Below are 52544 nucleotides of genomic sequence, written 5' to 3'. Positions count from 1 at the left end.
CTCCGGTTTGGGTGGTCGGATCATGAGTTTGCCGATAGGCCGAGAGTGTCTTCGCCGCCGCGCGCGAGGCCGGCATGTAGATCAACCCGGCGACCAGCAAGCATTCCCGCGATCTGCGCATTCAGGTCGATATCAACATCACGCGTTTTCCGGGCTTTGCCCACGCCTTTGTTTGCGAGGTACTCGGTGATCAGCGCCTTGTCTTGCGCTTCAACCGCGATGATGTCGCGTCCGTCACTTGCTGGCGGGGTATCGTCTTCGCCTTTCGGGACAAGTGCGCTCAGCTTCCCGTAAACCTCGCCGACCCACGCCAGGGCGAAGTGGTCGCCTGCTGTTTCGGCTGAGTACGAGCTGCGGTGCACACCAGTACGTACTGCTGCGACATATTTCTTGCGGGCAAATTTCAGCTTTGTCAGTAGCGCCTCGAACGCATACAGCGCGATGTGCTGGGCAGGTGTCACCCCCACGAATGACACGCGGGCGATGATTCGATCCTTTTCCTTGCAGTAATTCCGACCGTACAGCGAGATGCACCCGAACACATGAGCCACAGCCGCGCTTAGGCTCCGCTCCCACGCGGGGAGGCGTTCGACTCGGGTGAACTGCGACTCGACTTCACCGACGTCGCTTAACTTCACATCCATTTCGGTCAAACGGTACTCGCGCATCAGCGCCTGTGCCTGCCGAAGTGCAGTCGCGGCCTCGTACTCGTTTTCGCTCTGGGCCAGTGCCAGGCAGTGCTTGATTTTGCGGATCGCGCGCTCGAGTTTCTTTTCGTCGATCTGTTGTGCGGACATAGGGGATCCTCGCCGGCTGGCGTGATTCGTAGAAGTGGGGTATTTGTGTTCGGCCCGGCATGGAGCCGGATAACTCTTGGGGGGGGCGCTGTGAAAAAATATCTGTATGGGAAAAAGCTGCACCTTCAAGGCTGGATTGATGGAAAGCAGGGTTTGCGGCTGAGCGATATCGCTCATTACTCAAACATGGAAAATCTTGAAATGCGAGATAATGAGCTCGCCAAAGAATTTTTCTATGATAAAGAGCAAGTAACATTCACGGTCAATGGTAGGAAATTAAATCCTCAAGATATGACCGCAAATCCAGTTATGACTGTGTACCCAAATCGTTGCTTTTGCGTATGCCTAAGTGGCAAGGGAAATGACGCAGATCTGTTTAATCGTTTCAAGGCCGACACCTGCATTGAGGTCGATGTTTTGAGGCTTGTTGAACTATTAAAGGCTTTTACTTCACATCTCGAGGGGGTCACCATTCTTCATCAAGGGGTGAATTATTATCCTCCGTTGATCGTTGGTGCAGCCCCTGATTTTCTGGAAGCGATTTTTTTTAAAAGAGATATCTATTCAGTCGAGAACGAATACCGGATAGCACTCACAATTCCAGCGCATCGAAAATTTTTTAAGGATGAAAATGGGAAAGCACTCCCGATATTTTGCGATGATCCGAACGACCTTCACCATATGTTCATGAACTCGCGAGATCCTATGATCAACAAGAGTTATATAGTTTCTGTGGTTTATAAGTAAGCGCGATATTTCGAAGAAATTCAGGCGCGCCGGACTTTGAAGTGAAGCATTGCTTTAATGCTGTGGCAGTAATCCTGAAGCCGCTCGTAGGCTTTGTATTTGGCCTGACTTCGAGTGGCTGCCCACTCCCTGACCAGATCTTCGCGGGCCTCGCGGTTCCAGTCGAGATCTTCCCAGTCATGCTTGAACGGAAGCACCAACCATTCTTTGAGCGGAAGCGTCTCGACCATCTCGCCGTACTGCATTTCGTGGGTGGGGTGGTAATTGGTGATGCGCTTCTTCGGGTCTTCGTCCAACACCACGCCAATGTAGTGGCCACGATCGGCCAGGATTACGCCTGGCTTCCCGTAGGCGATGACGCGGCGGCCGATTTCGGCGGGCACCTAATAGTGCTGCCGGACGTATGCGCAGTTGTGGCTCATGGATTTCTCCAGTCAGGCGCCGCCCTCCGTGACCGGTGGTGGCAATTTGCATGTAGATAAGGTTTGATAGCGCCTCGAATTTAGCAATGGAGGCTTTATGTCTTTTTTTAGAGCGGCTCAATGTTTTTCAACGGCAATTGACATCTTGCAGCTTCCTCACCCCAATGGGGAGGTGTATGACATCTATCGGGCATTGGTTGAGTGCAATGAAGCGTTGGGTAGCATTGACGTCACTCAGCTTGACGCCGAAGCGGCAGGCTGGATCGACCAGTTAAAGCGTCTGATGGACTATAGCCACTTGTCAGTTCCGACCGAAAAAGGGGGGCTAGAGGTCAAGGCAGAGCAGTTCGGTATAACTGACAAAATCGAATTATCTCAACTGGTCAAGGATCTTTACGATTGGTGCCGCGAGGAAAATCGGAAGGGCTTATAACTTAATCGCCAGCGTCGCGCGCCCGTTCGGCCATGCTCTTCTCGTAAAATGCTCGCAACACCTTTTCTGGAATCTCATAAGGTGTCGTGACACAGCGAAGCATCTTGGCTTGGGTATCGAAGTTGGCGGCGATCAGGTTCATCAGCAGCAACTGGTGAACCTCCTGCTGGCTATTGATGCCGTGGGCGGCCATGACCTTCTTTACGTCAGACTTGAACACCCCGGCGCACTCAACCGTAAACTTCTCGATGCCCAATGCAGCGTCCTTTGCTGCTGCTTTCTCGCGCTTCCTGCGCTGCTTCTTGGCTTCCTCCGTCAGTTCCTGTACTTCGGCCATGGCCTACCTCTTCAATTCCGCTGGCCGGCAAGTCCAGCCAGGTCTGTCGTTTGCGTTGTTGGGGTCTGGAACGTCTCACGCAGCTACCTTCACCTGATGCCAGGCGCCGGCGGCGTAGAACAGCTTCGCGGCTTCGGCTTCGTCCATCGAAATTTCGTCGGGGATGGCGATCCAGCCTGATGCGACCAGTTGCGTCGGGTTCGCGCTGTTGCGAAGCTCTAGGTAGTAATGCTCGATCGCGTCAGTGAGGCGCTCGACCTTGTAAACGCCCTCGGGCGAGATCTCCACCGACTTGATGTATTCGGCGCCGCGCTCGTCGCGACACATGGCGCCGATGTAGATCGTCCAGCGGTAGGAGAAATCGAATATCGCGTTGGCGATCGCCAGACTGCGGATCTGCTTGCAGCTCTTCCAGTTCGCCATGATCTGGCTGCCGCTGGGGTCGATGTTCACCACCGCGACGTGATTGGTGCGCAGCAGCGCCCGGCAACTGCGTTCAGCCCGGGCGAAACCGTTGTTGGGTTTGCGTTTCGATTTCATATCGAGTCCGCCATTTTGCGCAGAGCCTTGCGGTCGACGGCCGATATCGGCTTCGGCCGACGCTTGAGTACCGTTTCAGGGTCTATTTTGTTCGAGCGGGGCGGTGGTAACGGATTGCGTGGCGGGCTTTTCAGTTGGTCGATCCGTCCGCCGGCAGCCAGGTACTGCGCGATTCGTTCAGAGATCGACTCGGCGTCAGGTCGGTGCTGCTCGACGAGGTTGAGGTGGTTGCTGATCATGCTGCCACCCTTACCAGCCTCACGCCGGCCATGCTGAATTTGTTGCCTTGATCGGCGACCAGCGCGTCGAGGTGTTCCCAGCTCACGGTCAGCACAGTGATAGGTGCTTGTCCGTAGGCAACTGCTTTGATCAGCTCTTCCAGATCAAATACTTCGGCCTGCAGGTTCACCGGTGCCGAGATTGTGGTTGCTGGCTTCGAGGCAGACTGAGCAGGCGCAGCGGCTTTTACCGCTACCGAGGACGTGACTGGTGCAGGCTCAACAGGGGTCTTGGCTTTCGCCTCGGCTTCGATCCGTTGCAGCTCCTGTTGTCGGATCTGCTCGCGCTGCGCTTCGGCTTTCTGCTCCTCCGCCTTCTGGTGTTCCGAGATCCGCACCTTGATCAGCGCGACCAGGTCGTCATTCGCCTTCATCACCAACTGCTGAACGTCGTTGAAAAGGAACATGTAGTCGGCGGCGAGCTCGTCCAGGCTGGCCAAGTTGCTCCGGATGTTGTCGCCGATCTGGCTGGCGGCAATCTTTGCCCGGGCCAGCTCGGACTCGGCAGAGTCGCGCAGGCTGCTGATCGTCTTCTTGCCTTTGATGGCTCCGGCGAAATCCGCAGGCACTGGCGGCATGCGCGCTTTGCCGCCCAGCGAAGCGTTAATCTGGTCGATGTGCGTCTGAATCGCCTTGGCTGCTGTCATGACAATGTCTTCGCGGATGCTCACCTTACGAGCCTTCACCAGCTTGTCGAGCATCAGGCGCTTGGCACGCGCCTCGGCGCTGATCTCGTCGATGGTGCGGAACAGCGCGTCGATGCTTTCGGTTTGGCTCAGCGCATGCTGCTTTGCGGCTTCCAGACGCTCCTCGACATCGCCGCACCATTTCACCGCTTTCTCTGCGTCGGCGAAGTGCTGGTCGGTTTCCAGCTCAGTGTTGATCGCGGCGAAGACTGCCAGCGAATGAGATTTGAACTGTTCCAGGTTGCTGGCGGTGACCATGCCGGTCACTTCGATGCGTAGCGCTGGTAAGGATTCCGGTGTTTTGCCGACGGCCTCCGGCACCACCTCGGCGGGAGCGAAGTCCTGTAGGTCGGCTTGGAACTGTTTCCAGCCTGCGACGAGTGTGGCGGCGCGGCCCGGTACCGGCGTGTACTCCATCGAAACGAAGTTTTCTTCAGTGCCATCGGAGCAGACGAAGATCACCTTCTCGGCGCTGCTCACCAGCAGTTGCTGCTCGAGCTGCCAGTAATAGTGCGGATCCAGTGTGCCGGCGCGAACGTCGGCGGCGAGCTGCTCGTTCCACATTTTGTGTTCGAACAGCACGTCGCCGAGGATTGTGCAGCCGTCGAGGGATGCGAGCAGATCACCCTCGGTGCCGACGACGGGAAACAGGTCCTCGCCAATTCGTCCTTCGAGAATCGGTCGAGCAAGCGCCTCGGTTTCATGCCCTTTGTCGAAGAGGTTTTTCTGCACCCACCACGACACGTCGCGATCGAGACCAGTCTTTTTCGCATGCAGCAGTTCGGTCCGCTTCATCTGTTTCGATGCGCCCATCATTGCTGGCGCTTCTGACGCAGTGAAGTAGTTGGCGCGGAGCGCATGCCAGGCTTCGGAACCCTGAGCGACATTATGGATTTTCATTCTTGGTCTCCTTCAATTGGCGCGAGCGCTTTGATTTTGGCGATCTGCTCTTCGCTCAGGGTGAATTTGCTACTGACGGTGGCGATCAGGTGATCAGGGGCGGAGCGTCCGGCGTCGACTGCGATTTGCCATTTGGGCAGGTTCTCCGCGAGCTTCTCGTCGGGATAGGGAGGAAGTTCAGCTGGTGCCGCGCCACGTGCCGGTGACACGTCACGAATGGTTGGCGCGGATTCTTCGAGTTCATCTGGGCTGTACACGCCGAGGATCACGTCCGGGCAATAGAGGCGCGACCAGCGCTTGGTGGCGAGGTACGCCAGTTGCTGGCGAGGGTCGTCAGCCCAGAGCGTACTGTTTCGAGTGCGAGCCTGGGCAAGCAGCAACTCAAGGACTCGCGGCTCGTCTTCGCCCCGAAAGGTTGCCCAGACCTTCACGCCCAGCCCTTGCTCGTCTTCAAGCTTCCAGCCCGGGACGCGGTACTCGCCTTTGTCACCGTTCTTGATGGTGAACTTGCCGATCACCTTTTCCCAAGCGCCGTACCATTCGTAATGCAGGCGATCCAGCACCGGCGCGCAGGTAGTGATCACCGCGTTCACCAGCTGCGCTTCGTAGCCCAGCACGCCATTCACCAAATGCGTTTTCTGCGCCACGGCGAACGGGTTCATTTTCCACTGCATTGCCTGCATGACGACCGCCAGACAATCCGCTGCGTTGCCGTTGAAGTGCTTCGGCAAAGTGGCACGGCCGGTCGCCATGACCTCGGCCAAGCGCATCATCTTGTCCAGGCTGTCGCCGTCCAACACCAAAGCGCTGGTACTGGTTGCGGCGTGCGGAAGAACGTGAAGGTTTCGGTCGTGCGCCACCGGCGCCACGCTTTGAGCGGACATGACTGTTCCTTGCCGCGCGGTGCGCAGCGATTGAATTCTTTGTTTATTGAGTGATGCGATCCGCGAGGGCGCTGAGAAGCATCAGGAAGGTGAAAACGCCGATGGCGGAGAAAGAGCCACGTCGGATCAGAATGCGGCGGGCAAGCTGCCGGGAAGTCATGGCCATGGCCTCAGCTGCTGCAGTACTAGTTCATGCAGCGCTTTGCCGTCACGGCTAATGCGCTGCCCTCGGAGCTGCCACTTTTTCGTGCTGGGCCAGCAATCGATCATGCGACCGTCCGGAAGCGTCAACTTAACGTGGTAGCCGTTGTTGTGCTTCTTGTGGGCGAGGCCAGTACGAGACAGCCAGACGTCAAAGCGCTGCATGGCCTTAGCCTTCATTCGCTTTTTATGTCCGTCGGGGTTTGGCTCGCCGCCTTCGCCGCCGCAATTCAGGCAAGCCCGTGGATATCCGACCTCCTCGCCAATGAGCTGGCAGCAGCTCATGCAGTGACTTCCATCGGCCACGCTGTCTTCGTAAAAGCTCACGACCGAACCCTTGCCGCGATACGACCACCTTTCATGGTCACCGACAGGCGCTGCGGCAGATTGGCGACCAGATCCTCGCGCTTGCGGCCGATCACCTCGTTGAAGGGAAGGCCGAAGCCGAGCAGGGCGATCTTGTGTTCGATGTCATCGAGCTGCTCGTCGATGAGCGATTTAACCGGTGCCGTACTCATGCGTCCTCCTTGCGCCGCTGACAGGTGTCACGCAGGCGTTTGCAGTAGTGGTTGAATTCGTCGGTGGTGATGACGCCGTCGGTGAAGAGGCGGGTGATCAGTCCCTGAACCAGCAGGCTGATGTCCTCTTCGCCGGCGGGCGCCGACACACTTTCTAGGGCTTGGTCGATCAGGATGTGAGGGCTCAAAACCCGCACTCACTCTCGACGCGATCACTTTCGCGCTTGGCATCGCGGTACTCGTTGGCATGTTCCGCGATCAGGTCAATGGCCAGCGAACGGATGATCTGCGGATCGCCGCCGACGGCTTCGATGGCCCAGGTGTGCAAAATCCCGCCGTCTTTCCGCCTGATCAGTTCGATCAGGATCTTCTCGATGTATCGATCGGGATCTGGGTTAGCGGCCATGTGATCCGCCAGCGCCTCCGGCAGGTGGTCTGCGTTGACCAGTACCTTGCTTCGTCCAACTGGGTTTGGCGCTTCGACGTCGTGCCGAGAAAGCAGATCGTCGACCGACTCGGACAACCATTCCTGACCTGCCTCCGTGTCCAGAAAGTCGTCTTCCGGGATGAGCTTGCGTAGAGCTGACATGGTCGTCTCCAGAGTTTCGGAATTAGCTAAACAGCGTGGGTAGTAATGAGGGCTTTGGCGGCGACTTCCTCGTCGAATGAGCAAAGGTGCGGAGCTTTCTGGTAAAGGCGAATCAGCAGCTCATCACTGTCTGTCGACCACGTTTCACTTGCGATAAAACGTTCGTCTCCTGATGCATATGCCTCAAGCGCGGCTTCAAAAATGGCAGTCAGAGAACGTCTCTGACCGCGGCTCATGATGTCCACGAGGTGCTTCAGTTTTGGCTCCATTCGAAGGCCTACGGAAACAGTGGTGGTCTTTGGTTGGGCGTATCGCCTTGTACCCATATATGAGGATCCTTGTGATGACCAACAAAAATTGGAGTGCACTTAACCGCACCGCTGGTTCTCGCTAGGCAGGGAGAGATAGGAAATTGTGGCTAAAATCTTTAACGATGGGCTTTCAAGGCAATATAGATATGCGTTCGAAAATTCTATTCTGAGTCAACAAATACGCGCGTAAAGTTTGTTTGTTGGCTTGAGTAGGTGTCTTCTTGCAAGTTTTTTTAAGCGGTCTAGACTGCAACTCTGACTGTTCAATACCTCTAAACATCGACGTGGTAAATTTGATAAGCGGGAGTGAAATGGAATGCCTTCCTATCGGGTTTTCGACAGCATATTTGAAGCAGGCGATGAGTGGGATCAAATTTCATCAAAACCGAAAACATGCGCGTCAATGCTGTTTTTTAAATATCAGAATGGGTCTATCGGGGGCGGCCCTTTTTTTGTCTGGTCCAGCGAAGAGGGAGAGGGCATTCATATCGCGAGAACTATAAAAATAGGTGCTAATATTTCACCTGCCCTTAAAGGGAGAGCTGTACAGTTTCGTAATGCGCTGGCGAATTCACGCGCGTTTGCCCTAAGGGGAGAGCCCGGATTCAGACGTCGAGGGCATTCTGAAGAGTTCATGCTAGAGGACTTTCCGGTTTGCCTAGGTATTGTTGGCGGTCATCAAAATGTGCAGCAGGCTTATATGTCAATCACATGGAGCCCTTGTATTGATCAACTAGACGCTAGCGCGAGTAATAATATAGGCCCAGTAAGAGGTTGTTTTAATAAGTTAAACATTCTGGCGCAATCCCATCCAGATATCTCTTTTGAGATAAGTTTTAAACAAGGCTTTGGAGTTTATACGGGGAGGGGAGAGGCTGCAGAACAATACCTGAATGGCGCGTCAGCAGGTAATCTCTCTTTTTACTATTCACCTGAAACCGGTTGAGATTTATAAGTCTGCGTTCCGCTTTGATCTTGATAAGGATGATTTCCAATGCCGCCTCATCGAAGCGGCATCAGTAAATCTGTGGCGCCGTGACCCGCTACTGGCGTCGGTCACTGGCTCAATCAAATTGTTCCTCCAGCCGCGGGCCTTTCGGCTTGTTCTCCCGCTGGATAACTGTTCTTGGCGTTTTACGCTGCACGCCCGGGTCAGTTGCCAACCCTCTGAACCGTTGAGGCCGGTTCATCGCTGCCTTTGAATCTGGGCCGGTGGTGATCCGGCAAGGTGATGCGGTATCGCTAAAGAGCGGCGCGGCTTCGCTGCTGGGCCGGTGTTGTCTGGCTTGCGAATAAAAGTAGCAGTGCTGCTATTTAAAGTAAATAGCGCTGCTAATAATATTTTCTGCGGGCGTAAAAAAACCCGCTCTCGGCGGGCTTCTGAAATTCGGACGGTTAGGGTGTGTGGCCGAACTGGCTCCTGAAATCATTCTCGAGCTTGCGGCACGCGCCACTTATTATGCTTTTCGCTCCCGCAGTGCCGGTGTAGCTACTTTCTTCTCGATGGCACAAGTCAATGGCATCGCGCGCGCTTGCTTTTGCTTTTCCTTCCGGAGTGTTACCGACGACAGCGCCATAGACGAGAAACAAAACGACTGCTGCTATCAGTCCAATTAGCACTTTTTTGATCATTGGATCCCTCCTGTAGTTGATCCGGAATTTTACCATTCGTGGCTCGGCGCCACCATTGGCCGGCTCGACAGGTAAAGATTGCTGGTCATCTGCTATAGCTTTACTCGAGATGCGCATCGGAGGGATCGGCCCGTGAATACGAGTGAGTTTGGAATGAAGGCTTGGGGAGTCGCGACTGTTGTGCTGGCAATAGCAGCACTCGGAATCGTTCTTCTGGGAAGTACCTATCTAGGTTTGAATGGGAAATTTGTGGAGGGGACGCCGCGCTGGATTGCTGGGCTGTACTTAGCGATCAAGCAGAACGGTAACGTCGTGGCGGGAATATTGGGTTTTAGCGGTCTCGCTTGGTCAAATTTTTACAGAGCTTCGGCGAGGCTAGGTGATGAGTGATGCAGAAACACAAAGCCCGGCACTAGGCCGGGCATTTCGAAGGACGCGCGCGTGTAAGTGCGTCAAGGCGAGCCGCGCAGGTTACGAGTTCTTCTCGAGCATCAAATCATGTTGCCTGAGATGATCAGGAATCGGCAAATCGCAAATTTTCGCGCATGAGATCCCAGAACGCTGAGCTTCCGCGAGCATGTCAACGTCGTTTGTGATTAGCAGTCTAGCGCCATTGGCTTTAGCTATTGCAATGATCTGCCAATCGACCTTAACGGACTGTCTGGGGCGCTTCTCTCCCTTGCTAGCTTTCCTGGCAGAGCGACCGGCTCTCACCACCTCAACCGTCTCCATAACAGCCTTCAGGTCATAGGGGAGGAGTCTGAAGGCTGCTGTTTTGAAAATGCTCTGTGTCGCACTCAACTCGCGCTCGCCGGCTTGATCGAGAAACTCAGCCCAGACCTGCGCAGGGATACCTACGCTCTCTCTCTTCGCACGAAGCGCGTGAAAGAGACCCTGCATGCGCAGGCTGTCATCCGAATTGAGTCGCTTCCCAAAAAACAGGACCAACGCATTGGTGTCCAGAATTACCAATTAATGACCTTTCCTTAGTCCCGACAGGTAGTCTTCCACGTCAGGAACATCAGCCCAACCAAGGCCTATGGCTTCCATGGATGCGTAAGCCTCATCCCAATCGCCAGATAGCGGCGACCATGACTTAACGTTCAGCTGAAGAAGTTCCCAGCGACCACTAGATGTCCTTTTCCACTTGCCTTTGCCGGTTAGCTCAATCGGATCGCCGAGGTAGTGGGATGAAATCTCTTTGGCTAGCTGCGCCCCCATGATGGTGCAATTGTATTCTCGCCCATCGCTGTCTTTTACCAAGACAGGGATCGTGTCGTCTCGCCCGCCAATTTTTATAACCTGGCCTGTAATTGTGCTTTCTTGCTCTAGGGTGATCTCTTTCGCCGGGGCTATTTTTTTGCCTCCGGGGAATGGATAGATTACCGCTCCGGACGGATCCTTTAGCTCACCCCTTGTTCCATCTTGAATCAGGAGTTCGTTAATTCGTACAAGGGCGGTCAAAGCATCCTTCGGAGCCTGATTACTCTGCGATGTCGCGAGAGAGAGACGTTTTGAAACGCGTGGAGCTGCCTCGTCTTCCGTCCAAGCTTTGAGAGCAGCACTGCCCGTCGAAAGTTTGTCGAAATGAACCTGGTCTTTCTCACCCATCAACTTTGCCAGCTCGGCCAAATAGACAGCCATCCGCTCAAGCGTGAGCTTGTTCGGGTGTGAACCGACTATTCGAAGAGTGTAAACGTTGGGCTTTTTCATAGGCTGATTATAGGCATGCGTCCCTGCCAATTTCGATGTCTTTCCTTGTTCGGGGGCATTCTGCTCGCGTTACGCCAGAACTCACCCTCACAACCCTGGAGCCTTCACGCAGGCCGGATTAGCCCCTATTCCAACTAACTCAGGCCCAAAGCGTCTGCTTCTGCGCGTTCATCCTCAGCACGAATGGAAACTACGTCCATGCCAATTTCCTCCGCCAGCCTCAGCTGGTACTCCCAAGGAGTAATGCCGAGCGACTTGGCCTTGCTCGTAAGTATGTTGGTGATTCGAAGGTTTTTGTAATCCTCGTGGCTCAAGCCACATAGCTCCGCTTCTGAGGCGTTCTCCGCCTCTCGCACCACCGCTGGATTCGCTTTTGCGATCAAGCCGACCGCGTTTTGATGAATCTTATTTCGAAGCTCCATTTCACCAAGCCCTGTGCACATTTAAGAGTTTTCATCGCGAATACATGGCCCACCAAAACACGTGCCCCAAGATCGAGATATGTTGCTCCTGGATCTGTTGGAACGTGTAGTCCTCGTCGGGATGCTCGTCACGGTTGAAGCTGCGAAGGCGGATCCCAGTCGGGATGCGATAGACCTGCTTCACCCGGAGCTGGCCATTGTGGTTGATGGCGTACATCTCGCCGTCAACGAGATCGCTTAGTGAATTTTTCCCCACGTTCACGCCAACCGTCGCGCCATCGCGCAGCACGGGCACCATGCTGTTGCCGCCAACCTTCACGCACCGCGCGTTGCTGAACTGGACACCGTTGTGGCGCAGATCCTTCTTATTGAAGCGCAAGCGAGAGTTGGCGCTTTCCTCAATCGCGAATCTGCCCGAGCCGGCTGCCAGCTCAACCTCATGAAGGAAGGGAACGTATACCTCGTCGTCATCGAGCGGGGTGTCGTCGTCCCACGTTTCGATATTGCCCAGCTGAACGCTCGGCTGGATGCGCTCTGGAGGCTGAACGCTTGCAACAGTAGACATCAGGCGGGAACTGACCTCGCTTGCATCAAAATTGAGCGCCTTCGCGAGCTTTAACAGGGCCTCTACGTTAATCGGCACTTTGCCGGTTGCGTACTGGCTGAATGCGCTCTGCCCAGACCATCCGCATGCTTCGGCCACATCGGCCTGCGTAAGGCTGCGCCCAGCCGCTTTTGCAGCTGCTTTCCGCTGCTCGTAGATAGCCTTAAGCCTAACGCTTTCGGCGACTTCTTCTGGAGTGAGGGGGCGACGTATTTTCATGCGGACAAGAGTATTAGCAGAACTGATATTCCGGCAAATAGCACTGCTAGTATTTTGTTGCTGATAAAAAGCAGCGCTGCTACTATTCATGGCAGATAACGAGCCGTGGAAATTCCATGAAAAAGATTCCTTTGAGCAAATACCTAGAAGAGCACGGCACTCAAGCCGCGCTTGCAGCTGCTCTCGGCGTGAACCAAAGCGCGATTTCGCAAATGGTTCGAGCCGGCAGAAGCATCGAAATCACCCTTCACAACGATGGGCGTATTGAGGCGAACGAGATTCGTCCGATACCAGCGCGCCCGAAGCGAGCCGCGGCCTGAAGCAAGCGCCGCCAACTCACTGATCAAATTCTCGCCCACGCACTGGCAGGGCACCACGGAAACAAATTTGAGGTTTTACGAATGGAAGATTTTCTCCGGGCCTGCCAGAGCGCTGTGCTGGACAACGAAGCAAAAACTCTGGCGGGGAAGATGGGCGTTCCACACGTCAGCCTGCTTCAGCGCGCCAATCCTGACAACGACGCTCACCACCTGACCGTGGAGCATCTGTTCGGGATATTGCTGCATACCGGTGACATGCGCCCGCTGCAGGCCTTGGCGAATGAGTTCGGCTTCGACCTGATATCCAAGGCGCCGCCAGAGCCACAGGCGCTGACCAAGTCGCTGATCAACGTCGGCAAGGAAGTCGCCGATCTCACCATCGCGGTTCACCAAGCACTGGACGACAACCACGTCAGTGCTTTCGAAAAATCCCTCATTCGCCAAGAGATCAACCACGTTCGGCAGAGCCTCGACGTGATGGATGCCTCGGTTAAAGCCGCCTGAATCCAAGGCACAAAAAAGCCGACGGAGAAGGTCGGCTGATTCGCAAAACTAGAGAGGGCCGATTATGCAGAGCCAAACCAATTCCAGCAACATCCCCGACAACGTCGCGACACGTTTTTCGAGTTCTGAAAACGTGTCGCGTACCACCATGTCGTCCCGCGAGATTGCCGAGCTGGTCGATAAGCGACATGACAATGTGATGCGAACCATTGAAACGCTGCACGATCGGGGTGCTATCGGACTTCCTCATTTTGAGGAAGTACCAAACACCGGCCCCGGACCGCTTCTACTCAAGCAATACAGCATCGGCAAGCGCGACAGCTTCGTCGTGGTCGCCCAGCTAAGTCCTGAATTCACTGCGGCGCTCGTTGACCGCTGGCAGGTGCTGGAAGGGCAGATCGCCCAGCCCCGCGAACTCTCCCGCATGGATCTCATCCAGATTGCCTTCGAGGCGGAACAGCAGCGTCTGCAGTTGACCATCCAGGTCGAAGCCCAGGCATCGAAAATCCACTCCATGGAGAACTTGTTCAAGGAGGGAATGACGCATACCCAATTCTGCAAAGGCCTCAATGGGATCAACGTCATGCAGGTGGGTAAGTACCTGCAAGGCCGCAACTGGCTCTACAACGAAAGCCAATCCGGTCTGCGCTTCCGTGTGGCGTCCTACGCCCGCGACAAGTACATGACCGAGCATCAGAACGAAGTCACTCCCCATGGCAAAGAACCGTTCATTGCCTTCACGCCGATCTTGCTCAAGAAGGGCGCGGTGCGTCTGTACGACCTGTACCTGGCCGGCGCACTGCCTATGAAGAAAAACTGGGACGGCTTGTTCACTCACGACAAAGCACTGCGTGGTGCAGCATGAGCATGGGCCTGATGGTTGCCGCAATGAAACTTCGCGTCGGCAATCCCCTGCGCAAGCTGGTACTCATCAAACTCGCAGACAATGCCAGCGATATCGGTGAGTGCTGGCCGTCCTACCAGCACATCGCCGATCAGTGCGAAATCAGCAAGCGGTCTGTCATGAACCATATCACCGCGCTGTGTGAGTCGGGACTGCTGCGCAAGGAAATCAGGAAGGGTGGACCGAAGGGCAATTCGTCGAATGTTTACTTCCTGACCCTTGATGGTGGTGCACCTCCTGCACCAGGGGTAGTGCAGCAGATTCACCAGGGTGGTGTAGCAGGTTCACCCCCTAGTGAATCTCCTGCACTAGGGGGTAGTGCAGGAGCTGCACCCAGAACCAGTCACTCTTCTGAATCAGTCAATGAACCGGTCATTGAACCTGTTGCAACCCCGGCTCCCGCCGAGGTCGTGCCGTCTCGGCCCTGCGGTTTGGTGCTGGTGGTTGATCGCACCGATGCGCCACGGGTCGAGATTCCCGCCGACATGCCTGGCCCCAAAGACCAATCCTGCAAAACCTTCAAGGTCTGGGCGAACTACGCCATGGCCTACCGCAAGCGCTACCACGGTGCTTGGCCGGTGTGGAACGCTAAGGTCGGTGGCCAGCTTGGCCAACTGGTCGACCGCCTTGGCGCCGATGTCGCTCATCACGTCGCCGCGCACTACCTGAAAATCAGCGATGCCGCTGTCCTGCGCAAGTGCCACAGCCTCAACGAACTGCTGGCCAACGCCGAGAGCTACCACACCCAGTGGGTGACCGGTCAGCGCATCAACGGCACGACAGCACGCCAGATGGAACGGACCGATGCTAACGTCTCCGCCGCCGAGCAGGCCGCGCAAATGGTCTTGGCCAAGCGCCAAGCAGGGGAGCGCAATGAATACCTTTGAAATGAATGACCAACAGGTTGCCGGGCTAGCTGCAGCGATCTGCGCCACCGCCGAGGCCATGGGTCAGGAAATGAACCCAGGCACCGCGGCGATGATGGCGGAAGACCTCTGCGCTTATTCAGTGCCCACCGTGAAAGCCGCGCTGAAGGCCTGCCGTTTCGAGGTGAAGGGCAAGCTGGCCATGGCTGACATTCTCCAGCGCGTGCAGGCCGCTGACGGTCGTCCGGGCAAAGACGAAGCATGGGCGATCGCCATGACCACAAACGACGAGTTCGAAACGGTGGTGCTGACCGACGAGATCCAGCTCGCGCTGGCTGCCGCAAAACCGATTCTCGAGGCCGGCGACAAGGTCGGTGCGCGCATGGCGTTCAACAGCGCCTACGAGCGCTTGGTGGGGCAGGCTCGGGAGGACAACAAAAACGTCAATTGGCACGTGTCGGTCGGCTTCGACGCCAACCGCCGCACCCAGGCGATCACCAAGGCCGTGCAGATGCAGCGAATCCCTCAGGAGCGCGCTCAGCAGTACTTGGCCGACTTGAGTGTCGTGCCGGTTACAGAAGACGGCCGGGCGGTCGTTGCGCTGCTGACCGGTGAGTCTGCACGGCCTTCGCCAAAACTGCGCGAGAAGCTCGCCGCGGTAAAGGATTCGATGCTCGCCATGCGCCAAGCATCGGACGAAGAAAAAACAGAACTGCGAATTCTGGCAGCCAATGAGCTGGCGGATCGCCGGGCGCTGCTCATTCAGCAGGCCGAACAATTGGAAGCAAGGAGAGCGGCTCAATGACCATCGACAAACAAAAACTCCAGAAGCTGCTGTGGGCTGAAGTTGGTGCATACCGGACTGGTAGCCCAGAGTGGACACAAAACCTCGAGGCGTTACATGAGTTTCTCGGTGAAAGGACGGTAGAGGAGGTTGCACTGGAGCTGCTGGCTGAAAACGAACGGCTGACACAGCAACTCGGCGAGCAGATCAACGGATTGCCGAACAAGGTGGCCACCCATGGCTGACAAAATCTCCGTGAACTGTCAGGCCAAGCTCTCCGAAGCCATCACCAAGCTAAGCACTATGTACCGCGAAAAGAAGTTCGTCGTCGTATCGCTGCGCCCGGGAAAGGACCGCACGCTCGACCAGAACCGGCTGTGGTTCGCGATGTACAAGCGGATTGCCGAGATGACTCAGATCGGCGATGAGGCCGACGCCCGCCGGTACTGCAAGTTGCACGTCGGAGTGCAGATCCTGCTGAACGAGGACGCCGGGTTTCAGGCTGAGTGGTACCGCGTCATGCGCCACCTTGCGTACGAGACGAAGCTGGCCATGATGGGCGGCTGCAAACTCTTCGGCCCGGACGGCTTCCCAGTGACCAGCCTCTTCAGCCGCGCCCAGGGCATCGCCTACACCGATCGCATTGTGGCGCGCTTCGCTCCAGAGGGCGTGTACTTCGATGATCTGCTGAGCCAGGAGGCTGCATGACGATTGAACGGAAGCAGCCAAAACCGAAGAAATGCCGCGTTTCTACTTGTAGGGCCTCATTCGTCCCATCGCGTATGGGGCAGGCGGTTTGCAGCCCGGCATGCGCCTTGATCGATGCGCCGAAGAATCATGACAAAGCCCGCAAGGCCATCGCCCAGAGTGACCGCCGAGATATTCAGGTCCGCAAGGAAAAGCTGAAGAGCAGGGCGGAGCACCTGCGGGAAGCTCAGGCCGCCGTGAACGAGTACGTCCGCCTGCGTGACGCGCACTTGCCATGCATCAGCTGCGACTCGATGCCGAACGATAACGACCTGATAACAGGCAGCCGTTGGGACGCTGGCCATTACCGATCCGTCGGTGCCTGTCCAGAGCTGCGCTTCGAGCCGCTGAACATTCACCGCCAGTGCGTGAAGTGCAACCGCAACCTGTCCGGCAACGCGGTCGAGTACCGCATCCGGTTGGTGCAGCGCATCGGAGCCGAAACAGTTATTTGGCTGGAAGGGCCTCATGAGCCCCGCAAGTACACCGTCGAAGAAATCAAAAATATCAAGGCCGAATACAGGGCGAAAACAAGGGAACTGAAGAGGACGGCAGCATGAAAATCCATTCCGCGCGCCAAGCTTGGCACGACTGCAACTACAACCCGGCCCCGGGCCAGACTTCTGATGCTGCCGAATTGGGTGTAGTGGTACAGAGCACTGAGCGAGGCCCGACGGCGAACCCTGCGATGCACGCGGTGCTGGCCGGTCACATTCAGTCGGCTATCGCACGGCTTCACTTTCAATTGCGGGCTTTCGGCAATGCAATGTATGCGGCTGAGCCGACGGATGACGATAGGGAGGAGGCCGAAGGCGCGGTATTTAACTTGGCATGTTCCCGAGTAGCGCGCATGACCGCTAGCAAGCGGGAGCGGGCCGAGTATGTCGCCAAGGGTGTTTTTCGCCGCTATCGCTACATGCATCAGGGTGGGCAATCGGCCAATGCTGATCCGCTGATCAAGCCTGAGCAGTTCCGAGCCTGGATGAAAGGGGAGTACGGCGTCGAGCTTACATCTGCAGCCTGGGGACGTGATTGGGAGCCATTCGTGCAGCTTTGTTTCGAAGCCTGCTCCGACATCGACGCCCGAGCATTGAGTCCAATCGGCGGAGTGATTTACAAGATGAAAGAGGCCGCTTGACTTCCCGCACGGCTGAGGGCATCATTTCCCCATAGTTAGTATTTTGCCTTCGGCAAGTTACTTTAAAACCGGCCAGCAAGCCGGTTTTTTTATGTCCGCCAGAAAGCAAAAAGCCCCGATATCTTCGGGGCTTTTTTATGCGCGCGGAAAAAGAGAGGGCGACTCCAGAGGGTGCGCTAACACCCAAAAGAGACGCCGGATCGCAGATAGAGCCTGCAAGCCAGCCAAGGCCCTCACTGCTCGCGCGAGCGGGACGGAGCCTAGCAGAAAATCAAACGGACTTGCAGATGTTGAAAGAATGCAGATGTGGAAAATGCAACAGACTTCTCGCCCGCGTGGGTGAGTTTACCGAGCTCCAGATCAAATGTTCCCGATGCGGGACGTTGAATCATGAGAAGGCCATGAGCCTCGAGCGATCGCCTTTGAGCGACATGAAAGCGGAGCACTCCGCGACAAATCATTCGACTCTATAGGTACAAAAATGAAAGCAATCAAAAACGGTTTTGCTCCGGTCGCATTGGCTGCTGCTTTGCTCGCATCGGGTAGCGCCGCCTTCGGCGCAGAGCTGGTAGTAAACGGCAGCTTTGAATCCCCTGGCTGCAGCAACGACTGCATCCTCAATACTCCTGCCCAGGCCGACTTCGTCACTGGCTGGACGACCTTTCTGTCTGGCGTTGAATACATTAACGTCAATGCTGCGATCGGCAACTCCGCGGCCGCAGATGGTTCGATGAGCGTTGACCTCGCCAACTACACCTATCTGAATGGCGGCGGCATTCAACAGAACATCAACACTGTTGTTGGCGCCCGTTACCGTTTGACCTTCAGCGCCGGTAACTCCACGTATGTGAATCGCAGTGGCAACGGCATCATCAACGTCAAGGTTGCCGGACAAACGACCAGCTTCGACACCCCTGTCGCGACCAGTAATGCAACTGTCTGGGAAACCAAGACCTACGACTTCACTGCAACCACGCCTCAAACCACTCTGAGCTTCTGGAACGATCAAAATCCAAATGCTCACTTTGCCTTTATCGACAAGGTCAGTGTCGCTCCGCTCTAAGGGCTAGGCGACTCAATGCGAATTTTGGTTTAACTGATTTGACTGAGCGAAGGTCCTAATCTGCCTTTTTTCAGGAAGAAAGCCTCGAGCTTCAAAACTATCGCCTTTGAGCGACATGAAAGCGGAATCCTCCGCGACAATTCATTCGACTCAATAGGTGAACAACATGGCTGGACGTACACGTACTCCGTTTCAACGCAGCGGTACTTCGATTCTCCCTGCTTATCAAACAATGTCTGCAGGGCAGTTCCTTCTTTCGCCAAACGGCCGTTTCAAGCTGTTGCTTCAAGCCGACGGCAACCTGGCGTTGCAGGACAATGGTGTAGTGGTTTGGGTCGCCAACGAAGCTACGCCTTACTCCTCCACCGTACCGTTGCGCTACAAGGTGCCGGTGCAACTCTACGTTCAATATGGCGCGTTTCTCGATGATCCGACTCGGGGCCGTACCTGGCTGACAAACAACTCGACGTTCACCAGCGAGGATCAGTGGAACCGAACTCATATGTCGTTGCAGGACGACGGTAACATCGTGCTGATTGATTCTCAGGCGATTTGGAATGGCACTCCGTCCATTCCGCTTGATCCGACTTCCGGTGCAGTTCTGATCGGAGGCCCGGCCGAGCTACAGATGGGAATGCCTTACTTCTGTGGCGATGGTGCACTGATCTTTCAAGGTGACGGCAACGTTGTGAACTACGGGCCGAACTGGAGTGTTCGCTGGGCTAGCTACACCCAGAATAAGGGTGCAGTTAAGGCCGTTTTTCAGGCGGATGGTAATTTCGTGGTGTACGCGGCGAATGACGTACCGCTCTGGCAGGCAGGTACCGGCGGCCATCCTGGCGCTACTCTGCGTCTACAGCCAAATGGCAATTTGTCGATTATTCAGGAAAGCCCGGTTTGGGCTCGTTTTGGCTACACGCCGACTGTGCGTCGACGCAAGGTTTACTACCCCGATACCACCAGTCCTGAACATAACGGTACCGCGCCATACCCAACCTACGGCCATATCGGCTGGGAGTTCTGATCGCTCCCACACGAGCTGACGGCTTATTGCCAAGGCTCGCCCTGCGCAGATAAGGCAGGAGTAACAAAAGGGTCGTGCCTGTCTGGGCGACCCTCTTATATGCGAGGAGTCTCGCACTCATTTCAAGGCCTCGATATTGATCGGGGCTTTTTCGTTTCAAGATTCTGAAGGTCGAGAACCTCTTTTATCGCCTTTGAGCGAAACGGAACCAGCAATTACTGCTCGGTTTCACCCATTCGCTTAGGGGAAATAACGTATGAAACTAATTACCAAGCCGATCAAAAGTACAGATGAAAATATCTGTGGAGCTAGCTTTTCCTATAGCGGTACGCCGAATGGTGTAGAGGTCGCAATCGGGAGTCAGCCTCTTACTTTCAGTGCATTCCAGGATAGGGATTACGCCAGCGCCGTAAGCGGCGTGTTTGCCTTGGGTACCAAGGTGGGCAACACCACCATGCAGCTTGATGCGCGTACGGCTATCAACTTCTCGGTTTCTGAGATTTCAGGCTCTAAAGGGCCGGAGAGTGATAACACAACTGTCGCAGTTGTTTTGCTGCAGGATGCCGTACCGCTCTTCACGAAGTCTTACAGCTTGAGAGTGCAGGACGAATCCGGCGCCTACGTCGATACCAAAGAAAGCGGTGTTTACTCTGGTGCTGGTTTTTCCATCACTATGCCTACGCGGCGCCAAGGGTCTTACGTAGCCGTTCTCAAAAGTACGGTAAATCGTAATCTCGAGTGCCGAATCGAAATTGCGGTGCCGGTTTCGGGAGCAGGTAGGATCGAGGCGATGCTCAAAGTGGATTTCCCGCTGGAAGACAAGTCAGTGGCATTCACTACCGCCGAGCTTGAGAGCATGCTTCCTGCGCTGAAAAATCATGAAGGCGAAAAAGACTTCATGTATGTGGACTCAGAGGGAAACGTAACGACGGGGGTAGGCTTTTTACTTCGTAACGAAGACGCCGCGGCCGGATACCCGTTCGTGGACTTGGACGATAATCCTGCGACCGAGGAGCAGAAGCGTGCTGAATGGCGACTTATCTCCTCGAAGTACGATAAGGACATCAAACACACAGCTGACTGGTACGAAGATTTCACAGAACTCTATCTTCAGGGCGATTTCATCGACTCGAAACTCCAGTCGCTCGTAGTCAGTGATTTCTCCGGACTTAGTCGAGTATTTCCCGGCTTTGGGGAATTTCCGTCGGCTGCACGAATTGCAATCCACGATATGTATTACAACTTGGGCGCTAGCAAGCTTCAGCAGAAGTTTCCTTCACTGATGGCGGCGATCGCTCGGCGTGATTGGTCTACTGCCGCCGTAGAGTCTCATCGAACCAAGATCGGCGAAGACCGCAACGACTATGTTCGCGACCTGTTTTTGGTCGCCGCAACTAATCAGTAATCTCTTCGTTTTCTGATTAATTATCCACGAGGTCCCGCAATGATGCGGGACCTTCTCTTTTTTGGAGTACCCCATGGCCGAACCGAGTACCGGTGCCCTGGCAGTAGCCGGCGTACTTGGCAGCGTGAGTCTGGGTGCTGCCTTTCCTACAATTGACCTAGCCGCATTGGTTGGGGCTTTTGGTGGGGCTTTTTTCTATGTCGTGTTCGCGAAGGACATTACGTCTTGGCGCCGCGTTGGTTATTTGTTTGCAGGCTGGATCGGCGGCTATTTCGGATCTGCTGAAGTCATGGGCTGGGCTTGGACTAAGACATCAGGCTTCAGCGCATTTCTATGCGGCGCCTTCTGCGTCGTGTTACTGGCGAGTGTTATCGAATGGATGCAGACCGGCGATATGCCTCGTTGGCTCCAGTGGTTCCTCAGCCGGCTCGCCGGAAAGGAGGGTTAAATGTCCGCGATATTTCAAGCTGCGTTTTGCGCGGCAATCTTCTTCATGATTGGCTTGCGCTACCGGCCGTTCCCAGACACGCGCTACAAGTTTTGCATGTCGCTAATGGCTTGGGCCGCTTGCTCTGTCACCGGTATGCAGTTCGTTAGCCTGGTTGGTCGCATCATCCTTCGCGGGGAGGTGCCCGACGCATCTTGGTTCAACACCGCATTTTATTTTCTTGCTGCATTATTGGTGTTCAGGGCGAAGGGAAATGTCGCTCGAATTTTGAAAGTAGATTGATCTGCGACAGGTTTCGGGAATAAGCAAATTGCGTCGCGATACGCTACGAGGAGAGCGGCATAGATGACCAGCCCAAGAAAACCACCGGCTATCCCGACCTGAGTCAGTCTGAAACCAATAGCATGAACTCAATCAAGGCTATGGAAGCTGATGCCTGGGAACTGAGCAAGAAGATCGGCCAGATTGAAGGCCTTGACCCGCGACTGCTGGCGTTGGCCAAGACCAAACTCCAGCGGGGTTTCATGTAGTTCGCTCGCTCGATGGCACCAGCTCATCCGTTCGTCTGATCCGTCGCGAGTGAGATCTGTAGGAGCGGAAACGACACGCATGTGGCTTTAGGGGTCGATGTATCGCTACTGGAAACGGGAGAGGTATCGGTCAAGAATCTTTGCGCACTGAACTTCAACAGACTTTATCTCAACGAGATTGATCATAATCAACGTGTCTGAGGGGCCGCCGCTTAAAAGAGCACGGAAGTCTTGCGGCCTAAGCGCCACGGCATTGCCGATCCTGACCCTGCCAGAGAACCCCGCTGCGCTCAATTCTTCCCAGGCCGTCTCATGATCTTTTTTTGCAAGTTCAAGCTTGAATTCTGAGATTTTGTGTTCTTGGTCAATTGCCAGTTTCGCAGCAACATACGACACGATCAGTCCCTGTATATTTTCATCGTTCATCACAGCGGTGCCTGCTTGAGATAGGAGGATTCTTAATGGGGGTAATCCTTAACATTTCAACCGTAAGCGCACAGCTATGAATCGGCCACTCCCGCCTGCCATCCTGATTGATTCAATTTTCTTGGCCGTTGCCCCAGCGCCAGATGTCTGGGAATGGGTATCCCGCGAGATCATTGCCGATGGTGGCAGCATCCACAACGAAGAGCATGCCCATCTGATCGATGCGGACATTCGAGTGATGTGGGCGTCTGCTGCCTTCACGAAGAAGGGGCGCACGGTGGTAGGCCAGGCTGAGCAGGTCGCGCTCCGTGCGGGTGGCTGGCAGAAGGCTCGGATGGAACAGCAGATGATGGACTGGTTCGGCGACGTGCCGGCCTACATCATCACTCTGGCGGCTGACTACTGCGCCCAGTGTTCCGACGCTGACTTCTGTGCACTGGTCGAGCATGAGCTGTATCACATAGCCCAAGCGACCGATCAGTACGGCGCACCCAAGTTCACCCCAGAAGGATTGCCCAAGCTTGAGATGCGCGGACACGACGTTGAAGAGTTCGTCGGTGTGGTGCGTCGGTATGGGGCGAGCCCTGAAGTCCAAGCGTTGGTGGACGCTGCAAACAATCCTGCTGAGGTGGGGAAAATGAACATATCGAGGGCCTGCGGAACCTGTCTGCTCAAGTCGGCCTGATCCTTGACAGGACCTTGACGGAATTAACCCATATGGCAGCCCTGAAAGATGAGGTGAAGCGCTACATAGTGCAGGCGTTGGCCTGCTTTGATACGCCGACTCAGGTAGTGCAGGCGGTCAAGGAAACATTCGGCGTCGAGGTGTCTCGCCAACAGTGCGAGCAGTACGACCCAACGAAACACGCTGGCCGTGACCTTGGCGTGAAGTGGAAAGCGGTGTTTGAAGATACCCGCAAGCGCTTCCGCGAGGAAACGGCAGAGATCCCGATCGCGAACCGAGCATTCCGGCTGCGCGCCATGAACCGGTTCGTCGAGCGGGCCGAGACGATGAAGAACATCGGCCTCGCGATGCAGATCCTCGAGCAGGCGGCCAAGGAAGTGGGAGACGTCTACGTCAACCGCAACCGGAAGGACGAGCTCGACGATGAGCCGGCGATCCCGACGCGCATTCAGGTCGACGTAGTGGACGCGAGGAAGCCGAATGCCGAGCCTTAACGTTCCGCAGTCGCAGTTCCTCCTCTTGCCCCACAAGTTTCGCGCATTCGTTGCTGGGTTCGGCTCCGGGAAGACCTGGGTCGGATGCTCAGCGCTCAGCAAGCATTTCATGGAGTGGCCCGGCGTCAACGCTGGGTATTTCGCGCCGACCTATCCGCAGATCCGCGACATCTTCTATCCCACGATGGAGGAGGTGGCCTACGACTGGGGGCTGAAGACCAAGATCAACCAGGCGAACCATGAGGTTCACATTTACAGCGGCCGGCAATTTCGCGGCACTGTGATTTGCCGGTCCATGGAGAAGCCGCAAACAATCGTCGGCTTCAAGATCGGTCACGCCTTGGTGGATGAGCTGGATGTGCTGACGTCGATCAAGGCGCAGCAGGCTTGGCGCAAGATTATTGCTCGGATGCGTTACAACCTTCCCGGGCTCAAAAACGGCGTGGACGTGACCACGACGCCGGAAGGCTTCAAGTTCGTCTTCCTCCAGTTCGTGAAGCAGTTGCGCGACAAGCCAGCGCTGAAGGAGATGTATGGCCTTATCCAGGCCAGCACTTTCGACAACGAGCTGAACCTTCCGGACGACTACATTGCCTCGCTGATGGAGTCGTACCCAGAGCAGTTGATCCGCGCGTACCTGAATGGCCAGTTCGTCAACCTGACGTCCGGATCTATCTACCACGCCTACGACCGCAAGCTGAACCAGTGCTTCGACACTGTGCAGCACGGTGAGCCGTTGTTCATCGGCATGGACTTCAACGTCGGGAAGATGGCGGCGATCACTCACGTCAAACGCGATCAGGGCCTGCCGCGCGCCGTGGACGAGTTGATGGATGGCTACGACACGCCAGACATGATCCGCCGGATCAAGGAACGCTACTGGGAACACACCGGCAACGACTTCAGAAAGACCTGCGAGATCCGGATCTACCCGGACGCCTCCGGCGATTCGCGTAAGTCAGTTAATGCCAGCCTCACCGATATCGCCATGCTCAAGCAGGCAGGCTTCACTGTCATCGCCCCGGCGGCCAACCCACCGGTGAAGGACCGAATCAACGCCATGAACGCCATGTTCTGCAACGCGCAGGGCGAGCGGCGGTACCTGGTCAACCCGTTTACATGCCCGAGCTACGCCGATGGGTTGGAACAGCAGATCTGGGCGCCGAACGGCGAGCCGGATAAGAGCCAAGGCAACGACCACGCCAACGACGGCGGCGGTTACTTCATTCACCGCGAGTACCCGATCATCAAACCGGTCACCGCCATCAAAATGGGATACGCCCGATGAGCAACGACGTCTCCTTCAAACGGGCAGATTACATCGAAGCATTGGATCGCTGGTCGACTGTTCGCGATGTCTGCGCTGGCCAGCATCGAGTTGTCGACCGGCTTCCGTACATCAATGCTCACGACAAGTCGCCGGAGAACGTAGACCGAAACAAGGCCTATCGCGAACGGGCGGTTTTCAAGAACGCCACCGGTCACACGCGCAATGGCTTGCTCGGTTTGGCATTTCACAAAGACCCGACGTTGACGGTCGCCAAGAAGATGGAGTACTTGCAGGACAACGCCAACGGTTCCGGCGTGAGCATCTACCAGCACTCGCAGGGCACACTCGAAAAGGTGCTTGAGGCCGGGCGGCACGGTCTATACGTCGACTATCACCAAGACGACGGCGCCGGAGGCCACTCTGTGATCCTCTCGTACTGTGCCGAGGAGATCATCAATTGGCGCACGGGAATGGTTAACGGCCACAGCGTGCTGACCTTGGTGGTGCTGCGCGAATCGCCCGAGATCGAAGACGGTTTTGGTTTCAAGGTGATTGAGCAGTATCGCGAACTTGCGCTCGAGGATGGCGGCTTTGTCTGCCGAGTTTGGCGTCGCTCTGGGCCAAAGGGCGGCGGGCCCCTGGCGGTAGTTGAGGAGTTCAGGCCATCAGGTGGCAACGGACGATTAAAAGAAATCCCGTTTACCTTCGTCGGCGCGCAAAACAACGATCCGAGCATCGATGAGTCTCCGCTGTACGACATCGCCATGATCAACCTGGGCCATTACCGAAACAGCGCCGACTATGAAGACAGCGTTTTCTGGTGTGGCCAGGCTCAGCCGTGGATATCCGGGCTGGATGAGCAGTGGCGCGACTGGATGGAGAAGAACGGCGTTTACGTCGGCTCCCGCGCCCCGATGATGCTCCCAGCCGGCGGCCAGTTTGGTTACGCCCAGCCATTGCCGAACACACTGGTGAAGGAGGCCATGGCCGACAAGAACCAGATGATGATCGAGCTCGGCGCGCGGATGGTCGTGGCCTCTCTCTCGTCCAAGACTGCGACCGAAGCCCGTGGTGATCAGTCCGCATCGACGTCGGTGCTCGCCGGCTGCGTGGCCAACGTCAGCGAGGCGTACACCCGGGCGATCATGTGGTGCTGCACCTACATGGGCGTCGACGACGCGAAGGTTGCTTATCAGATCAACCAAGAGTTCGTGGAGTTGACGGCCGATCCACAAATGATCACTGCACTGGTCGGCCTCTGGCAGAACGGTGGATTTGCGAAAGCGGATCTTCGGGCGTACCTGCGCAAGTTGGGCCTGATCGCGCCGGAACGCACTGATAAGCAAATCGATGGTGAGCTGGCAGAGCAGGGTGACGGCTTGGGTCTGGATGACGAGGACAAAGTAGATGGCGGCAAACCAAGCAATCCTTGACGCCACGATTCGGCACGCGGTCTTCCTCGAAAAGCTGAAGGCAGGGGAGGCCGGCAAGTTCGCCCCCTTCCTGAAGGAGATCGACCGCTCTATTCGCGACAGGCTCACTCAATCGGATCTGACCGAGTACAACGTGAAGCGGCTGGAGGCGCTGCTGAAAGAGGTCGACAGTCTGCTGCTGGGTATCTTCGACCGGTACCGCGCGCAACTGAATCTCGACCTGATCGACATCGCCAACTACGAGGCTGAGTTTGAGGCGTCGAGCTTGGCCAGGTTGGCGCCGATCGGCGTCGCTTTGGATGTTGTCGTGCCGACGGCAGCTGCGATCAGGATTGCGGTACTGACGAATCCCCTCAGTGTGCGCGGCACCGGCGGCGGCAAGCTGCTGAAGTCGTTCATCCAGGGTTGGACCAGTGCCGAGCGCGAGCGCGTCAACGGCACGATCCGGCAGGGCTTCTTTGAAGGGCAAACGAACTTCCAGATCATCCGCAACATCCGCGGCACGAAGTCGGCCGGCTACAAGGACGGCATTCTCGCCACCACCAACCGCAATGCCAGCACGGTCGTGCACACCGCGATCCAGCATGTATCGTCTCAGGCGCGCATGGAAGTGGCCAAGGCCAACACGGACATCGTGTCCGAGGTTGAGATGGTCGCCACGCTTGACAGCAAGACCAGCCAGCAGTGTCGGTCGATGGATAAGCGACGGTTCCCGGTCGACTCTGGCCCCCGCCCGCCGTTTCATCCGAATTGCCGGACCACGTTCGTCCTTCTGACCAAGCTCAGCGATATGTTCGCCAAGGGTGCTACCCGAGCTTCGGTTGGTGCAAGTGGCGCAGGGCAGGTCAGTGCGAGCCTCGACTATTACCACTGGCTTCAGCAGCAGCCAGCTTCGTTCCAGGACGTTGCGATCGGGCCCGTGCGTGCAAAGCTGTTTCGCGAAGGAGGACTGAGCATCGAACGCTTCGCAGAGCTGCAGCTCGATCGCAACTTTGCGCCGCTGACTCTTTCTCAGATGAAAAAACTAGAACCGCTAGCGTTCGTCCGCGCGCAATTGCTACCCTGACTGAAACCGCTAGTCAAGGATGGCCCTTATGCTTAATAACGTACGCAACAACGACCTCCGAAAGATCGAGGAATTGTTTCTGCTCGGTGTTGACCACAAAAAATGTGTGCTTTCGGGTAAAGCCGCTAAAGCTCAAATGAAAAACCTAACGGCGAGACTTGTGGCTGACGGAACTCTTGCGGACGACTCCTTGGTCACTCATTTCGATGACATGGTTTCTGATGAGGCAATCGAAAACTTAGCTCGAATTAAATCAGCGCGCAGCGTCATTACTGCTGCGGATCAAACAGGCGTGCGTTTGGCCGGAAACGGCGAAGTTTTCGAAATTTATTTAATTTAATCGATAAAACTTATTCAGATAAAGCCCAGCCAAGTGCTGGGTTTTTTTATGCCTGCAATTTGGGCAATACATACCCAAGAGGTGCATCAACGTGGCAGAAGAAAACGAAATCGACCTGGACAACCCGGCTATCAAGGCCGCTATCGCGACTGCCGTTGAATCCTCTGTTTCAGGCCTGAAAACCAAGAACACCGAACTGCTGGGCAAATTGAAAGACACCACCGGCAAGCTTGCGCAGTTTGAAACCCAGTTCGAGGGTATCGACATTGACGCCGTCAAAGGCTTGCTCAGCCGGGCGGGCCAAGACGAAGAAACCAAGTTGCTAACGGAGGGCAAGGTCGACGAAGTCTTCAATCGCCGTACCGAGCGTCTGCGTGGCGATTACGACAAGCAACTGAAGACTGTCACCGCGCGGGCGGAGAAGGCCGAAGCATTCGCCGCCAAGTTCCAGGGCAAAGTCCTGGGCGATTCGGTACGCGGTGCAGCGCTTAAAGCCGGCGCACTGCCGGAAGCAACCGACGACATCATCCTGCGCGCCAAAGGCGTGTTCTCGCTGAACGAAGAGGGTGAAGCGGTCGCCGTTGATGAATCCGGCCAGGTCATCCTCGGCAAAGACGGCAAGACCCCTCTGACCCCGCTCGAATGGGCGGAATCCCTGCGCGAAAGCGCACCTCATCTGTGGCCAAGGGCTTCAGGGACACAAGCCCCGGGCGGGGGTGGCGGCCAGGCTGCATTCAAGCGCTCCGAAATGACTGCCGAGCAAAAGCGCGACTACCAGCGCAAGCACGGCCAAACCGCATACCTGCAATTGCCCAAGTAAGGGGATTCACCCATGGCAACGACCGTTAACAGCGACCTGATCATCTACAACGATGAGGCGCAAACCGCATACCTGGAGCGTGTCCAGGACAACCTCGATGTGTTCAACGCATCGTCCAACGGCGCGATCGTGCTCGACAACGAGCTGATCGAAGGCGACTTCCGCAAGCGCTCGTTCTACAAGATCGGCGGCTCGCTGGAGCATCGCGACGTCAACTCCACCGGTAAGGTGACCGCGAAGAAGATCGGCGCGGGCGAAGCCGTTGGCGTCAAGGCTCCGTGGAAGTACGGCCCGTACCAGACCACCGAAGAAGCGTTCAAGCGCCGCGGCCGACCGGTCGACGAGTTCTCGCAGATCATCGGCGCCGACGTTGCCGACGCCACTCTGGAAGGTTTCATCCAGTACGCCACTGCTGCACTGCGCGCCTCGATCAGCTCCAACGCTGACATGGTGGTTTCGGCCAACATTGAAACCGACGGCAAGAAGACACTGACCCGCGGCATGCGTAAGTTCGGTGACAAGTTCGGCCGTATCGCGCTGTGGGTCATGCACTCCAGTGCTTACTTCGACATTGTCGATGAGGCGATTGCAAACAAGGTCTACGAAGAGGCGGGCGTCGTCATTTACGGCGGCTTGCCAGGCACTCTCGGCAAGCCAGTGCTGGTCACCGACACCGCCCCGGCCGATGTGATCTTCGGCCTGCTGCCAAACGCCGTGGTGATCACCGAGTCGCAGGCGCCGGGCTTCCGTTCGTACGCAGTGAATGACGAAGAGAATCTGGGTATCGGCTATCGCGCTGAAGGCACCGTCAACATCGATGTTCTCGGCTACAGCTGGAAGGAAACCGCTGGCGGTGCGAACCCAACGCTTGCCGCCGTGGGTTCGGCTGCGAACTGGGTCAAGCATTCCAACAGCAACAAGGTGACTGCTGGTGTGCTGATCACTCTGACCACTACGCCACCAGCTGGCGGCTGATACTTGCCCTGACAGCGGCCAGCGATGGCCGCTACGGAGATTTTATGGAACTGGTTTACTCCACTCAGAATTCGGATTTCGATCCGGAGAAACGTTACCGCAATCCAGCGCACTTTGATCGGCCTGAAGCGGGTGTGACTCATGCAGTTGTGATCGGCGACTGGCCGAAGGTGATCGACGCATATGAGGCGCTGGGCGTCGAAGTATCGATGTTGAAGCCTTTGATCAGTCAATCGGCTGATTTGGGTGATTTGGGTGATTTGGGTGATGCTGACACCTTTGCCAGCCTGGAGCAGGACAACGCCACACTCCGCGCCGAGCGTGACGAAATCCAGCGACTGATCGAAGCCGCCGAAGGTCTGTCGGAGCTGGAACACCCGGGCGCCGGCGAACTGCCGATCCGCCTGTTCGGCGCACTGAAAGTCATTCATGAAGGTTTTGAAACCCTAACGGGTGAACGTGACGACCTGACAGGCGAAGTTGAATCGCTCCGCGCTGAAGTCGGCCGTCTCAAGGCAGCGGCTGACCCGGTCGACAATGCCGAAAAGATCGCTGGTCTCAAAGCGAAGCTCGACGCCGCCAATGTGCCGTATCGAGCGAATGCTTCGGTAGAATCGCTCGAAAAAGCGGTTTCTGAGTTGCCGAAGGCGTAATCATCCGGGTACCCAACAGCGTGGCGCCCGATCCAGAACCCCACAGCGAGCTGATTCATGACTCTCATCATCGAGGACGGTACCGGCAAGCCTGACGCCGAAAGCTATGCAACCGCCGAAGACCTGGCCATGTACGCCGTGAAATTCGGCGTGACCATTCCGGTGGAAGTGCCAGCGCAGGAAGCGCTGCTGCGTCGTGCTGCGCTGGCGATGGATGGCATGACGTGGAAAGGGCGCAAGAGCAACAGCGATCAGGCGTTGTCCTGGCCACGCCGCGGCGTCGAGCTGGATTACGAAATCAAGCCCGACAACTACTTGCCTGCGCGAATCCAGTACGGGCAGATGGCGCTGGCTGCAGAGATCCACTCTGACGACATCGACCCCATCGACAAGCGCAAAGGCGCTGTGACGCTGGAGCGTGTCGAAGGCGCGGTAACTCGCGAGTACGCGACGATCCAGAACACCAGCGGCCGTCTATTGCCGGCGGCGCCAGATCGGCCGAGCGCAACGCAGTTTGCCGATTACCTACAGAAGCGGGGCCTATTCGCGGTCCGCGCATAGCTGAGCAGGAGCCACCATGGCCTTCTATGACGAAATGGCCGTAATGGCTCTGGAGATGATCACAGAGTTCGGCCAGCCCGTGACTATCCGCGCAACAACCGTCGGCGAGTACGACCCGGAAACCGGTACCGCACCACCCGACAGCACTAAAGAGCAGACCGCCCAAGGCATCTTGCTCGACTTTACTGGTCAGGAATTCCAAAACAACAGCCTCATCAAGCAGGGCGACAAGAAACTGAAGATCGCCGCGCAGGGGCTGGAGTGGGCTCCCGATTTGCTGAACAAGGTGATCGTCAACGGGCGCACCTGGTCAATTGTCCCGCCCTTGAAAGAGATAAACCCGGCCGGCACACCAATCCTCTACGAACTGCAGGTTCGGTCGTGAGCCGCGCGGGCGCCGGACAGTCCGGCAGCTTCGCCCTGAGCCTCGCCGAATTCGCAGCCAAGGCCACTGAGGCCATCGACGCCAGTCTTCGCGAGATCATCATCGAGCTCGGCAACAGCGTCATCCGCATGTCACCAGTGGGCAATCCAGAAATCTGGGCTGCAAACGTCGTTCACCGCGAAGCGAACACCCGGGCGGCAGACGATTACGACTTCAAGGTCAATGTTCGCAACACGATCATCAATCTCGACGAGTCGAACTTCACGAAGGCCGGCAAGCTCCGCAGCGGTGTGAAATACGCCAAGCCGTTGACCAAGGCTGAGCGCGACCAGAACTTCAATGTGAATGGCCTGGTGGCTGGCAAGGGCTACGTTGGCGGTCGGTTTCGCGGAAACTGGATGTTCAGCATCGGCGCGCCGGACACCACGACGACGGAAGAGGTAGACCCGAGCGGGACCAAATCTACGGCGCGAATCGTTGCCGGTGCCATTGAGTTCAAAGCAGGGGATACCTGCTACATCACCAACAGCCTTGGTTACGCGATTCCGCTGGAGTTCGGGCATTCCACCCAGGCGCCGGGCGGGATGGTTCGCATCACTGTGGCCAGCTTCCAGCAGATCGTGCTTGAGGCCATCAGGAACAATCAGGTATGAGCCACAACGTCATTGCTTCGATCTACGAAGCCAAGCTGATCGCCTGGGCAAAAGCGTTGCCGAATCCGCTGAAGGTCGTGGTCGAGAACGAGGCCTTTACTCCCGGTGACGACGCCACTTACCTGAGGGCTTTCACGCTACCGGCCGACACCGCAAGCAACACACTCGGCGGTGACCACAGGCTTTTCACCGGAGTATTTCAGGTCAGCATCGTGACGCCCTCGGGCAAGTACCGCGGCGCAGCTGGAGCACTGGCAGATCAGATCGCCGCGCTTTTCCCGCTGTATGAGCGGAACACGAAAGGGGCAATCACCGTTGTGACGTTGACCCCGGTTGATCAGGGGCCAGGCATTCCCGGCGACACAAATTTCATAGTGCCGGTATCCTTCCAGTACCGCGCTGACACCACAACTTAATCCGCCCATTGGGCAAACCCCGAACCCGCCTTTGAGCGGGTTTTTTCATGTCTGAAAAGAGGAAAATCCCATGGCCGGCATTCAAATGCCCAACGGCGCAACCTTTGAGATTGCTTCTGCCTACGGCACAGCGATTCCATTTACCTCGCTGAGCAACGCCAACCCGGCGGTGGCCACGGCCGCAGCTCATGGCCTGGCCGAAGGCGACATAATCGCGGTTAATTCCGGCTGGACCCGCCTCGACGGTCGCGCCGTTCGGGTTGCGGACATCGCCAGCGGCACTTTCGCACTGGGCGGCGTGAACACCACCAACGTGCAGCAATATCCGGCAGGCTCCGGCGTCGGCTCTGCACGCGAAGTGACCTCATTTACCGAGATCTCGCAGATCACCGAACTGAACTCCACCGGTGGCGATCAGCAGTTCCTGACCTACGGTTTCTTGGCTGACGATGATGATCGGCAGATGCCAACCACCAAGAACCCGATCACGCTTTCCATCACGGTCGCCGACGATCCTTCCAAGCCCTATGTCGATGTCTGCGAAGCTGCGGACGATGACAAGCAACCGCGCGTTCTGCGCCTGAACCTGCCGGGCGGCAGCAGCATCATTTACAACGGTTACGTGTCGATCACTTCCACTCCGACCATGTCGCGCAACAACCTGATGGCCCGCGTAATCAGCGTCGCGTTGACCGGCCGTCCTACCCGTTATGCGGCGGTGGTGTAACTCATGGCCAAGTTCAAGATTGCTCAAAACCCTACCTTCAAAGCCGACGTCGATATTCCTCGCGTCGGCGGCACCACGATCAAGGTGCCGTTTGAATTCAAGTATCGCGATCGCAAGGAGCTTGCGAAGCTTTTCGCTGGCTGGCAGGAGAGCGCGAAGGAAGACCAGGAGCGTTTCAAGGCCAAGGGTGACGACCTCACTCTGATCGAGATCACCGACTCTCACGTCGAGCGGCAGGTCGAGCAGGTGACTCAACTGGTCACCGGCTGGGGCTTTGAAGACAAGCTGAGCCCCGAATCGATTCGCGCCCTGGTGGAAACCTCGGCCGGCGCCGGTGACGCGATTGTCGATGCTTACCAAAAGGCCTTCTCGGCGGCCCGCCTGGGAAACTGACGAAGGTCGCCCGCCTGATGTACGAGCCTGGTCCGTCTGAGGCGGATCTGGCGGCGTTCGGCTTATCCATCTCTGACATTCCCGAGGAAGAGTGCGAAGTGTTGGCCGAAAACTGGCCGGCCTTCGTGCTCTTCAACGCCATGTCCACTCAATGGCGCACGGGCATGGGCGGGGCAACCGGCCTTGATTACACGGCTGTTCGAGACGTCTCCGACTTTGTCGGCATATCCAGAAAACAACTCAGAGAGATCTTCCCAGACCTTCAGGCTATGGAGGTCGAGGCCCTGCTCGTCATGAGCGAATCAAAGTAATGGAGCACTCATGTCGGGCACTATCGCGCAGTTAGGCATCGAGGTTGACTCGGGCGATGCGGTCAAGGCTGCAACTGACCTCGACAAATTGGTCGATGCGGGCAAGGACGCGGAGGAGGCAGCAAAGAAAACTGGCTCAGCCTGGGAGCAAGCACTTGCCAGCATGGCAGGTGACACCAAGCAGATCGTGAAAGAGCTGCAGCTTCTGAATGCCAAGCAGGACGCCACCGCTCAGCTGATGGCGACGGTGGGGCGATCGCTTGCGGAGGTCACGCAGGGGCTGAAAACCACTACGACGGCAACTACTGAGCTCACTACCGCCGAAGTGAAACTGGGAGAATCTACAGAGGATGCGAAAAGTCGCCTTTTGGCGATGGCCAAAGCGTCCTTGGAGTCGAGCGAGTACTACCAGCGCCTGACCACCAGCATGGAGACCAATTCGGCGGCAATGGATGCTTCCGGTTCTTCAGCCAGTAGTTTGGCGGCGCTTGCTCGTCGCCTGAAGGCTGATTCGGATGCGCTGGTCGGGTCCACTGACAAAGAGGCAGACGCAGCGAAGAGGGCGGCCGCTGCCACCGGCGTTCAAGCAGAAGGTCTGCAAGCACTGCTCGGCAAGATCAATCCTGCCATTGCCGCGCTCGACAAGCTTGATCAGCAACAGGCGCAGTTGCAGAAGTACAAGGCTGCAGGGCTGATCGATGCTGATACGTTCCGGGAGTACTCCGCCCGTATCGATGCCTCCCGGCAGAAGCTGGGCGACTTCGATGAAGGACTGAAAAAAACCGGTGCCAGCTCGAAACAGACCGAAACGGCGCTGCGGCAGCTTCCTTCGCAGTTCACGGATATTTTCACCAGCCTGGCCGGCGGTCAGAATCCGCTGATGGTATTGATCCAGCAGGGCGGCCAGATCAAGGATTCCTTCGGCGGCATCGGTCCAACGATGGACGCGCTTAAGGAAAAATTCCGCTCATTGTTCACTGGTGGTGCCGGGGCTGCTGCGCTCGGCGAATCTCTGGCGGGGATCGCGTCAGGCGCAAAGGACACAGCTGACAATGCAGGCGAGGCAAGTGAAAGCCTATCCGACTTGGCTGAGAGCTCGAACACCGCAGCCGAGGCCGCCGAAAACGCGCAAAAAGCCGTTGGTGCAATCACCCCAGCTATGAGCGGCGTAACAATTGGCGCTGGCGCCGTTGCCTTGGCCATCCTCGCTGCCGCAGCCGCACTTGGCACGCTGATTTACGGCTACAGCCAAGGCAGCAAGGAGGCGGACGAATACAACAAGTCGCTGATCCTGACCGGCAACTACGCCGGCACCTCGGCCGCGCAACTGGCAAACCTCGCGCAGCAGGTGAGCGCAACAAACGGCACCACCGGTGAGGCTGCGGCATCGCTGGCCAAGCTGGCAGCAAGTGGCGTTATTGCCGGCGGCAGCTTCAAGGACATCGCCGATGCGGCGGCAGCCATGGAGGACGCGACCGGTACATCGGTCGACGCAACCATCGCCGAGTTCGTCAAGATCGCCAAGGATCCGGTCGCTGCTGCGAAAGAGCTGAACGATCAATACCATTTCTTGACTGCCTCGGTTTACTCGCAAATTGTCGCGCTCAAGGAGCAGGGCGACACCATCGGCGCCGCCAAGCTGCTGACCGACACTTACGCTGACACGGTGAAGACTCGCTCGACGGAGATCACCGAGAACCTCGGATTCATTGAGCGCGCATGGAAGGGCGTTAAAGATGAGGCCAGCAAGTCGCTGGACGCGATTAAGAACATCGGCAGGGATCAGGCCGAAAGCGCTCGAGTAACTGAGCTCAACCAGAAGATTGCATACCTGCAATCAACGATCGGTACCGGCTACGAGGACGGCGACGCGAAACAGCGTCTCACCGCGCTCAAGGACGAGTTGAGCCTGATACAGGATAAGCAGGCCGCCGAGAAACAAGAGGCCCAGATAACCAGCGACAATGCCCGGACCCAGAAGGAAGGGATCGAGGCAGAGCAGCGTCTCAAACAGATCAGCGACTCAACCCTGAGCAATGCGGAGAAGCGCAACAAGCTGATCAAAGCCTACCTGCGAGACGTCGAAGTTCTTAAGAGGGCGAACCCTGACGATCCGAAGGTTCAAGCCGACTACGTCGCCAAGACTCTTCAGAACATCAAGGATCGCAACAAAGATCCAAAGGGTCCATCCGCCGGCGCAGTTGACCTCACCGGTTACAACGCTGCGCAAAATGCCCTCAAGGAAATCCAGGCCGAATACGCGAACACCCAGAAACAACTGGATGCCGCACAGAAGGCCGGGCTGATCTCGCAGCAGGAATATCTGCTGAAGCGCGAAGCGCTGATCGGCAACGAGCGGGACGAGGTCACGAGCGCTTATGAGGCCGAGATTGCGGCGCTTGAAGCGGCGAAGGCCAAGGCCAGCACCACGGCCGAGCAGCGTATTCAGATCGACCAGAAAATCGAAGACGCGCGCGCGGATATGGTCCGGGCACAAAAGGCGGCGGACAGCGAACTGGATGTGCTGGCGAAGAATGAACAGGGACGGCTCAGAAAGCAGGAGCAGGCGGTTCAGACCTACACCAACGCATTGCAGCAGCAAGTTGATACCTTGCGCGAACAAGGCCAGCGCGCCGCTGCGGGACTTGGCCAGGGAGACCGGCAGCGAGGCCTGACGGATCAGCAGAACGCCATCGACGACCGCTTCAACTCGCAGAAGCTTGATCTGGCCAACCAGTACGGCGATGGATCGAGAGGCATGAGCCTCGACGAGTACACCCAAAAACTGGCGGCGCTCAAAGCCACGCAGAAGGATCTGCACGACACGGTTCAAGCCAATTACGACGAGATGACGGCGGCCCAGGGCGACTGGAGCGCGGGCGCATCGTCGGCGTGGCAGAACTATCTGGAATCGGCCCGAGATGTCGCCGGTCAAACCAAAAGCCTTTTCACCAACGCCTTCAGTTCGATGGAAGACGCCATCGTCAATTTCGCCATGACTGGGAAACTGTCGTTCGCCGACTTCACCAAATCGATTCTGGCGGACATGGCGCGCATTGCCACTCGGCAGGCTAGCTCGGCATTGCTGAGCAGTCTGGTGGGCGCCGCTACAAGTTACTTCACGGGAGGCGGGGCCACGGCGTCTGCAACGGCAGGCGGGGCGGAGGCCGGGGCTCAGAGTTTTGGCAGTCAGTTTGATGCCAGTTCTGCATCCGTGTCTTTCGGTGGTGGTCGCGCTGTTGGTGGTGGTGTCGAACCGAACACTTTCTACGAAGTGAATGAAAACGGGCCAGAGCTTTTCAATCAGGGCGGCAGGTCATACCTCATGACTGGCGCGAGTGGCGGTAGCGTCACACCTCTGACTTCCGGTGGCGGGCCAGCGCTTGCCGCAATGTCCGGTACCGGCGGCGGCAACACCTACAACTTCCCTGTATCGGTGTCGGTGCAGACAGCCGGCGGAGCAGAGTCGCCCGCAACAAGCCAGCAAGCATCGGCCGATCTCGGGAAAGGAGTGCAGCAAGTTGCGCAGTCCGTGGTGGATAGAGCGATTGCTAAGGAGCTGCAGCCAGGCGGCGCGATCTGGCAAAAGATCAATCGGAGGTAGTAATGGCGATCGAAAAGTTCACTTGGCCAACCGAGCGCGGCGGCACACCCGAGATTGCTTATCGGGTGCGCACCGCCCAGTTCGGCGGCGGATATACGCAGAACGTCGGTGACGGGCCAAACAACAAGGAGGACTCCTATCCGATCACCTTCACCGGTCAGAAGGCCAAGGTGCTGGAGATCATGGGCTTCCTCGATCGGCACGCCGGGGCCAAGGCGTTTCTCTGGACAACGCCCCTCGGCCAGCTCGGTCTGTTCACCTGCAAAAATCCCGCTCCCACCCCAATGGGTGGGGACGTGTTCAAACTCACAGCCACGTTCGAGCGTGCATTTCAACCCTAGGAGCAATTATGTCGCTGATCAGTGATATCCAGGTGCTTGAGCCTGGCAGCGAAGTGCTGCTCTTTGAATTGGACGGCACGGACTACGGCGCAGACATTCTGCGCTTCCACGGGCACGCCATTCCGCACACGGCGGCCGAGTTGATCGCCGCCGGTGCCAATGCCGATCAATTGCCGGCGAAAGCGATTTACTGGCAGGGCAATGAATACAGCGCGTGGCCGATGCAGATCGACGGCATCGAGGCGAACGGCGACGGCACGGCGGTTCGGCCGACTCTGTCGGTGGGCAACGTGAATGGGCGTATCACCGCACTCTGTCTGGCCTTCGAGGATCTGCTCGAGTTCAAGCTGACGATGCGTCACACGCTCGGCACCTACCTCGACGCGGCGAACTTTCCCGCCGGCAACCCAACTGCTGACCCAACCCAAGAGACGATTGAAGTCTGGTACATCGACCAGAAGACAAACGAGGACGGGGAGACGGTCAGTTGGGAGTTGGCCAGCCCGGGCGACGTTGGCAATGAGTCCATTGGCCGACAGGCCACGACCCTGTGCCACTGGTGTCTCACTGGCGGGTACCGCGGGCCCAACTGCGGCTACACCGGGCCATACGTAACCAAGGACGGCATCGTCACCGACAACCCGGAGCTCGACGAATGTGATGCCACGCTCGGTAAGGGCTGCATCCCGCGCTTCGGCGAGGGTAACCCGCTGCCATTCGGTGGCTTCCCGGCTGTTTCCCTGATCGCACGGAGCTGACATGCGAAAGCACATCTTGAGCGCGATCCAGGCGCACGCAGCGGCCGAGTACCCGAAAGAGTGCTGCGGGTTGCTGCTGGTCGTGGGCCGTAAGCAGAAGTACTTCGCGTGCCGAAATATCTCCACCGAGCCGAATGAAGAGTTCCGCATCGATCCGGAGGAGTACGCGGCAGCCGAAGACATCGGCGAGGTGATCGGCGTGGTGCATTCGCATCCGGACGCAACCAGCAGGCCGTCACCGCGCGACCTCGCCATGTGTGAGGCCACCGCGCTGCCGTGGCACATTCTCAGTTGGCCGGAAGGTGACCTCAGAACGGTCGCGCCCACCGGGGATGTGGCGCTGCTCAAACGTCCATTCGTGCACGGGGCTTGGGACTGCTGGCAGGTCTGCGCAGATTGGTATAAGCGCGAGTGGGGGCTGGAGTTCGAAACCTTCAAGCGCGCCGATGGCTGGTGGGAGAGCAAGGACAACACCAGCCTGTACGAAGCGAACTACGAGGCCGCTGGCTTCTACCGCGTAGACCAGCCGCAGCGCGGCGACATGATCGTCATGGAAGTAGGGCGGACGGTTTACCCCAACCACGCTGGAATATTCCTTGGTGATGACCCAGCACTGCCCGGCGAGGAATCGGCGACCTTCGGCCCTGGGCCTTTCCTGCTGCACCATTTGTACGGCAGGCCGTCGGAGATCATTGTCTTCGGCGGCCCGTGGCTAGAACGCACGCGCCTGGTGCTACGCCACAAAGGCGCCCAGTGATATCGTGGGTCATTTCCACAGGAGTGACCTGCATGAAACTGATCGTAGGAGCGTTGGCGGTAGCGATGTTGGCGGGGTGCTCTTCACCATCTGACTTGATGGCGTCGGCGCCGTCGATAACCGTCTCTTCGGCGAAGACCCCGAAAGCGATCGCGCTGTGTGTTTTCCCTGCATGGCAGGAGCACAACTCGAACGCAAGCATGAGTGAAACAGCCAGTGGTTACAGGCTTGTTAACGGTTTTGCTCAACAAACAGACGATGTACTCGATATCACTTCCGCCAAAACAGGCTCCGTTGCGAAGCTCTATCAGCGAGTGGCTTGGTCTCAAATCGGAAGAGGCGATTTGAGAGAGTCGCTTCAGAAATGCAAATAATCTAAAGCCGCCGCGAGGCGGTTTTTTTATGGGTGGACTCAAGAGTGGCAGAATTCCCTCACAAGACTGGCATGACGGTCATAAAGCTTTCAGGTTCTCTCGCGCAGAAGTTTGGCAGAGTTCACTCCAAACAAATCGATTCAGGCTCAAGCCGTGAGGCTTTCAAGTCTTTGAGTTGCACAATCGATGGATTTGAATCTGAAATCAGGCGGCTAGCCGCTTTGGGTATGCGTTTTGCGGTATTCAGAAACCGCGTCAATGTTGGCGAGCCGGATTTGGATCTCGGCGGCACTCGGGAAATCAGGATCGTGCCAGTCGTCGAAGGCAGTAAGCGTGCCGGGGTTTTGCAGACTGTCGTCGGCGTGGTATTGCTGGCCATCTCGTACGCGCTTCCTTTTACCGCGCCATATCTGACCCCGGCGGGTATTGGACTTATTGCCGGCGGCGTCATCCAAATGCTCAGCCCGCAAGCCTCTGGCCTGAAGCAAAGCTCATCCCCCGAAAACGCCCCGTCCTACGCCTTCGGCAGCGCCAAGAACACCACGGCCAGCGGCAACCCGGTACCGATCTGCATCGGCGAGCGCCGGTGGGGCGGAATGATCATCTCGGCTTCGATCCTGGCTGAAGACAAAGTGTAATCAGGACAGCAGCACACCAACCGCCCGCGAGGCGGTTTTTTTATGCCTGGAGGAAAGCATGGGCGCAGCAGCACAGATCGATATCCACGGCGAGAAGGGCGGCAGCAGCAAGCCGAAGTCGCCAGTCGAAGCCAGCGATAGTCTGCGCTCGACTAACCTGGCAAAACTGCTGATCGCCGTGGGCGAGGGCGAGTTCGACAGCGTCCCGGCCGATTACGACATCTACCTGGACAACACGCCGATTCGTGATACCAGCGGCAACTATAACTTTCCCAACGTGAGGTGGGACTGGCGCTCGGGCTCGGTAAACCAGAGCTACATCCCGGGCATTCCGGCGGTCGAGAACGAGATCTCGCTGAACGTCGAACTGCGCAGCGATTCGGCGTGGGTGCGCTCGATCACCAACACCCAGCTTTCAGCGGTACGCATGCGCCTGGCGTGGCCAGCCCTGCAGCGCGCTGATGACGAAGGGAATATCGGTGGTTACCGCATCGAGTACGCCATCGACGTGGCCACCGATGGCGGAGCTTATCAGCAGGTGCTGGTGGACGCTGTCGACGGCAAGACCACCACGCGCTACGAGCGATCGCGCCGAATCGACCTGCCTGACGCAACTACGGGCTGGCAGATCCGCGTCCGCCGCCTGACGCCCAACCAGAACAGCAACAAAATCGCCGACACCATGCTGGTGGCCGGTTACACCGAAGTGATCGACGCCAAGCTGCGCTACCCAAACACTGCGCTGCTCTACATCGAGTTCGACGCCGAGCAGTTCACCAACATTCCGGCCGTGACTGTGAAGTGCAAGGCGCGCCGCTGGATGGTGCCGAGCAACTATGATCCGATCCAGCGGACCTATACCGGCACGTGGGATGGTTCGATGAAATCGGCCTGGACCAATAACCCGGCGTGGATCACCTACGGCGTGTGCACCGAAGACCGGTTCGGCCTGGGCAAGCGCATCAAGCCTTTCATGGTCGACAAGTGGGAGCTTTACCGGATCTCGCAGTACTGCGACCAGTTGGTGCCGAATGGCCTGAATGGTGTCGAGCCGCGCTTCCTGTGCGACATGAACCTGCAAGGCAAGGCTGATGCCTGGTCGCTGCTGCGCGATATCGCCGGCATTTACCGGGGCATGACCTACTGGGCTCAGGGCCAACTGGTGATGCAGGCCGACATGCCGCGCGCGCAAGACTTCGACTACGTCTTCACTCGCGCCAACGTCATTGATGGCAAATTCTCCTACGGCAGCGCCTCGGCGAAGACGCGCTACACCCGGGCGCTTGTCAGTTACGACAACCCGGCGAACAACTACGACACCGATGTGATTCCGTTCGCTGATCTGGAATTTCAACGGCGTTACGGCGACCGGCCTACCGAGCTGAGCGCCATTGGCTGCACCCGGGCGTCGGAGGCCCAGCGTCGCGGCAAGTGGGCGATCCTCAGCAACAATCAAGATCGCACCGTGTCTTTCAAGACCGGCATGGAAGGTGTTATTCCGTTGCCGGGCCACATCATACCCGTGGCTGATTCGCTCTTGGCTGGTCGCGAGGTGGGCGGGCGTATCTCATTGGCTTCGGGCCGCGTGGTCACGCTTGATCGTGACACGCAGGCCAAGGCCGGTGATCGTCTGATCATCAATTTGCCCGGCGGGCGCGCCGAAGGCCGCACGGTGCAAAGCGTGAATGGCCGCGCCGTGACCGTCACGACGAACTACAGCGAACCGCCGATCGCGCAATTGCAGTGGGCGCTGGATGCCAATGACCTGGCCATCCCGCTGTACCGCGTCCTGCGCACTCGGCGTACCACCGAAGGCGACTTCGAAATCAGTGCATTGCAGTACGACCCAAGCAAATTCGCTTACATCGACACCGGCGCCCGGCTTGAAGAGCGGCCAATCAGCGTGATTCCGATCACGGTGGTGCCGGCGCCGGCGAGCGTAACGCTCGTATCCACTTCATCGGTTGTCCAGGGGCTGGCCGTGGCCACCATGACCATCAGCTGGCCTGCCGTACCTGGCGCCGTCGGCTACGACATCGAGTGGCGCAAAGACAGCGGCAACTGGATCAAGCTGCAGCGCACCGGCATGACCAACGTCGATGTAGTTGGGATTTACGCGGGCGCCTACGTGGCCCGCGTCCGCGCGGTGAGCGCGTTCGATATTTCGTCGATCTGGCGCAACTCGATACTGACCAACCTCAAGGGCAAGCAGGGGTTGCCGCCGGCACTCAGCTATTTGAACGCCACACCGCTGCTGTTCGGCATCTATCTGAAGTGGGGCTTTCCTGCTGGCGCCGAGGATAGCCAGCGTACTGAAATCTGGTACGGACCGACGACTCAACTGGACGCGGCCACGAAACTGACTGACCTGGCTTACCCGCAAAGTGACTTCTCCATGCTCGGCCTGCGAGCCGGCGTGACGTTTTACTTCTGGGGGCGGATCGTCGACAAGATCGGGAACATTGGGCCTTGGTTTCCGATTGGCATGGGTGTGCAGGGCCAGTCGAGTTCAGACGCGGCGGCAATTCTGGAAATGATCGCAGGGGAGATCGGTCGTACAGAGCTCGGCCAGGACATTCTCGACGAGATCGACAAAATCCCGGGACTTCAGGCGCAGATTGATGCGCTCGACGCTCTGAAGGGGTACGACCCAGAAGTCACCTACGAGGAATACGACCTTGTCGTGGTTGGCAAGCGGATCTACCAAGCCACCGGCCCGGTGCCGATTGAAACCCCACCACCCAATCCTACCTATTGGCTGGACGTTGGTCAGACCGTGCAAACGGCGAACGGGTTGGCTCAGCAGGTTGCGACCAATACCGCCGAGATTACCGAACTAGACGGCGTAGTTACGGCGCAAGCAACGGCCTTCCAGGCTCTTCGTGCATCTTTCCGAGACGACGGCGGGGAGGGTGATCTCGCTGATGCGCTGCAAGGCTGGAACAGTACCTCCAGCATTGCGACGGAGTCGAAGGTGAGGGCGTCGGAAAACGAAACGACCGCCCGAACCATGACAGAACTGACGTCGACCGTCGGTGAGAATCAGGCGGCTGTTGTTGACCTGCGGCAAACCGTGGCAACCGATAAGGAAGTCACCGCACAGGCAATCACCCAAGTTACCGCGAAGGTCGGCGAGAACACTGCCGCCATTCAGGAAACTTCGACTGCCTACGCGGACACCAGCGGAAAGCTCACGACGATGTGGTCGGTGAAGATGCAGGTGACGCAGGACGGAAAGTACGTCGCGGCGGGTATCGGGCTCGGGATCGAAAATACCGGCGCCGGATTGCAGAGCCAGTTTCTCGTGAGCGCGGATCGATTCGCCATCGTCAACACCATCGCCGGCGGAGCGATCTCGGTACCGTTCGCGGTGCAGGGCGGCCAGGTGTTCATGAACTCGGCGTTCATCGCTGACGGGACGATCACCAACGCCAAGATCGGCAGCTACATCAGCTCCATCAACTATATCGCCGGCCAACAAGGCTGGATTCTCAATAAAGACGGAACGCTGGAGATCAACGGCATTGTCCCGGGTCAGGGGCGGCTGGTGATCAACTCGTTGAACGTCTCGGTCTACGACGCCAACAACGTGTTGCGTGTGCGTCTCGGCTATCTGGGGTAATCAATGGCTCATGGCATGCGGATCTGGGGCGCCGACGGGGCGCTTCAGGTCGATGAGAATTCCTTCACGATCCGGGTGGTGCTTTCGACGCTGGTCACTTTCAGCAATGCTGCGAAGACCAACCAAGATTTCTCCGTCCCGGGCGCCGGACCAGCAAATGGTGCCGCTATCGTTGTGCCGATTGGGGCTTATACGGATCAGCAAATGCAGTTCGAAACAGAGCTCATCGACAATGTGGCACGGGTCTATAACCACACGCGTGGTTACGCAAGCACGATCGCATCAGGGACGATGCGACTGATCGTCATGAGGTTTAACTGATGGATTATGGCCTCCAGTTCAAAAACACCAGTGATGTGGTCACTATCGATTCGGAATTTGCCCGTCTGATGGTAATCGCCAGCGGCAGATATGCTCCCACGGAAGAAGGGGGCATGGGGTCTACCACGTACTTCGCAAGACCGGTCACGTCACAGGAACCGCCTCTCGTATTTGTCCGCCCTGATACCGTCGCGGGGATCGCAGGCTTGAGCAGCATGAGGCTGATCGGATCGGCTGGAAACTGGACTGGCTTCTATGTTCGGGCTTACAGCACCGCTACCGCCCAGCCCAATGGTCGCTATTTTGTTGGTGCTTTCGCCGCTCAAGCAGTGGCTCTGTACGGCATGCGCCTCTGGGACGGGAACAGCAAGATGCTCTTCGATTCAGGAACCCCCAACGCGACTTTTACGCGCAGTTTCCAAAACTGGACCTACGTGAAATCCGATATGACTGATCAAGGCCTATACCGGAACTACTACTCGGTTCCGGTCAGCTTTCCGCAAAACGAATTCATGCTGATCAATAATTTCGGGATGAACATGGTGTCCGGCGGGACGATTCCCAGACAGCTGTATTGCACTTGGGATTTTGTAGGAAACACGCTTTATGCCGTAACTGTCGCAGCCAACAACCCCTTCGCTTTTTACCTCCCAGCGGTTTTTGCCAAGCAAGCCGTCTAAATTTGCTTTCTATAGGATGCTGCCATGCCCTGGTACAAATCAGGAACGGTCTCTGTCACCCAAAATTCCAACGCGGTCATCGGTACCGGCACGGCGTTCATTGCCAATAGCCGGGTCGGCGACGCATTCCGTGGGCCTGATGGTGGTTGGTACGAGGTGACGAACATTGCCAGCGACACGGCCATGTCGATCTCGCCGAACTACCAGGGCTTTACAAACGCTGCCGGCAGTTACGCGGTGGCGCCGATGCAGGGCTATGTCAAGGACTCGGCCGATGCGCTGCGCTCGTTGGTCAATCAGTGGGGCTCGAAGCTGGCGGAACTCGGTACGACCGGCAACTATGAAATTCTGCCGATCAACAAAGGTGGCACGGGCAGTGCTACATCAGGCGCCGCCCTGACGGCGCTCGGGTTTTCCAACTTTGGTAAATCGTTGATAGACGATGCAGACGCCGCTGCCGGGCGTGCGACTCTCGTCGCGGCGAAAAGTGGGCAGAACTCCGACATCACTGAGATCACAGGGTTGTCGAAGCCGCTGACGATTGCGCAGGGCGGAGTTTCTCCCGGTTACATTGAGGGGCTTCTGCTGTCCTGGAACAGCGCGAATTCGCTTTCTGTTGGTACCGGGGCGGCATACATCCCCGGTACCGGGAAGGTCGTGCAGGTGGCTGCTGCGCTGACGCTGTCCGCATTGAGTTTGGCGGCCAACACCTGGTATCACATTTACCTGTATGACAATGCCGGTGTCGCCGCGATAGAAGCGGTAAGCACTGCCCCTGCTGCGGCTTACTTCAGTACTGCAAGAGCAAAAAACCTAGACGCATCCCGTCGGTATATTGGATCTATGCTTACTGATTCCGGGGGAACCCTTTATAAGTGCAGATTTTTAAGTTTCGGGAGAGTTAAATATCTCGCACCTGTAATAAACGCACCATTTATGGTTGTTGCCGGGGGCTCCACTGTCGCTGCCACTGTTGACTGCTCGAGCATTGTTCCTGTCACATGTTTCGAAGTTGAGGGGGTGGCTCTTAATGGTGCGTCGATTGGGGGTGTGTATATTTCTAATTCAGATGTGGGTGGTATTTCAATTAATATTTTTCTACAGGCGTATGCAGCTGGAATTGCCACCTATACAACCATAACTCTAGACGTGTCACAAAGATTTACTTACGCTTTTGACCAAACACCCAACGGTCTTTTTAGATTTCGGGTGGCTGGATATAAATATGAGAGGTGAGTATGTACGCGATTTCTGAATATGGCTGGCGGTCGATTGGCGATAGCGATGATGTATTCGATGGGGAAACTGCGGTTGATGAAATACCGAGGTGGCTTTCAGAGGAAGTTAGATCTGATGAGCTGAGATATATGGAAGGGCTCGATGAACCCCTCCCTCAAAGTTAAGCTGCCTGACTAGATCGGTGAATTTTTCATTTCATCTGCTTTCTTGTCTAATGATGTTCCTTTCTTCTTAAACGCAAGTGCGGGCTTTTCCACTGCAAACCAGCTGAAAATGGACAGCGCTATAAGCACCGGGGCGCCCGCGAAAAACATTCCTTCAAACGAATCCGGAAAAAGCTTTGATGACATATAAAATACAGGGTCATGAAAAACATAAACACCATACGAAATGTCAAACGGCATTTTAGGTATAGGTGGAGCGTTGAGGCATAAATTTAGAGCCAAAAAACCACCAATGGGAACCATGTACCAAGCTTGCGGGGGCAATTTAAAGTAGATGTTCAGTGCTGTCACAAAAAGAAGAATGACAGCGAGCAAGATCCAAGGGAGCTTTGAAAGCTTATCCCGGTATAGAAAAACTAGGTTGCCGGTAAAAAGGGCTGGCAGTAAGTTTGTGATCCGCCATACAGGCTCTTGCTGGTCATATACCGCAGCAATGCCACATGCAGCTATAAAGCATGCCCAAATTATCGCTTTATGGTTGTATGCTTTCATTGCGATAAGAAATGCCATTATGGCGTAAGCTATTTCCTCCCAAAGTAGTGACCACAGTGAGCCGTTACCTCCAGGACTGGATAGCAGCATTCCACCACCTATATAAATTTTGAGTGAGCCTATTACACCGACGTAGGCGCCCCATACAAAGCCACTCACAATCAGCGAAAGTAATAATGCCGGGATGATTCTTAAGGCTCTTTTTTGCAGGAAGTGAAACCAGCTTCTGCTAGATGCGAAGCTATTGAACATCAGATACCCAGATAGCGCCAAGAACGTAGGAACCATTGGGAATGGAATCGCCCCAAAAGGTACGTCCTCGCCATTGGCCACCCGCGAAAAATATCCAGCGTGAAAGTACGCGACGGAAAACGACAGAAAAAGTCGAAGCCAATCGAAGTTTGAGTTTCGTTTCGACTCTATTGCCTGAGGACCAGTCATTCGTCGTTCCCTTTGAAAATGGCGGCCATGCTATCTGATACCGCCTGATGACTCCATAGCTTCAAATCATGACTGTAACTATCGCCAAAACATACCTGCTCGAGCGGGTATTTTTTTTGCCTGGAGAAAAATTATGGCTGCAACTGAAAAAGACCGAGACGTCTTCGCGCGCACGCTGTGGGGTGAAGCCCGTGGTGAATCAACGGCCGGGCAGGTGGCCGTGGCCTGGACGATCCGTAACCGGGTATTCGACGGAAAGACCAATTCGTGGTGGGGTGAGGGATACGCCGGGGTGTGCCAGAAGCCGTACCAGTTCAGCTGCTGGAACAAGAACGATCCGAACTTCGCCTACCTGATCAGCGCGAAGCAGATCCCGTTTCGGGAGTTGGCACAGGCGCGGATTGCAGCCGACCAGGTGATTGACGGCAAGGTGCCTGATCCAACCGCCGGCGCGACGCACTACTACGCGCTCAGCATGAAGACGCCACCGGCGTGGGCAGCGAAGGCAAAGCAGACGCTGAAGCTTGGCGGGCACGTCTTCTTCAAGGATGTGCCGTGATTACCGTGCCGTGGCGCCTGATAGGCGCGCTGGCGCTGGTGCTGATCGGCGCGGGCAGCGCCTGGCATTTTCAGGGTTGGCGCTACGATAAGCAGTTCGCTGATCAGGCCCGGCTGAGCGCCGAAACGCTCAATAAACTGGCCATGGTGGGCGCCGCCGCGCAACATGCGGAGCAGGAAAAGCGTCTGGCGCTCGAGCAGAAGCTGGCAGCCAGCGAGCAAACTCACTTTGAGAAAATGACCGATGCACAAAACGATCAGGCTCGCCTGCGCGATCGCGTTGCCACTGCTGATGTCCGGCTGTCAGTCCTCCTCGACGCGGATTCAGCCGGTGGCTGTTCAGTGTCTGCCGCCCCCGGCGCCCGCGGCGTGGATCATGCAGCCGTACGCGCCCGACTTGACCCGGCGCATGCTCAACGAATTATCACCATCACCGACACCGGTGACCGTGGACTGATCGCGCTGGCGGCCTGCCAAGCGTATGTCAAGGCGATCACGAAATTTCCGAATGGTAGATAAATTGTACCGAGCCACATACATAAGTTTGTAGAATGCGCACCGATATCAGTTTTCTCGCAATTGTGAAAAGGGATTGGCATGCATAACAAAAACTTGAGCTATCGAGCGGACATCGATGGGCTGAGAGCCGTCGCGGTAATGCTTGTGGTGCTGAATCACGTAGGCTTTAGCCTGTTTTCGGGCGGCTTTGTTGGGGTAGATGTTTTCTTCGTGATTTCAGGATATTTGATTACGGGGATTATTTTAGGTCAGGTTGGAAAAGGAACATTTTCATTTACTGACTTCTATCTTCGCCGAGCCCGAAGAATTCTTCCTGCCCTGTACGTTGTGCTGTTGTGTGTGATGGTTGCGGGATACTATTTTTTTCTGCCGAGTGATTACAGTGCCTTATCACAGAGCACCTTGAGCGCTATTTTCTTCGCGTCCAATCTGTTCTTTTGGAAGAATTCTGGCGGTTATTTTTCTTCCAGCTCAGAAGAAATGCCTCTGCTGCATATTTGGTCTTTATCAGTAGAAGAACAATTCTATTTCATTTGGCCGCTCGCACTTCTGTTGATACTAAAACTCAAAGCACAGAGTGCACGCCTCGCAGTGGCATCAGTTCTAGTAGTAACTTCATTCGCACTGGCAGAGCTTGGCGTTCGGAATGAATGGTCAAGCGCATACTTTTTATTGCCATCTCGTGCCGGCGAACTGCTCATTGGTGCATTGCTGGCCTTCTGGCTGGCGAAGCGTCAGCCGGTAAATAGAGCAAGCGTCATCGCCAATATGCTGTCGATTGTTGGCCTGCTGATGGTGCTGGTCCCGGCCTTTGTGCTAAATAAAACATCTGGTTTTCCAGGTATTAATGCCTTGATTCCATGCGCTGGCGCAGGATTGATAATTGTCTCGCGGGCAATTGGGAAAAACCTAATTTCCCTGATGCTGGAAAGTCGTCCATTCGTTTTTATCGGCCTCATTTCCTACTCGCTATATCTATGGCATTGGCCGCTGATCAGCTTCCTGCATTACTCAAGGGTAGAAATAACGATAGAGATAGCCTTAGGGGTAGTGTTCGCCTCAATCGTACTGGGCTACCTAAGCTGGCGTTTCGTTGAACAGGCGTTCCGTCATAACAACAAGCCGGTGGGTAAGGGCTTTGCCGCCGCCACAGCACTTGCCGGTCTGTTCGTCGTCTCGTTTCCAATAGCTGTTTACCTGAAAGATGGCATTCCGTCGCGGTTCCCGTTTGCGATGCTTACGCAGGATCAATTGACTGCCGAACTTAATAGGTACTGGAGTGGTATTGAGACCACGTCCATGGTTGCCAAATTTGACAGCACGAAAGGCCAGCGGAAGATTGTTGTTGTAGGGAATTCGCATGCCTATGATTTTTCATACGCGCTTACAGAGAACGAATTTAACGGCCAGTTGAAGCTTATAGCTACGCCGCACTTCTGCTTCAACTTTTCCCATGATTATGGTTCTTTGGGGAAAATAGAAGAGTGTAAGCATGCGCTTAAAATGGTTCTTGAGTCTCCAGAGTTAAGAACAGCAGATGCTATCTATCTTCATGATAACTGGGACGGTAAAAATCTTGGCGGTCTATCGGATATGATCAACAAGATCAGAAGCATAAATTCGGCACCGATTTATGTAATCGGCCCCAAAATGGTGTTTTTAAATACAGCTCCAAAGATTTCGAAAGAAGCACAGATTGAACGTCATGTCACGGTCGCAAGTATTAACGAATTTTCCAGAAGGTTCGAGGCGCCGGAGAAGTTTGAGTATGATGATGAGCTAAAAGCATTCTTTAAAGAAAAGGAATTTAAAGATGTTCAATATGTGAGTGCGCTCGACGTGCAGTGCGGTGCTGAACGTAAGTGCGACATATTGTCCGAAAGCGGAGAATACCTTTACTTCGACTACGGCCATTTCACGTTAGCTGGCTCCAAACGTTTCGGGAAAAGCCTCAAAGAAAAGTTTAGCTATCTCTTTTAACTCAAAACAGGATGTTTCCTGATAGGTCGCTACTTGCCGGAAGCCGCGCAGCTACCCGCGCCAATCTGGTGCTTGTCGGCGTGTAGATAGTCGCCTTCCTGGTGGAAGAGAGCGAGCTGGGTGGTCGGCGCGGCGTTGTACTTCTCGAAGGGCTGCTCGCCTGTCGAGTTGATGAGCGCGTTCGGCATGCTCAACGCTGCCACGAAGTCGTGAATGCCGCTGTACTGGGTAAGTCGTCCGCACATTATAAGATCCCCGCGTTGAGCATTCAGGGTAGACCTGTCGGCGCGGGCTTCGTCACAAACCCTTTACCAGCGCAGGTCTTGCAATCGTCACGCACACCAAAGCGATCGAGGCAGCCGGGGCAGATGCAGAAAGCTGCCGACTCTATATGAGGTCGAATTTTTTCAAAGGTGCGCAGATCGCGTTCTTCTTGTGCAACCTGTGCCGCATCTACGAGCGCACGATAGGCGTCAGGGTCAGAGAGAGGGTGGTGGGTGATCCCGGCGATCATTCGCTCGGTCTCGATCAACTGGTAACGGTGCCCGTTCATTTCCAGCGCCAAGCCTGAAATCTTCCCAATCCTCCGTGAAAGCCCCAAGGTCAGCCGCACACCATCCGCGTCAGAGTAGACCTTGCCGTCGTAGGCGAAGGAGGCACCGCGAGGCTCGTCATTCGCGAAGTTGAAAATCGAGCGGCTGATCGTCCCGAGTAGCTTTCCGTTGTCTGCCTGCACGACGTCATAAGTCGATGCGCCGCGGTAATGGCCTGGCGAACTCTGCAGCTCCTCGACAGCATGCCAATAAGCCGCGTCTGCCATCTCGTTCATGTCGAATTGCTCAACCTGATCTATCAACCCTTCGGCTTGCAGGGCTGTCGCCATTTCGTGAAGAGTTTCACGGTGCCCCTCGGGGTTTTGCATACGGAAGTCCTGGTCGTCGAGTGTGTCGCGCCATTGCTTGAGCCGGAGGTTTTTCGCCTGGTCGAAATTCATGCTGCGTGATTCGCTGTACAGGTGCTGTATGCATGTACAGTAATCGAGGCGCGCCAGCTGGGCGAGGGTGAGGCGACGAGCTGTAGGATTTTGTATTGGGGGTCGTAGGCAGGTCGCCGGAGGAGGAAAGTGCACGCACTTCGACTGCATTTGCCGATTCTTTGCGATAGCCTCAAGAAACAAACCAAAAAGGAGTCATCGTTATGGCAAAAGCGTTGTATGGGGTTTATTTCGTCTTCGCCCTGGGATTCGTCGGAATGGGGTATTCGTTTTTCACGGCGTCCAAGGACATTGAGCAGAATGCGTTTTCATGCTTGAGGCTGCCACAGGCAGAAATCGATAAGTGCATGGATGGTGTGACGCAGCATGCCGCCACTCTTCGGAAAGCTGCCGCGGTTTTTACCGGCCAAAATTGAAAAGCACTGTAGGAATATACAACCCTAAGTTATTGATTCTTATAAGGTAATATGTTGCTCTTATAGGTTGGCGACAACTGAATATTTTCCTTATTACTCAACGGCTTACGCAGGTTTCTTGGTCACCTTGACATGGTGGTGCTTTACCCTCAACTCAAAGCCCCGCGGTGGCCGCGGGGCTGTCACGCCTTTACTTGCCGAGCTTCTTGCGGACGTCGGTCACCATGGGACCGACTGCTTTCACAGCTGCTTTTAGCTGGTCCGCTGTCACGCCGAATTTAGTCGACCAGTATTTCAACTCCCAATCCTCGGAAGTGTTTACCCGGTCTCTGTCTTTGGGGCCGCGGTTTTTCAGATCATCAGCCATCTTCAATTTCCTTTTTGGTAGCCTGGGGCAGTCCAGGCCAATCCAGCATAGACCATCAATCCCGGTCGTCTGGGTGGACTACCTTTCTGCGCAAACCTCCGCTAAAGCCAACGGCTTACCATGTGCATAAGCACAAAAACGGATGTTTTGTAACTCATGAAAAGAGACATTTACCTTGTAAAACAACTGCTTGGGTCGCCACAGTCCACAGCATGGGGTGCTAGGGGCGAGTGCGACGGTCTTGACAGACTTCAGTCATTCGGGAGCCATAAGTACCGCGAGCGTCATCTTGATGAATGCTTCGTTCTTGTCGATCGCCCAAAGAGCTCCCCGGACGTTCTCGGCGACATCCGCAGAACCGCGCTGCTCGACCCAGTTGGATAATTCCATGATGGCGGCTTCGAGAGCGAGTTGGTTCTCATTGATTTTGTAAAGCAGAGAAGGGAGCAGATCTGAATTCGGCATGGGTTTTCCTCCGTGAAAGAACCCAGCGTAGCACTGTGTTACATGAAGAGTGTTTTACGTTCGGCAGGACGCCATAGAAGAGGGGGAATGAGGGGGGTTATGGAACGCGTCCATAAAAGTTATGGAACGCGTCTGGCACGATAGAAATTTCTCAGGACGCCAGAAACGACAAAGCCCTGA

The 52544-nt window shown here is 56.4% G+C and carries 72 protein-coding genes and 1 pseudogene; 50 read left to right on the top strand and 23 right to left on the bottom strand.

All coding sequences use genetic code 11. From position 1 onward, the window contains the following. Positions 1–20: 20 nt before the first annotated feature. Positions 21–797 (bottom strand): DUF2786 domain-containing protein, encoded by a 777-nt coding sequence (locus tag PMI37_RS00635; RefSeq protein WP_008077039.1) that lies wholly within the window; start codon positions 795–797, stop codon positions 21–23. A 90-nt stretch (positions 798–887) separates the two neighbouring features. Between PMI37_RS00635 and PMI37_RS00630 the strand changes: the two genes are divergently transcribed. Beyond that, positions 888–1544 carry a hypothetical protein gene (locus tag PMI37_RS00630; RefSeq protein ID WP_052635241.1) on the top strand — a complete coding sequence of 219 codons (657 nt, stop codon included), beginning with the start codon at positions 888–890 and terminating at the stop codon, positions 1542–1544. A gap of 20 nt (positions 1545–1564) precedes the next feature. Here the strand turns inward: PMI37_RS00630 and PMI37_RS00625 are convergent, their stop codons facing one another. Further along, on the bottom strand, positions 1565–1927 hold the full coding sequence (locus PMI37_RS00625) for a hypothetical protein (protein ID WP_008077038.1): 363 nt from the start codon (positions 1925–1927) through the stop codon (positions 1565–1567). 136 nt (positions 1928–2063) lie between these two features. On the opposite strand from PMI37_RS00625, the gene PMI37_RS00620 reads away from it, so the two are divergent. Continuing rightward, positions 2064–2399, top strand: a complete 336-nt coding sequence (locus PMI37_RS00620) for a hypothetical protein (protein WP_008077037.1) — start codon at positions 2064–2066, stop codon at positions 2397–2399. Position 2400: 1 nt separating this feature from the next. Here PMI37_RS00620 and PMI37_RS00615 read toward each other — a convergent pair whose 3' ends face one another. From PMI37_RS00615 to PMI37_RS00575, 10 genes are all read right to left on the bottom strand, one after another. Next, entirely contained in the window at positions 2401–2736 is a 336-nt protein-coding gene (locus tag PMI37_RS00615) for a hypothetical protein (RefSeq protein ID WP_008077036.1), read from the bottom strand. 75 nt (positions 2737–2811) lie between these two features. After that, positions 2812–3276, bottom strand: coding sequence for a hypothetical protein (locus PMI37_RS00610; protein WP_008077035.1), 465 nt, complete (start codon positions 3274–3276; stop codon positions 2812–2814). Continuing rightward, on the bottom strand, positions 3273–3515 hold the full coding sequence (locus PMI37_RS00605) for a hypothetical protein (protein WP_008077033.1): 243 nt from the start codon (positions 3513–3515) through the stop codon (positions 3273–3275). The genes PMI37_RS00610 and PMI37_RS00605 overlap by 4 nt, the downstream gene beginning before the upstream one ends. Beyond that, positions 3512–5140: a YqaJ viral recombinase family protein gene (locus tag PMI37_RS00600; protein ID WP_008077031.1), complete on the bottom strand. Its 1629-nt coding sequence runs from the start codon at positions 5138–5140 to the stop codon at positions 3512–3514. Before PMI37_RS00600 ends, PMI37_RS00605 begins: the two co-directional genes overlap by 4 nt. Further along, positions 5137–6024 (bottom strand): recombinase RecT, encoded by an 888-nt coding sequence (gene recT, locus PMI37_RS00595; protein ID WP_008077030.1) that lies wholly within the window; start codon positions 6022–6024, stop codon positions 5137–5139. The genes PMI37_RS00600 and recT overlap by 4 nt, the downstream gene beginning before the upstream one ends. A 43-nt stretch (positions 6025–6067) precedes the next feature. Beyond that, a complete protein-coding gene (locus PMI37_RS32355; RefSeq protein WP_274517660.1) occupies positions 6068–6190 on the bottom strand; it encodes a hypothetical protein in 123 nt (40 codons plus the stop codon). Further along, positions 6181–6552, bottom strand: coding sequence for a hypothetical protein (locus PMI37_RS32125; protein WP_238544383.1), 372 nt, complete (start codon positions 6550–6552; stop codon positions 6181–6183). Before PMI37_RS32125 ends, PMI37_RS32355 begins: the two co-directional genes overlap by 10 nt. After that, on the bottom strand, positions 6549–6743 hold the full coding sequence (locus PMI37_RS00585) for a hypothetical protein (RefSeq protein WP_008077025.1): 195 nt from the start codon (positions 6741–6743) through the stop codon (positions 6549–6551). Before PMI37_RS00585 ends, PMI37_RS32125 begins: the two co-directional genes overlap by 4 nt. Further along, a complete protein-coding gene (locus tag PMI37_RS00580) occupies positions 6740–6931 on the bottom strand; it encodes a hypothetical protein (protein WP_045122890.1) in 192 nt (63 codons plus the stop codon). Before PMI37_RS00580 ends, PMI37_RS00585 begins: the two co-directional genes overlap by 4 nt. Beyond that, positions 6928–7332: a hypothetical protein gene (locus PMI37_RS00575; RefSeq protein WP_008077021.1), complete on the bottom strand. Its 405-nt coding sequence runs from the start codon at positions 7330–7332 to the stop codon at positions 6928–6930. The genes PMI37_RS00580 and PMI37_RS00575 overlap by 4 nt, the downstream gene beginning before the upstream one ends. A 627-nt stretch (positions 7333–7959) precedes the next feature. On the opposite strand from PMI37_RS00575, the gene PMI37_RS31745 reads away from it, so the two are divergent. Further along, positions 7960–8589 (top strand): hypothetical protein, encoded by a 630-nt coding sequence (locus PMI37_RS31745; protein ID WP_008077018.1) that lies wholly within the window; start codon positions 7960–7962, stop codon positions 8587–8589. A gap of 449 nt (positions 8590–9038) precedes the next feature. Here the strand turns inward: PMI37_RS31745 and PMI37_RS00565 are convergent, their stop codons facing one another. Then, positions 9039–9275, bottom strand: coding sequence for a hypothetical protein (locus tag PMI37_RS00565; RefSeq protein WP_008077017.1), 237 nt, complete (start codon positions 9273–9275; stop codon positions 9039–9041). 132 nt (positions 9276–9407) lie between these two features. On the opposite strand from PMI37_RS00565, the gene PMI37_RS00560 reads away from it, so the two are divergent. Then, positions 9408–9665: a hypothetical protein gene (locus tag PMI37_RS00560; protein WP_157173053.1), complete on the top strand. Its 258-nt coding sequence runs from the start codon at positions 9408–9410 to the stop codon at positions 9663–9665. A gap of 81 nt (positions 9666–9746) precedes the next feature. Here PMI37_RS00560 and PMI37_RS00555 read toward each other — a convergent pair whose 3' ends face one another. The 4 genes from PMI37_RS00555 to PMI37_RS00540 form a co-directional block, all read right to left on the bottom strand. Continuing rightward, on the bottom strand, positions 9747–10247 hold the full coding sequence (locus tag PMI37_RS00555; protein ID WP_008077015.1) for a type II toxin-antitoxin system VapC family toxin: 501 nt from the start codon (positions 10245–10247) through the stop codon (positions 9747–9749). Then, positions 10248–10988 carry a hypothetical protein gene (locus PMI37_RS00550; RefSeq protein WP_045122897.1) on the bottom strand — a complete coding sequence of 247 codons (741 nt, stop codon included), beginning with the start codon at positions 10986–10988 and terminating at the stop codon, positions 10248–10250. Between the two features lie 134 nt (positions 10989–11122). After that, positions 11123–11410: a DUF6388 family protein gene (locus PMI37_RS00545; RefSeq protein WP_008077010.1), complete on the bottom strand. Its 288-nt coding sequence runs from the start codon at positions 11408–11410 to the stop codon at positions 11123–11125. A 31-nt stretch (positions 11411–11441) separates the two neighbouring features. After that, a complete protein-coding gene (locus PMI37_RS00540; protein WP_008077008.1) occupies positions 11442–12233 on the bottom strand; it encodes an XRE family transcriptional regulator in 792 nt (263 codons plus the stop codon). 116 nt (positions 12234–12349) lie between these two features. Between PMI37_RS00540 and PMI37_RS00535 the strand changes: the two genes are divergently transcribed. From PMI37_RS00535 to PMI37_RS00465, 16 genes are all read left to right on the top strand, one after another. Beyond that, positions 12350–12553 (top strand): Cro/CI family transcriptional regulator, encoded by a 204-nt coding sequence (locus PMI37_RS00535; RefSeq protein WP_008077006.1) that lies wholly within the window; start codon positions 12350–12352, stop codon positions 12551–12553. 81 nt (positions 12554–12634) lie between these two features. Then, positions 12635–13057, top strand: coding sequence for a phage regulatory CII family protein (locus tag PMI37_RS00530; RefSeq protein ID WP_008077004.1), 423 nt, complete (start codon positions 12635–12637; stop codon positions 13055–13057). A 64-nt stretch (positions 13058–13121) separates the two neighbouring features. Further along, the gene (locus tag PMI37_RS00525; RefSeq protein ID WP_008077001.1) at positions 13122–13922 is read left to right on the top strand and encodes a Rha family transcriptional regulator; all 801 of its coding nucleotides are present in this window, start codon (positions 13122–13124) and stop codon (positions 13920–13922) included. Next, positions 13919–14848, top strand: a complete 930-nt coding sequence (locus PMI37_RS00520; RefSeq protein ID WP_045122886.1) for a helix-turn-helix domain-containing protein — start codon at positions 13919–13921, stop codon at positions 14846–14848. Before PMI37_RS00525 ends, PMI37_RS00520 begins: the two co-directional genes overlap by 4 nt. Then, the gene (locus PMI37_RS00515) at positions 14835–15632 is read left to right on the top strand and encodes a hypothetical protein (protein ID WP_008076996.1); all 798 of its coding nucleotides are present in this window, start codon (positions 14835–14837) and stop codon (positions 15630–15632) included. Before PMI37_RS00520 ends, PMI37_RS00515 begins: the two co-directional genes overlap by 14 nt. After that, positions 15629–15856 carry a hypothetical protein gene (locus tag PMI37_RS00510; RefSeq protein ID WP_008076994.1) on the top strand — a complete coding sequence of 76 codons (228 nt, stop codon included), beginning with the start codon at positions 15629–15631 and terminating at the stop codon, positions 15854–15856. The genes PMI37_RS00515 and PMI37_RS00510 overlap by 4 nt, the downstream gene beginning before the upstream one ends. Further along, positions 15849–16319 (top strand): hypothetical protein, encoded by a 471-nt coding sequence (locus PMI37_RS00505; RefSeq protein ID WP_008076992.1) that lies wholly within the window; start codon positions 15849–15851, stop codon positions 16317–16319. The genes PMI37_RS00510 and PMI37_RS00505 overlap by 8 nt, the downstream gene beginning before the upstream one ends. Next, positions 16316–16918, top strand: a complete 603-nt coding sequence (locus PMI37_RS00500) for a recombination protein NinG (protein WP_008076989.1) — start codon at positions 16316–16318, stop codon at positions 16916–16918. The genes PMI37_RS00505 and PMI37_RS00500 overlap by 4 nt, the downstream gene beginning before the upstream one ends. Next, complete coding sequence (locus PMI37_RS00495; RefSeq protein WP_008076988.1) at positions 16915–17496, top strand: hypothetical protein; 582 nt, start codon at positions 16915–16917, stop codon at positions 17494–17496. Before PMI37_RS00500 ends, PMI37_RS00495 begins: the two co-directional genes overlap by 4 nt. Before the next feature lie 281 nt (positions 17497–17777). After that, positions 17778–17969 (top strand): Com family DNA-binding transcriptional regulator, encoded by a 192-nt coding sequence (locus PMI37_RS31025; protein ID WP_081500478.1) that lies wholly within the window; start codon positions 17778–17780, stop codon positions 17967–17969. An 8-nt stretch (positions 17970–17977) separates the two neighbouring features. Then, positions 17978–18559, top strand: a complete 582-nt coding sequence (locus PMI37_RS00490) for a DUF642 domain-containing protein (protein ID WP_008076986.1) — start codon at positions 17978–17980, stop codon at positions 18557–18559. 166 nt (positions 18560–18725) lie between these two features. Beyond that, the gene (locus PMI37_RS00485) at positions 18726–19583 is read left to right on the top strand and encodes a putidacin L1 family lectin-like bacteriocin (RefSeq protein WP_008076984.1); all 858 of its coding nucleotides are present in this window, start codon (positions 18726–18728) and stop codon (positions 19581–19583) included. 256 nt (positions 19584–19839) lie between these two features. Then, positions 19840–20988, top strand: coding sequence for a hypothetical protein (locus tag PMI37_RS00480; protein WP_008076982.1), 1149 nt, complete (start codon positions 19840–19842; stop codon positions 20986–20988). A gap of 73 nt (positions 20989–21061) precedes the next feature. Continuing rightward, entirely contained in the window at positions 21062–21436 is a 375-nt protein-coding gene (locus PMI37_RS00475) for a putative holin (protein WP_008076979.1), read from the top strand. Continuing rightward, positions 21437–21718, top strand: a complete 282-nt coding sequence (locus tag PMI37_RS00470) for a phage holin family protein (protein ID WP_008076976.1) — start codon at positions 21437–21439, stop codon at positions 21716–21718. Positions 21719–21777: 59 nt separating this feature from the next. After that, positions 21778–21966, top strand: coding sequence for an Acb2/Tad1 domain-containing protein (locus PMI37_RS00465; RefSeq protein WP_045122885.1), 189 nt, complete (start codon positions 21778–21780; stop codon positions 21964–21966). Positions 21967–22071: 105 nt separating this feature from the next. On the opposite strand, the gene PMI37_RS00460 is transcribed toward PMI37_RS00465, so the two are convergent. Then, positions 22072–22392, bottom strand: coding sequence for a hypothetical protein (locus PMI37_RS00460; protein ID WP_008076974.1), 321 nt, complete (start codon positions 22390–22392; stop codon positions 22072–22074). Between the two features lie 76 nt (positions 22393–22468). Here PMI37_RS00460 and PMI37_RS00455 point away from each other — a divergent pair, with 76 nt between their 5' ends. From PMI37_RS00455 to PMI37_RS32120, 26 genes are all read left to right on the top strand, one after another. Beyond that, positions 22469–23077 (top strand): putative metallopeptidase, encoded by a 609-nt coding sequence (locus PMI37_RS00455; RefSeq protein ID WP_008076972.1) that lies wholly within the window; start codon positions 22469–22471, stop codon positions 23075–23077. A gap of 32 nt (positions 23078–23109) precedes the next feature. Next, positions 23110–23571 carry a DUF2280 domain-containing protein gene (locus PMI37_RS00450; protein ID WP_008076969.1) on the top strand — a complete coding sequence of 154 codons (462 nt, stop codon included), beginning with the start codon at positions 23110–23112 and terminating at the stop codon, positions 23569–23571. After that, the gene (locus tag PMI37_RS00445) at positions 23558–24859 is read left to right on the top strand and encodes a terminase large subunit domain-containing protein (RefSeq protein WP_008076967.1); all 1302 of its coding nucleotides are present in this window, start codon (positions 23558–23560) and stop codon (positions 24857–24859) included. The genes PMI37_RS00450 and PMI37_RS00445 overlap by 14 nt, the downstream gene beginning before the upstream one ends. Further along, positions 24856–26274 (top strand): DUF4055 domain-containing protein, encoded by a 1419-nt coding sequence (locus tag PMI37_RS00440; protein WP_008076965.1) that lies wholly within the window; start codon positions 24856–24858, stop codon positions 26272–26274. Before PMI37_RS00445 ends, PMI37_RS00440 begins: the two co-directional genes overlap by 4 nt. Continuing rightward, complete coding sequence (locus tag PMI37_RS00435) at positions 26249–27340, top strand: minor capsid protein (protein WP_008076963.1); 1092 nt, start codon at positions 26249–26251, stop codon at positions 27338–27340. The genes PMI37_RS00440 and PMI37_RS00435 overlap by 26 nt, the downstream gene beginning before the upstream one ends. A 28-nt stretch (positions 27341–27368) precedes the next feature. After that, a complete protein-coding gene (locus PMI37_RS00430) occupies positions 27369–27680 on the top strand; it encodes a hypothetical protein (protein ID WP_008076961.1) in 312 nt (103 codons plus the stop codon). A 91-nt stretch (positions 27681–27771) separates the two neighbouring features. Next, positions 27772–28500, top strand: coding sequence for a hypothetical protein (locus tag PMI37_RS00425; RefSeq protein ID WP_008076959.1), 729 nt, complete (start codon positions 27772–27774; stop codon positions 28498–28500). A gap of 12 nt (positions 28501–28512) precedes the next feature. Further along, positions 28513–29475 carry a major capsid protein gene (locus tag PMI37_RS00420; RefSeq protein WP_008076958.1) on the top strand — a complete coding sequence of 321 codons (963 nt, stop codon included), beginning with the start codon at positions 28513–28515 and terminating at the stop codon, positions 29473–29475. A 44-nt stretch (positions 29476–29519) separates the two neighbouring features. Next, positions 29520–30128, top strand: a complete 609-nt coding sequence (locus PMI37_RS00415; RefSeq protein ID WP_008076956.1) for a hypothetical protein — start codon at positions 29520–29522, stop codon at positions 30126–30128. A gap of 57 nt (positions 30129–30185) precedes the next feature. Beyond that, positions 30186–30689: a DnaT-like ssDNA-binding protein gene (locus PMI37_RS00410; RefSeq protein WP_008076953.1), complete on the top strand. Its 504-nt coding sequence runs from the start codon at positions 30186–30188 to the stop codon at positions 30687–30689. A gap of 16 nt (positions 30690–30705) precedes the next feature. Continuing rightward, positions 30706–31074, top strand: a complete 369-nt coding sequence (locus PMI37_RS00405; protein ID WP_008076951.1) for a hypothetical protein — start codon at positions 30706–30708, stop codon at positions 31072–31074. Continuing rightward, entirely contained in the window at positions 31071–31727 is a 657-nt protein-coding gene (locus tag PMI37_RS00400) for a hypothetical protein (RefSeq protein ID WP_008076949.1), read from the top strand. The genes PMI37_RS00405 and PMI37_RS00400 overlap by 4 nt, the downstream gene beginning before the upstream one ends. Continuing rightward, the gene (locus tag PMI37_RS00395) at positions 31724–32143 is read left to right on the top strand and encodes a phage tail terminator-like protein (protein ID WP_008076946.1); all 420 of its coding nucleotides are present in this window, start codon (positions 31724–31726) and stop codon (positions 32141–32143) included. The genes PMI37_RS00400 and PMI37_RS00395 overlap by 4 nt, the downstream gene beginning before the upstream one ends. Before the next feature lie 70 nt (positions 32144–32213). Continuing rightward, entirely contained in the window at positions 32214–32870 is a 657-nt protein-coding gene (locus PMI37_RS00390; RefSeq protein ID WP_008076944.1) for a phage tail protein, read from the top strand. A 3-nt stretch (positions 32871–32873) separates the two neighbouring features. Next, a complete protein-coding gene (locus PMI37_RS00385) occupies positions 32874–33263 on the top strand; it encodes a phage tail assembly chaperone (protein WP_008076942.1) in 390 nt (129 codons plus the stop codon). Between the two features lie 17 nt (positions 33264–33280). Then, the gene (locus PMI37_RS00380) at positions 33281–33574 is read left to right on the top strand and encodes a DUF1799 domain-containing protein (protein WP_008076940.1); all 294 of its coding nucleotides are present in this window, start codon (positions 33281–33283) and stop codon (positions 33572–33574) included. A gap of 10 nt (positions 33575–33584) precedes the next feature. Further along, complete coding sequence (locus tag PMI37_RS00375) at positions 33585–37178, top strand: phage tail tape measure protein (RefSeq protein ID WP_008076938.1); 3594 nt, start codon at positions 33585–33587, stop codon at positions 37176–37178. A gap of 2 nt (positions 37179–37180) precedes the next feature. Beyond that, positions 37181–37519, top strand: coding sequence for a phage tail protein (locus PMI37_RS00370; RefSeq protein WP_008076936.1), 339 nt, complete (start codon positions 37181–37183; stop codon positions 37517–37519). Positions 37520–37527: 8 nt separating this feature from the next. Then, entirely contained in the window at positions 37528–38277 is a 750-nt protein-coding gene (locus tag PMI37_RS00365; protein WP_008076934.1) for a phage minor tail protein L, read from the top strand. A gap of 1 nt (position 38278) precedes the next feature. Beyond that, on the top strand, positions 38279–39034 hold the full coding sequence (locus tag PMI37_RS00360; protein ID WP_008076932.1) for a C40 family peptidase: 756 nt from the start codon (positions 38279–38281) through the stop codon (positions 39032–39034). Positions 39035–39066: 32 nt separating this feature from the next. After that, on the top strand, positions 39067–39408 hold the full coding sequence (locus PMI37_RS00355) for a hypothetical protein (RefSeq protein ID WP_008076930.1): 342 nt from the start codon (positions 39067–39069) through the stop codon (positions 39406–39408). A 71-nt stretch (positions 39409–39479) separates the two neighbouring features. Next, positions 39480–40046, top strand: a complete 567-nt coding sequence (locus PMI37_RS00350) for a tail assembly protein (protein ID WP_045122884.1) — start codon at positions 39480–39482, stop codon at positions 40044–40046. Between the two features lie 58 nt (positions 40047–40104). Further along, positions 40105–43668 (top strand): host specificity protein J, encoded by a 3564-nt coding sequence (locus PMI37_RS00345; protein ID WP_008076926.1) that lies wholly within the window; start codon positions 40105–40107, stop codon positions 43666–43668. Positions 43669–43683: 15 nt separating this feature from the next. Then, positions 43684–43989, top strand: coding sequence for a hypothetical protein (locus tag PMI37_RS00340; RefSeq protein WP_045122883.1), 306 nt, complete (start codon positions 43684–43686; stop codon positions 43987–43989). Further along, positions 43989–44669, top strand: a complete 681-nt coding sequence (locus PMI37_RS00335; protein ID WP_008076920.1) for a hypothetical protein — start codon at positions 43989–43991, stop codon at positions 44667–44669. The genes PMI37_RS00340 and PMI37_RS00335 overlap by 1 nt, the downstream gene beginning before the upstream one ends. Positions 44670–44693: 24 nt before the next feature. After that, complete coding sequence (locus PMI37_RS32120) at positions 44694–45905, top strand: hypothetical protein (RefSeq protein ID WP_008076918.1); 1212 nt, start codon at positions 44694–44696, stop codon at positions 45903–45905. A 176-nt stretch (positions 45906–46081) separates the two neighbouring features. Here PMI37_RS32120 and PMI37_RS00325 read toward each other — a convergent pair whose 3' ends face one another. Beyond that, the gene (locus PMI37_RS00325; RefSeq protein WP_008076917.1) at positions 46082–47065 is read right to left on the bottom strand and encodes an acyltransferase family protein; all 984 of its coding nucleotides are present in this window, start codon (positions 47063–47065) and stop codon (positions 46082–46084) included. A 133-nt stretch (positions 47066–47198) separates the two neighbouring features. Here PMI37_RS00325 and PMI37_RS00320 point away from each other — a divergent pair, with 133 nt between their 5' ends. The 3 genes from PMI37_RS00320 (at position 47199) to PMI37_RS30865 (ending at position 50122) form a co-directional block, all read left to right on the top strand. Further along, positions 47199–47624 (top strand): cell wall hydrolase, encoded by a 426-nt coding sequence (locus tag PMI37_RS00320; RefSeq protein ID WP_008076916.1) that lies wholly within the window; start codon positions 47199–47201, stop codon positions 47622–47624. Next, a complete protein-coding gene (locus PMI37_RS00315) occupies positions 47624–48142 on the top strand; it encodes a lysis system i-spanin subunit Rz (RefSeq protein WP_045122893.1) in 519 nt (172 codons plus the stop codon). Before PMI37_RS00320 ends, PMI37_RS00315 begins: the two co-directional genes overlap by 1 nt. Positions 48143–48220: 78 nt before the next feature. After that, on the top strand, positions 48221–50122 hold the full coding sequence (locus tag PMI37_RS30865) for an acyltransferase family protein (RefSeq protein WP_008076914.1): 1902 nt from the start codon (positions 48221–48223) through the stop codon (positions 50120–50122). Positions 50123–50181: 59 nt separating this feature from the next. On the opposite strand, the pseudogene PMI37_RS00305 reads toward PMI37_RS30865, so the two are convergent. After that, positions 50182–50367, bottom strand: a pseudogene (locus tag PMI37_RS00305) (DUF159 family protein); the annotation flags it as partial. Positions 50368–50390: 23 nt separating this feature from the next. Continuing rightward, a complete protein-coding gene (locus PMI37_RS00300; RefSeq protein ID WP_008076912.1) occupies positions 50391–51116 on the bottom strand; it encodes a hypothetical protein in 726 nt (241 codons plus the stop codon). Positions 51117–51319: 203 nt separating this feature from the next. On the opposite strand from PMI37_RS00300, the gene PMI37_RS00295 reads away from it, so the two are divergent. Continuing rightward, positions 51320–51532 carry a hypothetical protein gene (locus PMI37_RS00295; RefSeq protein ID WP_008076911.1) on the top strand — a complete coding sequence of 71 codons (213 nt, stop codon included), beginning with the start codon at positions 51320–51322 and terminating at the stop codon, positions 51530–51532. A gap of 190 nt (positions 51533–51722) precedes the next feature. On the opposite strand, the gene PMI37_RS31020 is transcribed toward PMI37_RS00295, so the two are convergent. Together PMI37_RS31020 and PMI37_RS00290 are read right to left on the bottom strand one after the other, a co-directional pair. Beyond that, complete coding sequence (locus PMI37_RS31020; protein ID WP_008076910.1) at positions 51723–51899, bottom strand: DUF3606 domain-containing protein; 177 nt, start codon at positions 51897–51899, stop codon at positions 51723–51725. A gap of 255 nt (positions 51900–52154) precedes the next feature. Beyond that, on the bottom strand, positions 52155–52364 hold the full coding sequence (locus PMI37_RS00290) for a hypothetical protein (protein ID WP_008076908.1): 210 nt from the start codon (positions 52362–52364) through the stop codon (positions 52155–52157). Between the last annotated feature and the right edge of the window lie 180 nt (positions 52365–52544).

The organism is Pseudomonas sp. GM80 (assembly GCF_000282515.1).
Lineage (GTDB): Bacteria > Pseudomonadota > Gammaproteobacteria > Pseudomonadales > Pseudomonadaceae > Aquipseudomonas.
This window is presented reverse-complemented; position numbering and strand designations above follow the sequence as displayed.

Excerpts from the sequence above, each read along its gene's own strand:
- PMI37_RS00635 (WP_008077039.1), bottom strand. The coding sequence starts at position 797 with ATGTCCGCACAACAGATCGACGAAAAGAAACTCGAGCGCGCGATCCGC.
- PMI37_RS00620 (WP_008077037.1), top strand. The coding sequence starts at position 2,064 with ATGTCTTTTTTTAGAGCGGCTCAATGTTTTTCAACGGCAATTGACATC.
- PMI37_RS00615 (WP_008077036.1), bottom strand. The coding sequence starts at position 2,736 with ATGGCCGAAGTACAGGAACTGACGGAGGAAGCCAAGAAGCAGCGCAGG.
- PMI37_RS00610 (WP_008077035.1), bottom strand. The coding sequence starts at position 3,276 with ATGAAATCGAAACGCAAACCCAACAACGGTTTCGCCCGGGCTGAACGC.
- PMI37_RS00605 (WP_008077033.1), bottom strand. The coding sequence starts at position 3,515 with ATGATCAGCAACCACCTCAACCTCGTCGAGCAGCACCGACCTGACGCC.
- PMI37_RS00600 (WP_008077031.1), bottom strand. The coding sequence starts at position 5,140 with ATGAAAATCCATAATGTCGCTCAGGGTTCCGAAGCCTGGCATGCGCTC.
- recT (WP_008077030.1), bottom strand. The coding sequence starts at position 6,024 with ATGTCCGCTCAAAGCGTGGCGCCGGTGGCGCACGACCGAAACCTTCAC.
- PMI37_RS32355 (WP_274517660.1), bottom strand. The coding sequence starts at position 6,190 with ATGGCCATGACTTCCCGGCAGCTTGCCCGCCGCATTCTGATCCGACGT.
- PMI37_RS00585 (WP_008077025.1), bottom strand. The coding sequence starts at position 6,743 with ATGAGTACGGCACCGGTTAAATCGCTCATCGACGAGCAGCTCGATGAC.
- PMI37_RS00575 (WP_008077021.1), bottom strand. The coding sequence starts at position 7,332 with ATGTCAGCTCTACGCAAGCTCATCCCGGAAGACGACTTTCTGGACACG.
- PMI37_RS31745 (WP_008077018.1), top strand. The coding sequence starts at position 7,960 with ATGCCTTCCTATCGGGTTTTCGACAGCATATTTGAAGCAGGCGATGAG.
- PMI37_RS00565 (WP_008077017.1), bottom strand. The coding sequence starts at position 9,275 with ATGATCAAAAAAGTGCTAATTGGACTGATAGCAGCAGTCGTTTTGTTT.
- PMI37_RS00550 (WP_045122897.1), bottom strand. The coding sequence starts at position 10,988 with ATGAAAAAGCCCAACGTTTACACTCTTCGAATAGTCGGTTCACACCCG.
- PMI37_RS00545 (WP_008077010.1), bottom strand. The coding sequence starts at position 11,410 with ATGGAGCTTCGAAATAAGATTCATCAAAACGCGGTCGGCTTGATCGCA.
- PMI37_RS00540 (WP_008077008.1), bottom strand. The coding sequence starts at position 12,233 with ATGAAAATACGTCGCCCCCTCACTCCAGAAGAAGTCGCCGAAAGCGTT.
- PMI37_RS00535 (WP_008077006.1), top strand. The coding sequence starts at position 12,350 with ATGAAAAAGATTCCTTTGAGCAAATACCTAGAAGAGCACGGCACTCAA.
- PMI37_RS00530 (WP_008077004.1), top strand. The coding sequence starts at position 12,635 with ATGGAAGATTTTCTCCGGGCCTGCCAGAGCGCTGTGCTGGACAACGAA.
- PMI37_RS00525 (WP_008077001.1), top strand. The coding sequence starts at position 13,122 with ATGCAGAGCCAAACCAATTCCAGCAACATCCCCGACAACGTCGCGACA.
- PMI37_RS00520 (WP_045122886.1), top strand. The coding sequence starts at position 13,919 with ATGAGCATGGGCCTGATGGTTGCCGCAATGAAACTTCGCGTCGGCAAT.
- PMI37_RS00515 (WP_008076996.1), top strand. The coding sequence starts at position 14,835 with ATGAATACCTTTGAAATGAATGACCAACAGGTTGCCGGGCTAGCTGCA.
- PMI37_RS00510 (WP_008076994.1), top strand. The coding sequence starts at position 15,629 with ATGACCATCGACAAACAAAAACTCCAGAAGCTGCTGTGGGCTGAAGTT.
- PMI37_RS00505 (WP_008076992.1), top strand. The coding sequence starts at position 15,849 with ATGGCTGACAAAATCTCCGTGAACTGTCAGGCCAAGCTCTCCGAAGCC.
- PMI37_RS00500 (WP_008076989.1), top strand. The coding sequence starts at position 16,316 with ATGACGATTGAACGGAAGCAGCCAAAACCGAAGAAATGCCGCGTTTCT.
- PMI37_RS00495 (WP_008076988.1), top strand. The coding sequence starts at position 16,915 with ATGAAAATCCATTCCGCGCGCCAAGCTTGGCACGACTGCAACTACAAC.
- PMI37_RS00490 (WP_008076986.1), top strand. The coding sequence starts at position 17,978 with ATGAAAGCAATCAAAAACGGTTTTGCTCCGGTCGCATTGGCTGCTGCT.
- PMI37_RS00485 (WP_008076984.1), top strand. The coding sequence starts at position 18,726 with ATGGCTGGACGTACACGTACTCCGTTTCAACGCAGCGGTACTTCGATT.
- PMI37_RS00480 (WP_008076982.1), top strand. The coding sequence starts at position 19,840 with ATGAAACTAATTACCAAGCCGATCAAAAGTACAGATGAAAATATCTGT.
- PMI37_RS00475 (WP_008076979.1), top strand. The coding sequence starts at position 21,062 with ATGGCCGAACCGAGTACCGGTGCCCTGGCAGTAGCCGGCGTACTTGGC.
- PMI37_RS00470 (WP_008076976.1), top strand. The coding sequence starts at position 21,437 with ATGTCCGCGATATTTCAAGCTGCGTTTTGCGCGGCAATCTTCTTCATG.
- PMI37_RS00460 (WP_008076974.1), bottom strand. The coding sequence starts at position 22,392 with ATGAACGATGAAAATATACAGGGACTGATCGTGTCGTATGTTGCTGCG.
- PMI37_RS00455 (WP_008076972.1), top strand. The coding sequence starts at position 22,469 with ATGAATCGGCCACTCCCGCCTGCCATCCTGATTGATTCAATTTTCTTG.
- PMI37_RS00450 (WP_008076969.1), top strand. The coding sequence starts at position 23,110 with ATGGCAGCCCTGAAAGATGAGGTGAAGCGCTACATAGTGCAGGCGTTG.
- PMI37_RS00445 (WP_008076967.1), top strand. The coding sequence starts at position 23,558 with ATGCCGAGCCTTAACGTTCCGCAGTCGCAGTTCCTCCTCTTGCCCCAC.
- PMI37_RS00440 (WP_008076965.1), top strand. The coding sequence starts at position 24,856 with ATGAGCAACGACGTCTCCTTCAAACGGGCAGATTACATCGAAGCATTG.
- PMI37_RS00435 (WP_008076963.1), top strand. The coding sequence starts at position 26,249 with ATGGCGGCAAACCAAGCAATCCTTGACGCCACGATTCGGCACGCGGTC.
- PMI37_RS00430 (WP_008076961.1), top strand. The coding sequence starts at position 27,369 with ATGCTTAATAACGTACGCAACAACGACCTCCGAAAGATCGAGGAATTG.
- PMI37_RS00420 (WP_008076958.1), top strand. The coding sequence starts at position 28,513 with ATGGCAACGACCGTTAACAGCGACCTGATCATCTACAACGATGAGGCG.
- PMI37_RS00415 (WP_008076956.1), top strand. The coding sequence starts at position 29,520 with ATGGAACTGGTTTACTCCACTCAGAATTCGGATTTCGATCCGGAGAAA.
- PMI37_RS00410 (WP_008076953.1), top strand. The coding sequence starts at position 30,186 with ATGACTCTCATCATCGAGGACGGTACCGGCAAGCCTGACGCCGAAAGC.
- PMI37_RS00405 (WP_008076951.1), top strand. The coding sequence starts at position 30,706 with ATGGCCTTCTATGACGAAATGGCCGTAATGGCTCTGGAGATGATCACA.
- PMI37_RS00395 (WP_008076946.1), top strand. The coding sequence starts at position 31,724 with ATGAGCCACAACGTCATTGCTTCGATCTACGAAGCCAAGCTGATCGCC.
- PMI37_RS00390 (WP_008076944.1), top strand. The coding sequence starts at position 32,214 with ATGGCCGGCATTCAAATGCCCAACGGCGCAACCTTTGAGATTGCTTCT.
- PMI37_RS00385 (WP_008076942.1), top strand. The coding sequence starts at position 32,874 with ATGGCCAAGTTCAAGATTGCTCAAAACCCTACCTTCAAAGCCGACGTC.
- PMI37_RS00380 (WP_008076940.1), top strand. The coding sequence starts at position 33,281 with ATGTACGAGCCTGGTCCGTCTGAGGCGGATCTGGCGGCGTTCGGCTTA.
- PMI37_RS00375 (WP_008076938.1), top strand. The coding sequence starts at position 33,585 with ATGTCGGGCACTATCGCGCAGTTAGGCATCGAGGTTGACTCGGGCGAT.
- PMI37_RS00370 (WP_008076936.1), top strand. The coding sequence starts at position 37,181 with ATGGCGATCGAAAAGTTCACTTGGCCAACCGAGCGCGGCGGCACACCC.
- PMI37_RS00365 (WP_008076934.1), top strand. The coding sequence starts at position 37,528 with ATGTCGCTGATCAGTGATATCCAGGTGCTTGAGCCTGGCAGCGAAGTG.
- PMI37_RS00360 (WP_008076932.1), top strand. The coding sequence starts at position 38,279 with ATGCGAAAGCACATCTTGAGCGCGATCCAGGCGCACGCAGCGGCCGAG.
- PMI37_RS00355 (WP_008076930.1), top strand. The coding sequence starts at position 39,067 with ATGAAACTGATCGTAGGAGCGTTGGCGGTAGCGATGTTGGCGGGGTGC.
- PMI37_RS00350 (WP_045122884.1), top strand. The coding sequence starts at position 39,480 with ATGACGGTCATAAAGCTTTCAGGTTCTCTCGCGCAGAAGTTTGGCAGA.
- PMI37_RS00345 (WP_008076926.1), top strand. The coding sequence starts at position 40,105 with ATGGGCGCAGCAGCACAGATCGATATCCACGGCGAGAAGGGCGGCAGC.
- PMI37_RS00340 (WP_045122883.1), top strand. The coding sequence starts at position 43,684 with ATGCGGATCTGGGGCGCCGACGGGGCGCTTCAGGTCGATGAGAATTCC.
- PMI37_RS00335 (WP_008076920.1), top strand. The coding sequence starts at position 43,989 with ATGGATTATGGCCTCCAGTTCAAAAACACCAGTGATGTGGTCACTATC.
- PMI37_RS32120 (WP_008076918.1), top strand. The coding sequence starts at position 44,694 with ATGCCCTGGTACAAATCAGGAACGGTCTCTGTCACCCAAAATTCCAAC.
- PMI37_RS00325 (WP_008076917.1), bottom strand. The coding sequence starts at position 47,065 with ATGACTGGTCCTCAGGCAATAGAGTCGAAACGAAACTCAAACTTCGAT.
- PMI37_RS00320 (WP_008076916.1), top strand. The coding sequence starts at position 47,199 with ATGGCTGCAACTGAAAAAGACCGAGACGTCTTCGCGCGCACGCTGTGG.
- PMI37_RS30865 (WP_008076914.1), top strand. The coding sequence starts at position 48,221 with ATGCATAACAAAAACTTGAGCTATCGAGCGGACATCGATGGGCTGAGA.
- PMI37_RS00300 (WP_008076912.1), bottom strand. The coding sequence starts at position 51,116 with ATGAATTTCGACCAGGCGAAAAACCTCCGGCTCAAGCAATGGCGCGAC.
- PMI37_RS00295 (WP_008076911.1), top strand. The coding sequence starts at position 51,320 with ATGGCAAAAGCGTTGTATGGGGTTTATTTCGTCTTCGCCCTGGGATTC.
- PMI37_RS31020 (WP_008076910.1), bottom strand. The coding sequence starts at position 51,899 with ATGGCTGATGATCTGAAAAACCGCGGCCCCAAAGACAGAGACCGGGTA.
- PMI37_RS00290 (WP_008076908.1), bottom strand. The coding sequence starts at position 52,364 with ATGCCGAATTCAGATCTGCTCCCTTCTCTGCTTTACAAAATCAATGAG.